42 protein-coding genes, 1 tRNA gene and 2 pseudogenes (2 of these 45 running past the window's edge) are annotated in these 57,671 nt (G+C 64.8%); 15 read left to right on the top strand and 30 right to left on the bottom strand.

Annotated elements, in window-relative coordinates:
• On the top strand, positions 1-484 hold the 3' portion of the coding sequence (locus AC5RUK_RS07860) for an ArsR/SmtB family transcription factor (RefSeq protein ID WP_493989064.1). It extends 11 nt beyond the left edge of the window; only the last 484 of its 495 coding nucleotides appear in the window; the start codon falls outside the window, past its left edge; its stop codon occupies positions 482-484.
• Between the two features lie 24 nt (positions 485-508).
• Here AC5RUK_RS07860 and AC5RUK_RS07855 read toward each other — a convergent pair whose 3' ends face one another.
• The 8 genes from AC5RUK_RS07855 to AC5RUK_RS07820 all read right to left on the bottom strand — a co-directional run bounded on the left by AC5RUK_RS07855 (position 509) and on the right by AC5RUK_RS07820 (position 11,196).
• Positions 509-1,003, bottom strand: a complete 495-nt coding sequence (locus AC5RUK_RS07855; protein WP_494151833.1) for a hypothetical protein — start codon at positions 1,001-1,003, stop codon at positions 509-511.
• Positions 1,004-1,012: 9 nt separating this feature from the next.
• On the bottom strand, positions 1,013-2,935 hold the full coding sequence (gene typA / locus AC5RUK_RS07850) for a translational GTPase TypA (RefSeq protein ID WP_494151832.1): 1,923 nt from the start codon (positions 2,933-2,935) through the stop codon (positions 1,013-1,015).
• Positions 2,936-3,094: 159 nt separating this feature from the next.
• Positions 3,095-4,786 (bottom strand): dipeptide ABC transporter ATP-binding protein, encoded by a 1,692-nt coding sequence (locus tag AC5RUK_RS07845; RefSeq protein WP_494151831.1) that lies wholly within the window; start codon positions 4,784-4,786, stop codon positions 3,095-3,097.
• Entirely contained in the window at positions 4,783-5,751 is a 969-nt protein-coding gene (locus AC5RUK_RS07840) for an ABC transporter permease (protein ID WP_494151830.1), read from the bottom strand. The genes AC5RUK_RS07845 and AC5RUK_RS07840 overlap by 4 nt, the downstream gene beginning before the upstream one ends.
• Positions 5,744-6,670, bottom strand: a complete 927-nt coding sequence (locus tag AC5RUK_RS07835) for an ABC transporter permease (RefSeq protein ID WP_493989059.1) — start codon at positions 6,668-6,670, stop codon at positions 5,744-5,746. Before AC5RUK_RS07835 ends, AC5RUK_RS07840 begins: the two co-directional genes overlap by 8 nt.
• Positions 6,671-6,793: 123 nt before the next feature.
• Positions 6,794-8,440, bottom strand: coding sequence for a peptide ABC transporter substrate-binding protein (locus tag AC5RUK_RS07830; protein WP_494151829.1), 1,647 nt, complete (start codon positions 8,438-8,440; stop codon positions 6,794-6,796).
• A gap of 265 nt (positions 8,441-8,705) precedes the next feature.
• Positions 8,706-9,242 carry a hypothetical protein gene (locus AC5RUK_RS07825; protein WP_493989057.1) on the bottom strand — a complete coding sequence of 179 codons (537 nt, stop codon included), beginning with the start codon at positions 9,240-9,242 and terminating at the stop codon, positions 8,706-8,708.
• A 133-nt stretch (positions 9,243-9,375) separates the two neighbouring features.
• Positions 9,376-11,196 carry an ABC transporter ATP-binding protein gene (locus AC5RUK_RS07820; RefSeq protein ID WP_494151828.1) on the bottom strand — a complete coding sequence of 607 codons (1,821 nt, stop codon included), beginning with the start codon at positions 11,194-11,196 and terminating at the stop codon, positions 9,376-9,378.
• Between the two features lie 80 nt (positions 11,197-11,276).
• Here AC5RUK_RS07820 and AC5RUK_RS07815 point away from each other — a divergent pair, with 80 nt between their 5' ends.
• A complete protein-coding gene (locus AC5RUK_RS07815; protein WP_494151827.1) occupies positions 11,277-11,900 on the top strand; it encodes a PH domain-containing protein in 624 nt (207 codons plus the stop codon).
• A gap of 40 nt (positions 11,901-11,940) precedes the next feature.
• Here AC5RUK_RS07815 and AC5RUK_RS07810 read toward each other — a convergent pair whose 3' ends face one another.
• From AC5RUK_RS07810 to AC5RUK_RS07785, 6 genes are all read right to left on the bottom strand, one after another.
• On the bottom strand, positions 11,941-12,969 hold the full coding sequence (locus AC5RUK_RS07810) for an ABC transporter permease (RefSeq protein WP_493989054.1): 1,029 nt from the start codon (positions 12,967-12,969) through the stop codon (positions 11,941-11,943).
• Positions 12,966-14,507, bottom strand: coding sequence for an ABC transporter permease (locus AC5RUK_RS07805; RefSeq protein WP_493989053.1), 1,542 nt, complete (start codon positions 14,505-14,507; stop codon positions 12,966-12,968). The genes AC5RUK_RS07810 and AC5RUK_RS07805 overlap by 4 nt, the downstream gene beginning before the upstream one ends.
• A 210-nt stretch (positions 14,508-14,717) precedes the next feature.
• Positions 14,718-16,505: an ABC transporter family substrate-binding protein gene (locus AC5RUK_RS07800; RefSeq protein WP_494151826.1), complete on the bottom strand. Its 1,788-nt coding sequence runs from the start codon at positions 16,503-16,505 to the stop codon at positions 14,718-14,720.
• A 331-nt stretch (positions 16,506-16,836) separates the two neighbouring features.
• Positions 16,837-18,690, bottom strand: a complete 1,854-nt coding sequence (gene selB, locus AC5RUK_RS07795; protein WP_494151825.1) for a selenocysteine-specific translation elongation factor — start codon at positions 18,688-18,690, stop codon at positions 16,837-16,839.
• Between the two features lies 1 nt (position 18,691).
• Entirely contained in the window at positions 18,692-20,023 is a 1,332-nt protein-coding gene (gene selA, locus AC5RUK_RS07790; RefSeq protein ID WP_494107753.1) for an L-seryl-tRNA(Sec) selenium transferase, read from the bottom strand.
• 37 nt (positions 20,024-20,060) lie between these two features.
• A tRNA-Sec gene (locus tag AC5RUK_RS07785) sits at positions 20,061-20,155 on the bottom strand.
• Positions 20,156-20,197: 42 nt separating this feature from the next.
• Between AC5RUK_RS07785 and selD the strand changes: the two genes are divergently transcribed.
• Positions 20,198-21,211 (top strand): selenide, water dikinase SelD, encoded by a 1,014-nt coding sequence (gene selD / locus AC5RUK_RS07780; RefSeq protein ID WP_494151824.1) that lies wholly within the window; start codon positions 20,198-20,200, stop codon positions 21,209-21,211.
• A gap of 13 nt (positions 21,212-21,224) precedes the next feature.
• On the opposite strand, the gene nrfD is transcribed toward selD, so the two are convergent.
• The 4 genes and pseudogenes from nrfD to AC5RUK_RS07760 all read right to left on the bottom strand — a co-directional run.
• Complete coding sequence (gene nrfD, locus AC5RUK_RS07775; RefSeq protein WP_494151823.1) at positions 21,225-22,307, bottom strand: NrfD/PsrC family molybdoenzyme membrane anchor subunit; 1,083 nt, start codon at positions 22,305-22,307, stop codon at positions 21,225-21,227.
• A complete protein-coding gene (locus AC5RUK_RS07770) occupies positions 22,304-23,302 on the bottom strand; it encodes a 4Fe-4S dicluster domain-containing protein (protein ID WP_494151822.1) in 999 nt (332 codons plus the stop codon). Before AC5RUK_RS07770 ends, nrfD begins: the two co-directional genes overlap by 4 nt.
• Positions 23,303-26,602 (bottom strand): formate dehydrogenase, encoded by a 3,300-nt coding sequence (gene fdh / locus AC5RUK_RS07765; RefSeq protein WP_494151821.1) that lies wholly within the window; start codon positions 26,600-26,602, stop codon positions 23,303-23,305.
• 103 nt (positions 26,603-26,705) lie between these two features.
• Positions 26,706-26,921: pseudogene (locus AC5RUK_RS07760) on the bottom strand (iron chaperone); the annotation flags it as partial.
• 403 nt (positions 26,922-27,324) lie between these two features.
• Here AC5RUK_RS07760 and AC5RUK_RS07755 point away from each other — a divergent pair.
• Entirely contained in the window at positions 27,325-28,767 is a 1,443-nt protein-coding gene (locus tag AC5RUK_RS07755) for an amino acid permease (protein WP_494151820.1), read from the top strand.
• Positions 28,768-28,793: 26 nt separating this feature from the next.
• Here the strand turns inward: AC5RUK_RS07755 and AC5RUK_RS07750 are convergent, their stop codons facing one another.
• From AC5RUK_RS07750 to AC5RUK_RS07730, 5 genes are all read right to left on the bottom strand, one after another.
• A complete protein-coding gene (locus AC5RUK_RS07750; RefSeq protein WP_494151819.1) occupies positions 28,794-29,081 on the bottom strand; it encodes a hypothetical protein in 288 nt (95 codons plus the stop codon).
• A 366-nt stretch (positions 29,082-29,447) separates the two neighbouring features.
• On the bottom strand, positions 29,448-31,136 hold the full coding sequence (locus tag AC5RUK_RS07745; protein WP_494151818.1) for an alpha-amylase family protein: 1,689 nt from the start codon (positions 31,134-31,136) through the stop codon (positions 29,448-29,450).
• 43 nt (positions 31,137-31,179) lie between these two features.
• Positions 31,180-32,136 (bottom strand): TIGR03885 family FMN-dependent LLM class oxidoreductase, encoded by a 957-nt coding sequence (locus AC5RUK_RS07740; protein WP_494151817.1) that lies wholly within the window; start codon positions 32,134-32,136, stop codon positions 31,180-31,182.
• 10 nt (positions 32,137-32,146) lie between these two features.
• Positions 32,147-32,728 (bottom strand): dihydrofolate reductase family protein, encoded by a 582-nt coding sequence (locus AC5RUK_RS07735; protein ID WP_494151816.1) that lies wholly within the window; start codon positions 32,726-32,728, stop codon positions 32,147-32,149.
• A gap of 57 nt (positions 32,729-32,785) precedes the next feature.
• Positions 32,786-33,223 (bottom strand): VOC family protein, encoded by a 438-nt coding sequence (locus AC5RUK_RS07730; protein WP_494151815.1) that lies wholly within the window; start codon positions 33,221-33,223, stop codon positions 32,786-32,788.
• Between the two features lie 85 nt (positions 33,224-33,308).
• On the opposite strand from AC5RUK_RS07730, the gene arfB reads away from it, so the two are divergent.
• The 4 genes from arfB (at position 33,309) to AC5RUK_RS07710 (ending at position 37,415) form a co-directional block, all read left to right on the top strand.
• Entirely contained in the window at positions 33,309-33,749 is a 441-nt protein-coding gene (gene arfB, locus AC5RUK_RS07725) for an alternative ribosome rescue aminoacyl-tRNA hydrolase ArfB (protein ID WP_493989038.1), read from the top strand.
• A gap of 370 nt (positions 33,750-34,119) precedes the next feature.
• Positions 34,120-35,010 (top strand): CPBP family intramembrane glutamic endopeptidase, encoded by an 891-nt coding sequence (locus AC5RUK_RS07720; protein WP_494151923.1) that lies wholly within the window; start codon positions 34,120-34,122, stop codon positions 35,008-35,010.
• 63 nt (positions 35,011-35,073) lie between these two features.
• A complete protein-coding gene (locus AC5RUK_RS07715) occupies positions 35,074-35,322 on the top strand; it encodes a hypothetical protein (protein ID WP_494151814.1) in 249 nt (82 codons plus the stop codon).
• Positions 35,323-36,617: 1,295 nt separating this feature from the next.
• Positions 36,618-37,415, top strand: coding sequence for an IclR family transcriptional regulator (locus AC5RUK_RS07710; protein ID WP_494151813.1), 798 nt, complete (start codon positions 36,618-36,620; stop codon positions 37,413-37,415).
• A 174-nt stretch (positions 37,416-37,589) separates the two neighbouring features.
• Here AC5RUK_RS07710 and AC5RUK_RS07705 read toward each other — a convergent pair whose 3' ends face one another.
• The 3 genes from AC5RUK_RS07705 to AC5RUK_RS07695 are packed head-to-tail and all read right to left on the bottom strand — an operon-like array spanning position 37,590 to position 39,553.
• A complete protein-coding gene (locus AC5RUK_RS07705) occupies positions 37,590-38,468 on the bottom strand; it encodes an IclR family transcriptional regulator (protein WP_494151812.1) in 879 nt (292 codons plus the stop codon).
• Positions 38,443-38,742, bottom strand: coding sequence for a hypothetical protein (locus tag AC5RUK_RS07700; RefSeq protein ID WP_494151811.1), 300 nt, complete (start codon positions 38,740-38,742; stop codon positions 38,443-38,445). The genes AC5RUK_RS07705 and AC5RUK_RS07700 overlap by 26 nt, the downstream gene beginning before the upstream one ends.
• A 40-nt stretch (positions 38,743-38,782) precedes the next feature.
• A complete protein-coding gene (locus tag AC5RUK_RS07695; RefSeq protein ID WP_494151810.1) occupies positions 38,783-39,553 on the bottom strand; it encodes an N-carbamoylsarcosine amidohydrolase in 771 nt (256 codons plus the stop codon).
• Between the two features lie 833 nt (positions 39,554-40,386).
• Between AC5RUK_RS07695 and AC5RUK_RS07690 the strand changes: the two genes are divergently transcribed.
• Both AC5RUK_RS07690 and AC5RUK_RS07685 read left to right on the top strand, forming a co-directional pair.
• On the top strand, positions 40,387-44,253 hold the full coding sequence (locus AC5RUK_RS07690; protein WP_494151809.1) for a hydantoinase B/oxoprolinase family protein: 3,867 nt from the start codon (positions 40,387-40,389) through the stop codon (positions 44,251-44,253).
• 122 nt (positions 44,254-44,375) lie between these two features.
• Complete coding sequence (locus AC5RUK_RS07685; RefSeq protein WP_494151808.1) at positions 44,376-45,740, top strand: MFS transporter; 1,365 nt, start codon at positions 44,376-44,378, stop codon at positions 45,738-45,740.
• 694 nt (positions 45,741-46,434) lie between these two features.
• On the opposite strand, the gene AC5RUK_RS07680 is transcribed toward AC5RUK_RS07685, so the two are convergent.
• Positions 46,435-47,706 (bottom strand): AI-2E family transporter, encoded by a 1,272-nt coding sequence (locus AC5RUK_RS07680; protein ID WP_494151807.1) that lies wholly within the window; start codon positions 47,704-47,706, stop codon positions 46,435-46,437.
• Between the two features lie 657 nt (positions 47,707-48,363).
• Entirely contained in the window at positions 48,364-49,671 is a 1,308-nt protein-coding gene (locus tag AC5RUK_RS07675) for a hypothetical protein (protein ID WP_494151806.1), read from the bottom strand.
• A 603-nt stretch (positions 49,672-50,274) separates the two neighbouring features.
• On the opposite strand from AC5RUK_RS07675, the gene AC5RUK_RS07670 reads away from it, so the two are divergent.
• Both AC5RUK_RS07670 and AC5RUK_RS07665 read left to right on the top strand, forming a co-directional pair.
• On the top strand, positions 50,275-50,991 hold the full coding sequence (locus AC5RUK_RS07670) for a DUF2238 domain-containing protein (RefSeq protein ID WP_494151805.1): 717 nt from the start codon (positions 50,275-50,277) through the stop codon (positions 50,989-50,991).
• A 1,338-nt stretch (positions 50,992-52,329) separates the two neighbouring features.
• A complete protein-coding gene (locus AC5RUK_RS07665; RefSeq protein ID WP_494151804.1) occupies positions 52,330-53,337 on the top strand; it encodes a hypothetical protein in 1,008 nt (335 codons plus the stop codon).
• 155 nt (positions 53,338-53,492) lie between these two features.
• Here AC5RUK_RS07665 and AC5RUK_RS07660 read toward each other — a convergent pair whose 3' ends face one another.
• Positions 53,493-53,807, bottom strand: coding sequence for a hypothetical protein (locus tag AC5RUK_RS07660; protein ID WP_494151803.1), 315 nt, complete (start codon positions 53,805-53,807; stop codon positions 53,493-53,495).
• Between the two features lie 651 nt (positions 53,808-54,458).
• Between AC5RUK_RS07660 and AC5RUK_RS07655 the strand changes: the two genes are divergently transcribed.
• Entirely contained in the window at positions 54,459-54,641 is a 183-nt protein-coding gene (locus AC5RUK_RS07655; RefSeq protein WP_494151802.1) for a hypothetical protein, read from the top strand.
• 54 nt (positions 54,642-54,695) lie between these two features.
• Here the strand turns inward: AC5RUK_RS07655 and AC5RUK_RS07650 are convergent.
• Positions 54,696-55,465 (bottom strand): annotated as a pseudogene (locus AC5RUK_RS07650) (DUF6994 family protein).
• A 338-nt stretch (positions 55,466-55,803) separates the two neighbouring features.
• On the opposite strand from AC5RUK_RS07650, the gene AC5RUK_RS07645 reads away from it, so the two are divergent.
• Both AC5RUK_RS07645 and AC5RUK_RS07640 read left to right on the top strand, forming a co-directional pair.
• On the top strand, positions 55,804-56,322 hold the full coding sequence (locus AC5RUK_RS07645) for a hypothetical protein (RefSeq protein WP_494151801.1): 519 nt from the start codon (positions 55,804-55,806) through the stop codon (positions 56,320-56,322).
• Positions 56,323-57,161: 839 nt separating this feature from the next.
• Positions 57,162-57,671, top strand: the 5' portion of a protein-coding gene (locus tag AC5RUK_RS07640) for an MSMEG_4193 family putative phosphomutase (RefSeq protein ID WP_494151800.1). 183 nt of this gene lie beyond the right edge of the window; 510 of the gene's 693 nt are visible here — the first part of the coding sequence; its start codon is at positions 57,162-57,164; its stop codon lies beyond the right edge, outside the window.

The raw sequence follows: 57,671 nt of genomic DNA, 5'->3' as shown, positions 1-57,671 counted from the left end.
TCAGGACCTGCAAGCCACCGGGCGGGCGCTCAGCTCCCCGGTACGGCTGCGCATTCTCCGGCTCTGCCTCCACCGGTCGCGGACCAACAAAGAGATCGCGGAACTGCTCGGCCTGAATCCGGCCACCTCGCTGCACCACGTGCGCACGCTGCTCAATACCGGTTTCCTGGAGGCCGAGGAACCGCGAAAGGGCAACCGTGGGGCCAAGGAAGTCCCCTACCGCGCCACCCGGATGTCCTGGGGCGCGAAGATGCCGGACGCGGCACCGGTGCTGGTAGAGACTTTTTTGCAGGAAATCGACGGCCTGGCCCCGGACCAGATCGAAACCACCCGGATGGGCATCAAGCTCAACGACGCGCACCGCCAGGAGATGCTGGGGAAGATCCGCGCAATCTTCGAGGAATACGCGATGTTGCCCGCCGACGAGGACGGGACCGCAACCTCAATCTTCATGGCCCACCATCTGGACCAGACGGCCAACTGACGCCCGGCGCGCGGGCGGCCCGAATCAGGTCCCGGCCCGCCGCGGCTTGAGCGCCCATGCGCAGGCCAGCAGCGCCACGATCGTGGCGAACACCAGTCCGATCATCCAGATCCGGCCCGCCATGGCGATCGGCAATTCCACCGCCGCGGTGGTCCCGGTGACGATCAGCGGCTCGGCGCCGGGGGCCAGCGCCATCAGTCCGACGAGGACGTACGTGAGGACACCCGTCAGGCCGGCGATCAGGACGTTGTGAGTCTTGAGGCCGGCCCAGACCATCACCGCCAGGGCGAACAGCAGGGCTGCCGCGGCGCCCCACGGATACCCGGACTCCCCGGCATAGAGAATCTGCGAGTGAAGGGCCGTTCCCGCGACCGCCGTCACCACCGCGCCGAAGACAGCCGTGCCCCACCCGTGAAAGGCGGGGCGCCGCCGTCGTGCCTCGTGCCGTTCGGTTTCCTGGCCTGAAACAGCGGAAGGCAACCCGCCGTGGTCTCCGGCGGGTTGCCTCTGCTCTGTCATAGGTCCAGTTTATGCCCGGGCGCGCGCACGGGCGGCCTTGAGCCGCTCGTTGGCATCCAGGACCACCTTGCGGATGCGGATGGACTCCGGGGTGACCTCAACGCACTCGTCCTCGCGGGCGAATTCGAGGGACTCCTCCAGGGTCAGGTTCCGCGGCGGGGTGAGGTTCTCGAAGCTGTCGGAGGAAGCGGCACGCATGTTGGTGAGCTTCTTTTCCTTGGTGATGTTCACGTCCATGTCGTCCGCCCGCGAATTCTCGCCCACGATCATGCCTTCGTAGACCTCCGAGGTGGGCTGCACGAAGAAGGAACCGCGTTCCTGCAGGTTGATCATCGCGAAGGGCGTGACCACGCCGGCCCGGTCGGCCACCATCGATCCGTTCGTGCGGTACTCGATCGGCCCGGCCCACGGCTCGTAGCCCTCGGAGATGGACGCGGCGATGCCGGCGCCCCGGGTCTCGGTCATGAACCGGGTGCGGAAACCGATCAGGCCACGGGCCGGAACGATGAACTCCATCCGCACCCAGCCGGTACCGTGATTGGCCATGTTGACCATCCGGCCCTTGCGGGCGGCCAGCAGTTGGGTGACGGCGCCGAGGTACTCTTCGGGCACGTCGATGGTCATGTGCTCCATCGGTTCGTGCACCTTGCCGTCAATGGTCTTGGTGACCACCTGGGGCTTGCCCACGGTCAGCTCGAAACCTTCGCGGCGCATCTGCTCCACCAGGATGGCCAGTGCCAGCTCGCCGCGGCCCTGGACCTCCCAGGCGTCCGGACGCTCGGTCGGCAGCACCTTCAGCGAGACGTTGCCCACCAGTTCCTTGTCCAGCCGGTCCTTGACCTGGCGGGCGGTCACCTTGGCGCCCTTGACCCTGCCGGCCAGCGGCGAGGTGTTGATGCCGATGGTCATCGAGATGGCCGGATCGTCCACCTTGATCAGCGGCAGCGGCTGCGGGTTCTCTGCGTCGGTCAGGGTCTCGCCGATGGTGATGTCCTCGATGCCGGCGACGGCGACAATCTCGCCCGGGCCGGCCGATTCCGCCGGAACACGCGTCAGTCCCTTGGTGGCGAGCAGCTCGGAAATGCGCACGTTCTTCAACTGGCCGTCCTGGCGGGCCCAGGCCACTGTCTGCCCCTTCTGCAGGGTGCCGTTGTAGATGCGCAGCAGCGCCAGGCGGCCCAGGAACGGGGAAGCGTCAAGGTTGGTCACGTGGGCCTGCAGCACGCCGTCGGGGTCGTAGGACGGGGCCGGCACGTGCTCCATGATGGTGGCGAACAGGGGCTCCAGGTCCTCGTCTTCCGGCAGGGTGCCGTCGGCGGGCTGGGTCAGCGAGGCGCGGCCGGCCTTGCCGGAGGCATAGACCACGGGAACGTTGAGGACGGCATCCAGATCCAGGTCCGGAACTTCGTCGGCAAGGTCGGAAGCCAGGCCCAGCAGCAGGTCCATCGCCTCGGCGACGACGGCGTCGATGCGGGCGTCCGGACGGTCGGTCTTGTTGACCACCAGGATGACGGGGAGCTTGGCGGCCAGCGCCTTGCGCAGTACAAAACGGGTCTGCGGCAGCGGGCCCTCGGAAGCATCAACCAGCAGGACCACGCCGTCCACCATGGACAGGCCGCGCTCCACCTCGCCGCCGAAGTCGGCGTGGCCCGGGGTGTCGATCACGCTGATGGTGATGGTCTCGCCCTGCGCGGCCGGGCCGGAGTAGAACACGGTGGTGTTCTTGGCCAGGATGGTGATGCCCTTTTCGCGTTCCAGTTCCCCGGAGTCCATGACGCGCTCTTCGGTTTCGCCGTGGCTGGCGAAGGCACCGGTGTGCTTCAGCATGGCATCCACGAGGGTGGTCTTCCCGTGGTCGACGTGGGCTACGATGGCGACGTTGCGAAGGTCGCTGCGAACGGCGCTCTGCGTCGATGCGGTGGTTTCAGACATGCGGGATTACTCTTCCGTGGATTACATGGAACCTGGGCCTAATATCGGACAGCCAGCGCCGTGCCCGGATGCGGGTAGGCACTCCATTGTAATCCGCAACGCCACCCATGGCCTAACGCGGCCCGGAGCCGGGGCCGGTGATTGGGCTGGAGTCCCGGGTCAGGCCACCTCGGGCGGCAGCTCCAGGCTCGCACCGGGAATGGCGGCCAGCAGCTCCTGCGTGTACCGCTGCTGCGGGGAGTCGAAGACGTCGTCCGTGGTGCCGGCCTCCACCACCTTGCCCTTTTCCATCACGGTGACGTGGTCGGCGATCTGCCGGACCACGGCCAGGTCGTGCGTGATGAACAGGTAGCTCAGCCCCAGGTCCTGCTGCAGGCCGGCCAGCAGGTCCAGGATCTGGGCCTGCACCAGCACGTCCAGCGCGGAGACCGCCTCGTCGCAGATCACCACCTCGGGGTCCAGTGCCAGCGCACGGGCGATCGCGACGCGCTGGCGCTGGCCGCCGGAGAGCTCGTTCGGGAACCGGCGCATGGCGGACGCCGGAAGCGCCACCTGGTCCAGCAGCTGCCGGACCTTGGCTTCGCGGCTCCTGCGGTCGCCGATGTTGTGCACGCGCAACGGCTCCTCGATGGTGCGGAAGATGTTGTACATGGGGTCCAACGACCCGTAGGGATCCTGGAAGATCGGCTGGACCCGCCGGCGGAAGGCAAGCAGGGCCTTGGCGTTGAGGGCGGTCATGTCCACGCCGTCGAAGACAATGTGGCCGCTGGTCGGCGACTCGAGGTTCAGGACCATCTTTGCCACGGTGGACTTGCCGGACCCCGACTCCCCCACCACCGCCATCGTGGTTCCACGCTTGATATCGAAGGACACGTTGTCCACGGCCGTGAAGTCAGTGGACTTCCCAAACCCGCTGCGCAGCTTGTAGACCTTGGTCAGGTCCTTGACTGCAATGACGTTGTCGGTGGATTGGGTCTCCTGCCCGACCGGTGCCAGCAGTTCCGAGGTTTCGATGCCGGCGGCCTTCGCCGACTGGATACGCCGCGACGCCAGGGAGGGCGCGGACTCAACCAGCCGTTGTGTGTAGGGGTGGCGCGGGTTCTGCAGAATCTGCAGGGCAGGCCCCGACTCCACGACCCGGCCCTTGTACATCACCACCACCTTGCGGGCACGCTCGGCGGCCAAACCCAGGTCATGCGTGATCAGCAGGACGGCGGTTCCGAGGTCCCGGGTCATCGATTCCAAGTGGTCCAGGATCTGGCGCTGCACCGTCACGTCGAGGGCTGAGGTCGGTTCGTCGGCGATCAGCAGCCGCGGCCGGCACGACAAGCCGATGGCGATCAGGGCGCGCTGGCGCATGCCGCCGGAAAACTCGTGCGGGAACTGCCGGGAACGGCTGGCGGCATCGGGCAGCCCCGCCTCTGCCAGGACTTTGGCCACCGCGGCATTGTCGGACCGGAGCCCGTTGGCCCGCAGCGTCTCCCTGACCTGGAAGCCGATCTTCCACACCGGGTTGAGGTTGGACATGGGGTCCTGGGGCACCATGCCGATCGAATTGCCGCGCAGTTCGACGATCCGCTGGCTGCTGGCGCCGGCCAGGTCTTCCCCGGCGAAGACGATCTGCCCGCCGGAGACTCGGCCGTTTTCCGGGAGCAGCCCGATGGTCGCCAGCGCCGTGGTCGACTTGCCCGAGCCTGATTCGCCCACTATGGCCACGGTCTCCCCCGGCATGACCGTCAAATGGGCGTCTTTGACCGCTTCCACGTCGCCGGTGGACGTTCGAAACGTGATGGCCAGGTCCTTGATCTGCAGCAGGGGCGCGGCGTCGTCGACCTCGCGGATGTGCGTCATCGCTTCCTCGCCTTCGGATCGAGCGCATCGCGGAGGGCGTCACCGAGCATGATGAAGCTCAGCACGGTGACGGACAGCGCCAGCGCCGGCCAGAGCAGGCTGGCCGGGTTGGACCGCAGCGACACCTGGGCCGTGGAGATGTCATTGCCCCAGGACATCACGTCCGGCGGCAGCCCGATGCCCAGGAAGGACAGGGTGGCCTCGGCGACGATGAAGATGCCCAGGTTCACGGTCACCACCACGATGACGGGCGCCAGCGAGTTGGGGATGACGTGCTTGACCAGGGCGGCGAACCTGGAAACGCCCAGCGACCGGGCCGCCGTGACGAAGTCGGCGTTGCGCACGGAAATGACGGCGCCACGGGTGATGCGGGCCACCTGCGGCCAGCCGAAGACCACCAGCGTGATGACCACTGTCCAGACGTTGCGGTTGGCCCGGAACAACGGCAGCTGCATGATGATGATGGCGCCCAGGATCAGCGGCAGCGCGAAGAAGACGTCGCCGATCCGGGCGATCACCGCATCCAGCCAGCCGCCGTAGAACCCGGCAATGGCGCCGAGCGTCCCGCCGATCAGCAGTGCGCCGAGCGTGGCGAAAATACCCACCGTCAGCGATGCCTGGGTCCCGTAGATGATGCGCGAATAGACGTCGCATCCCTGCTTGGTGAACCCCAGCGGGTGCCCGGGGGCCGGTCCGCCGTCGGAATTGGCCAGAAGGCAATTCTGCGCCGGCGGCGTCTGCGTGAAGAGCCCCGGGAAGAGCGCCACCGCAACGACCAGCAACAGCAGCAGCGCCGAGATGATGAAGAGCGGTTGTGTCCGCAGGTTGCGCCACGCTTCGGCCCACAGGCTGAGCGGCTGGACATCCTCGTCGACTTTGTCGGTGGCCAGCACCGGAGTTTCGTCCAGGGGCGCAACGAAATGCTCGATGGCCTGGTTGTCGCGTTCCAGCGGTTCTCTAGGCATAACGGATCCTCGGGTCGAGCCAGGCATAGAGCACGTCCACCAGCAGGTTGGCCAGAATGTAGACGAGCACGAGAACGCTGACGATGGACACGATCGTGGGGCCCTCGCCCCGCAGCACGGACTGGTACAGTCGCTGGCCGACGCCGGGGACGTTGAAGATTCCCTCCGTCACGATCGCCCCGCCCATCAGGGCTCCGAGATCGGCGCCCAGGAACGTTACGACCGGAATCATGGAGTTCCGCAGGATGTGCACGACGACGACGCGCGGCCGGGACAATCCCTTGGCCATCGCGGTGCGCACGTAATCGGCGTTCATGTTCTCGATGATCGATGTTCGGGTCAGGCGCAGCACGTAGGCCAGAGACACAAGCCCCAACACGACGGCCGGGAGTATCAGGTCGGACCAGCCCGCCTGGGCGCCTACGGTGGGTCTGGCCCAGCCGAGCTTGACGCCGACGAGGAACTGCAGGACGAAACCGAGGACGAAAATCGGGATCGCTATGACGATCAGCGAGGCGACCAATACGGTCCCATCGAAAATCCGGCCCTTCCGTAGTCCGGCGATCAAACCGAAAAGGATGCCGAAGACGGCTTCGAAGATCAGCGCGAGGATGGCCAGCCTGACCGTAACCGGGAAGATCTGGGCCAGCACCTCGGCAACAGGCCTGCCGGAGAAGTCGTTGCCGAGATTGAAGGTGACGAGGTTTTTCAGATAGAGGACGTACTGGATGAGGAACGGCTGGTCCAGGTTGTACTGCGCCCGAAGCTGGGCAGCCACCGCGGGGTTGACGGCGCGGTCACCGAACAGTGCCTGGATGGGATCGCCCGGAAGCGAAAAAACGAGAAAATAGACTAGGAACGTGGCGCCGAAGAACACCGGGATCATCTGCAGGAAGCGCCGGAAGATGTACCAGAGCACTAGCTTCCCCCTTGCGCCCTGCGTGCCGCCAAGTGATGGATCATCAACCCTGCCTCTCGGTGGGGAATCAGGTTTGGGGCGTTGCGGGGCCCGGCCGCGGCCTGGCCCCGCAGCGCCTCGGGGTCACTTGCCGGTGATCTGGTGGTAAATCGGCACCCCGTTCCATGCGGTGTCCACGTCCTGCACGACGGAACTCCAACCAACCTGCCGGACCTGGTACCACAACGGGATGACAGGCAGGTCCTGCATCAGGATCTCCTGCGCCTCGTTGAAGATCTGGTTGCCCTCTTCCGGCGTGCTCGCCCCCAGCCCGTCACGCAGCTTCTGGTCGAACTCCTTGTTCGAGTAGTCGCCGTCGTTGGATCCCGCCCCGGTGCCGTACAGCGGCCCGAGGAAGTTGTACAGCGACGGGTAGTCGGCCTGCCAGCCGGCACGTGAGGCGCCGGTCATCTCCTTTGCCGTGACCTTGGTCCTGAGCTCGGGGAAGGTGGCATAGGACTCGAACTGGGCGTCTATGCCGAGCACGTTCTTCAGGCCGTTAGCGACTGCTTCGATCCATTCCTTGTGGCCGCCGTCGGCGTTGGAAGCGATGGTGAACGTCCTGTCGCCCCACGGTTCGATCTCGTCGGCTTCCGCCCACAATCGCTTGGCTTCCTCCTCGTTGTACTGCAGCACTTCGTTGCCCGGGATGCTGTCGCTGTAGCCCGTGAGCACGGGGGCTGTGAACTCGGCAGCCGGCTGCCGGCCGCCCTGGAAGATCACCTGGGTGATCTCGTCCCGGTTTATCGCCAGGGAGATGGCTTGGCGCCGCAGCTGGCCGGCCTCGCCGGTCCATTCGTCCAGGTACTGCGGAATGACGAGGGTCTGGTTGCCGGCATAGGGCTTTTCCAACCAGCGGCCCTCGCCGAGGTCGGTCTTGAAGTTTGCCAGCGCGCTCGGCGGGATGGTGTCGAGCACGTCCAGGTTGTCCGAGAGCAAGTCCTGGTAGGCCGCCTCGTAGGACGAATAGAACTTGAAGGTAATCCCGCCGTTCTGCGGGGTCCGGGTGCCCTGGTAGTCCGGGTTCGGCACCAGTTCAATCTGCACGTCGTGCTGCCACGCGCCGTCACCGCCCAGCATGTAGGGTCCGTTCCCCACCGGGTTCTCCCCGAAGGCCTCCATATCCTCGAAGGCCACGGGCGGCAGCGGCGCGAAAGCCGTGTAGCCCAGGCGCAATGGCCAGTCGGATTCGGGCTGTCTCAGCGTCACGTTGAAGGTCGTGTCATCGACGACCTTGAGCCCGGACATCTCCTTCGTGGTCGCGCCCTCTGAGCTGACCTCGTCGTAGCCTTCGATGCTTTCGAAGAAATAGGCGCTCAGCTGGGCGTTCTCGACGGCGGCGCCGTAGTTCCAGGCGTCCACGAAGGAGCTGGAGGTCACCGGGTCACCGTTGGTGAACGTCTGGTCCGGCTTCAGTGTGATCGTGTAGTTCTGCGCGTCTTCAGTCTCGATGGATTCCGCTACCTCGTTGACCGGTTTGCCCTCGGGATCGTAGCTGATCAGGCCTTCGAAGATGAGGTCTATCACGCGGCCGCCGCCGACCTCGTTGGTGTTGGTGGGGACCAGCGGGTTCTGCGGCTCCGTGCTGTTGGCCGTGATCACCGCTTCGGCGTTCCCGTCGCCTCCGCCCTCCGTGCCACCGCCGCCGCCACCGCCACCGCCGCAGGCCGTCACCGCGAGCGCTGCCGCGGCTGCCAGTGAAACCAGTCGGGATGTTCGAGCGAAACGCATGCCGCCTCCTCAGGTACTGTGCTCCATCCAGCGGCTTGTGACGCCGGACCGGTCCGCGCCGGCATGGTTCGCAGCCGCGCAGGCTCAGGTGGCACCAGCATATGCGCCAACTGTGACGCTGATAACAGGCCTTGCTTCCATTTGGGTTGCAATTTGGCGAAAAGGGATGCTAAAGCGGGCCGCCGCCGAGGGTTTTGCGGCCCGGCGGGCCGGGACACGGCCACTTACTCAACACCGGCGTCGGTGACGGCCGGTCGCGGGCCTCTCAGGAGAGCTCGGCGAGCTTGGCTTTCCAGTAGGCACGCCAGTGGTCAAGCTGCTCGGTCGACTCGAGCCGTTCATGCTGCAGGCCTATCGAGGACTTGCCTGACGGCTTTTCGTAGATATGCACGCTGACCCGGGAGCCGTCGGCCAAGCCGCAGCGCCAGTACCGCCACTTGGCGGTGTCGCTCAACTCGGGTCCGCGGGTGACCGCGATGCCCGAGAATTCCTCCGCGCCGCCGACCACGGCAACCCACTTGTTTCGCGCCTCGTCCATGCTTCCGGTGACGGTCTTGCTCACCGAGGTTTGGAACTCCCCGTCGCAGTCCTGGCCCGGCTGGCGCCGGCCGATCTGCTGTTCGTAGGCGACGGTGGCCGTTTGCGCCCACCAACCGTCCGCGAGCCCCGACTCGTGCAAGGCAGCGGCGATGTCCTTGTGGGTGAGTTCCTTGGCGCCGATTCCGGCCAAGAACTCCTCCACCTCGGACCAGCTGACGCCAATGCCCTTTTCGATCGCCTCGATGTTCATGCTGCGTACCACTAACACTCCTGGATTGCGCGATGGCCGGCCGCGCCGTCATGGCACCGCGCCGGCCAGGGGCGGCTGAGCCCCTGCCGCTATTTCATCATGGGCGGGGGCTCGGCACTATGGATGGCGGAATTGCAGGTGTCCGTCAGTCGCCGGCGGCGAGCAACTGGGCGCGGAGTTCGCGGCGCTCGCGCTGCTTCTCCGGATCGGGCAACGGTACGGCCGCCAGCAGCCGCTGGGTGTACAGTTCCTGCGGGTTGCGCAGGATCTCGTCACGGGTGCCCTGCTCAACGATCCGGCCGTGGCGCATGACGCAAATCCGGTCGGCGAGCACGTCGATGACAGCCAGGTCGTGAGTGACAAACAGGCAGGCGAATCCCAGTTCCTGCTGCAGGTTCTGGAACAGGTCCAGCACCGTGGCCTGGACCGACACGTCCAGTGCGGAGGTGGGCTCATCCGCTACCATCAGCTTCGGTTCCAGCGAGAGCGCCCTGGCAATGCCCACGCGCTGCTTCTGGCCTCCGGAGAGTTCGTGCGGATAGCGGTTGCGGTACGCGCGCGGCAGCTCCACCTGGTCCAGTAGCGCCTCGATCTTCCGCTGCAGGGTGGCGCCCTTGGCGACGCCGGCGAGGTACATCGGTTCGCCGATGCTCTCGCCGATCGGCAGCCGGGGATTCAGCGAGGACGACGGGTCCTGGAACACCATGCCCACGTGGCGGCGCAGCGCGTGCAGCTGCTTGGGCCGGGCGCCGGCGATCTCGTGGCCCACCACGCGCAGGGAGCCCTCCGCGACCGGCAACAGTCCGACGGCGGCGCGGCCGATCGTAGTCTTGCCCGATCCGGATTCCCCGACCAGCCCGACCACCTGTCCGGGATAGATGGACAGGTTGGCCCCCTCCACGGCACGGAAGGCAGGCACCCGCCCCTGTTTGGGGTATTCGATGGCAACGTTGGTCAGCTGCAGCACGGGTTCGCCCTTGGTCGACTCATCGCGTGCCTGCGCCAGGGCTTCGGCGTTTTCGCGTTCGCGCCGCTGCAGCTCGGTCTCGTCAATGCTCAACGAGACACCGGTGGCGGCGGCCAGCGCCGCCGTGAGGTCGACTTCCGTTCCGTCCTCGGGACGCCCGCCCAGGTGGGGCACGGCGGCCAACAGGGCCTGCGTGTATTCGTGCCGGGGATTGTTGAAGATTTCCATCGCGGTGCCGGTCTCCACGATGCGGCCGCGGCGCATTACGGCGATCTTGTCGGCCAGGTCGGCCACCACGCCCATGTCATGGGTGATCAGCACAATGGCGCTGTCCAGCTTGTTGCGCAGGTTGCGCATCAGGTCCAGGATCTCGGCCTGCACGGTGACGTCCAGGGCGGTGGTGGGCTCGTCGGCGATGAGCAGTTTGGGGTCGCAGGAGAGCGACTGGGCGATCATGGCGCGCTGACGCTGTCCCCCGGAAAGCTGGTGCGGATAAGACCGGAAAGCCTTCTCCGGGTCGGGCAGCTCGACCAGCTCCAGCAGCCGCAGCGCCCGCTGCCGGGCCTCATCGGGCGAGATGGCGTTGTGCAGCCGCAGCGTTTCCACGATCTGGAACCCGATCGTGTACACGGGGTTCATCGCCGTCATGGGCTCCTGGAAAATGACGGCGACGTCATTGCCGCGCACTTGCCGGAGTTTGGCGCTGCTGAGGCCCAGGATTTCGCGCCCGTTGAGCTTGACGCTCCCGGTGACACGGCTGTTGGACGGCAGCAGGCCCAGCAGCGCCATGGAGCTGGCGCTCTTGCCGGAACCGGATTCGCCCACGATGGCCAGGACTTCGCCTGCCTTGACGTCGTAGCTGAGGTTGATGGCGGCGGGCACCCACTCCTTGTCCACGCCGAAGTCCACGCTGAGGTTGGTGACCTCCAGGACGGGTGCTGCGCCGCCGGCTGTCTCCAGATTTCCTGCCGGCAGCGTCGGATCAATGATTTCAGTCATAGCTGGTCTTTCCCTTCCAACCTGTCGCAGTTGGTTGATGCTAGTGGAGAACTGGGACCCAGTCCTGAAACTATGGGGGCATGACAACGTCTGCTGCCGCCGGCTCCACGGTCTTCCGTCCGCGCTCCGCGACCTGGTTCACGGGTATCGTCTGGGCGATCGTGGCGGTCAGCCTGGCGTCCTCGGTGCTCACGCACGGCCCGGGCAGCCTGCTCGACTCCTGGCCGCTGCTGGCCATCGCTTATCTGACCTGGTGGCTGGCCTGGTATCCCGCCGTCGTGATTGGCGACGACGGCGTGGTGCTGCGCAACCCGGTGCGCTCTGCCTCCGTGCCCTGGGCAGCACTGGCGACGGTCGACACCAAATATGCGCTGACCCTGGTCACTCCGCGCGGGAAGTACACCTCGTGGGCCGCGCCGGCTCCCGGCATGTTCGGCGTCCACCGTGCACGCGCCGATCACGTCCAAGGGCTTCCGGAAACCACTTACGGGCCGGCGCAGTCGATCCGGCCGGGCGATCTCGCGAACACCGATTCCGGAGCAGCGGCGTACTATGTCCGCAAACGCTGGGCGGAGCTTCTGGCCGCGGGCCGCATCAGCATCGGAGATGCCGACAACGTTCCGGTGGGACGGACACCGAACTGGGCGGTGCTCGCCGTCGGGACGGTGCTCGCGGTGCTCAGCGTCGTGACGCTGGCCCGCTGAGCCGGGCCCCATGTGGCCGGGAAGGCGACGGGTGCGCATCCTAGACACCCGTCGTCGCGGTGGTTCCGGTCTCGGGGTGCGCGGAAACCGCCGCTGCCTTCGCCCGCTTGGCATTGAACTTCTTCTGCCGCGGGTCGAACGCGTCGCGCAGTCCGTCGCCGATGAAGTTGATGCACAGGCAGATGGCCACGATGAACATGCCCGGCCACCAGAACAGCCACGGACGGGTCTGGAACGCTTCCTGGTTTTGGCTGATCAGCGAGCCCAACGAGACGTCCGGCGCCTTCACGCCCATGCCGATGTAGGACAGGCTGGTCTCCAGCAGGATCGCCGCCGACATGCTCAGGGTCACGGAGACGATGATGACGCCCACAGCGTTCGGCAGGATGTGCTTGAAGATGATGCGTGCGCTGGACGCGCCGGCGATCCGCGCGGCATCGACGAATTCCCGCTCGCGCAGGGACAGGAACTCGGCGCGCACCAGGCGTGCCAGGCCGGTCCACACCACGGCGCCCACGAAGAGGCCCAGGAAGTATGGCTGCACGTTCGCCCCGACGGCTCGCCCGGCGACCTGGCCGAGCACGGCGGCGATGATGATCAGCGGGATCACGATGACGACGTCGGTCAGCCGCATCAGCACGGCTTCGACCCAGCCGCGGAAGTAGCCGGACAGCGCGCCGACCACCACGCCGATGACGCCGCCCACGAGGCCGATGATGAACATCACCGCCACGGAGATCTGCACGCCGCGCATGGTCTGGGCGAACGTGTCGCGTCCCAGGCGGTCCTGGCCGAACGGATGTTCGCCCAGGCTGAACGGGAACACCTGCAGGGTGGGCGCTCCCCCGTTCACCATGTCGTTGACCCCGTTGTGGGTGTACTTCCACCAGCCCGGCATGCCGAACATCCCGCTGGACGAATAGGCGACCAGCAGGATCAGGCCGAAGACCACCAGGCTGATGACGGCGGCCGTATTGCCAATGAAGCGCCTGCGGACGATCTGGCCCTGGCTGAGGCCGGCCTTATTCTCGTTGGTGGCTGCGACGGGTTTCGTTGCTGTGGTGCTCATGCCTTTACCCTCACTCGCGGATCAAGCGCGGAGTAGACAAGGTCCGCGACAAGGTTGAAGGCCAGTGCCAGGATGCCCGTGATGAGGAAGACACCCATCACCGGGTTCGGGTCGACCCTTTGCAGCGCCTGGATGAACAGCTGGCCCATGCCGGCGAACGCGAACACCTGCTCGGTAATCACTGCGCCGCCGATCAGCCCGCCGATATCGAAGGCGACGATCGTGGCGATCGGGATCAGGGCGTTTCGGAACGCGTGGCGCATGACCACGGTGCGCTCGCCCAGGCCCTTGGCCCGGGCGGTGCGAATGTAATCCATGTTCATGATCTCCAGCATCGAAGACCGCGAGTAGCGGCTGTAGGACGCCAGCGAAATCAGCAGCAGCGCGATGGTGGGCAGCAGCAGGTGGGTGAACGTGTCGAGGCCGTGGACCCAGTAGTCGCCCTTGAGGTTCGGCGTTTCCGAGCCGATGGTGGCGATGGGCCGCTGGTTGACGCGCCCGTTGGTGAAGTAGGTAGGCCATGCCTGCATGTAGCGGTCGAGCGCGATGAGGCATCCGACGAGGAAGGAGGTTATCGCCGCGGCGTTCATGCTCTGGCGGCGGTCGTAACCGCCCATCAACCACCCGACCGCGAGTCCGACCAGGACGGTGGCAAGGGCCAGCAGGAAGATCATCAGCCCGGTGGCCTGGGCCAGCAGCGGCTGGATCGGGAAGTAGATGATGACGCCGATGCCCACGGTGATCAGCGCCGAGTAGAGGGCCTTGCGGTTCTTCAGGCCCGCGGCCAGCAGGGTGATGCCGAAGGCGATGCCGACGCCGCTGATGGCAATAACCACCAGGCCGAGCCCGGGGGTCTTGAACCACTGGGTGACTGACAAACCCCAGAACACTGCGGCAGCCAGCAGGAAACCGATTCCGGCGGCGCCCAGTTTCCGTTTGTAGCTGCCGTTGGCGCAGACGAACCATACGACCGCGCTGATCAATCCGATGATGAGGATGGATTGCAGCGGTATGTCGGGGTTCTTCAGGAAGTTATTGAATCCGATGGCACCGAATTCTTTCAGCAGGACGGCTACCCAGAAAACGGGAAGTGAAAAGAATAGGAACGCCATGAAGGTGATGCCGTAATCCAGGGCGCTGTATTGCCGCAGTGCCGAAACAATGCCCAGGGAAACACCAATGATGATGGCGAGGACTGTTGCCGCGGTGACCAGCAAAATGGTCATGCCCATGGCCCGGCCCAGTTCGACGGTGACCGGCTGGCCGTTGACGGCGTAGCCCAGGTCGCACTGCGCCACGAACGGGACGACGCACTTGGCGGCGCCGGCCAGCCAGCCGAAGTACCGGATGGGCGCCGGCGTCCCCAGGTCGAGCAGCGCAATGCGCTGCTGCATGAGCTGTTCCTTGTTCGCGGCATTACTCTCCCGGAGGTCATGCAGGGGATCACCCGACAGCGCTGTCAGCTGATAGACCAGGAAGGAGGCACCTAAGAGAATGAGCACGGCGGTGAATAACCGCCGCACAATGTAGGTCACCATAGCGTTTTAACCTCGTTGGTATGTGTTTGCGGATCTTGTGGATCCGGCATTTTCACAGTGAGTGTAATGCAGGTTACACACGAGCGGAATTTGGGAAATCCCAATCACTTATGCGGGAAAAGTCGGTGGTAAATGCCGCAAGGCGCCGGGACCGTGGTGCTCAAGGTCCCGACGCCTTGCATGCTATCTGCCGAGGAACAGGCGGGGCGGTTACTTAACCTTCCACTCCCAGAAGTTCCACCAGACGCCGGTCTGGTTCGGCATGTACTTCACACCGTCGATCCGGTCGCTGTTGTAGGCATCGATGCCGACCGGCTGGAACAGCGGCAGGCCGTAGAACGAATCCCAGACGATCTTGTCGATCTGCTTGATGAGCTCGTCCTGCTTCGCCGGTTCCGTGGTGACGATCAGCTCGTCCATCAGGGCGTCGGCTTCCTTGCTCGAGAAACCGTTGTAGTTGGAGTCGGCACCGGAGCGGAAGATCTGCGGCACGCCGCTGACGCCCACGCCCGGAGAGATCCAGCCGAAGATGGTGGCATCGTAGGTGCCGCCGCCCAAGGCGGAGCCCCAGTCCGAGCCGCCCAGGCCGCCGTCTTCGATCTTGAAGCCGGCCTTGGATGCGGATTCCTCGATCAGCGTGAAGGCGTCCACACGGTTGGGGTTGTCCTTGTTGTACATGATCCGAACCTCGGGGGTGGCGCCGGCCAGCAGCTCCTTGGCACCCTCGATGTCGGCTTCCTGGTAGTTCTCGGAGCCGTTGTTGGCGGCGGAGTCCTCGTAGGCGGCCTGCGCCGGCACGAAGAACTGCGAATCCAGCGGCTTGGCCTCCGGATCCAGCGGGGCCATCAGGCGGTCAACGATGGCCTTGCGCGGCACGGCCTTCATGAACGCTTCGCGGACGTTGGCTTCCTCGAAGACGCCCGAGAAGTTCAGGTCGATGTGGTCGTAGGAGAGCTGCTCGCCGCGGTTGACGGTCACGCCTTCCAGGCCTTCGAGCAGTTCCACGGTGTCCGCGGAGGCCTGCGGGGCGATAATGTCCACTTCGCCGTTCTTCAGCGCCTGGACCTGGTCAGGAGCGGCGCCGATGTAGCGGATGGTGATCTCCTCCACGTTCGGCATCGGACCGAATTCGTAGGCCTCGTTGCGGACCAGGGTCATGGACTGATCAGGAGTGATGCTGTCCACGATGAACGGGCCGGTGGAGAGGTAGAGGCTGGCATCCGAAGGAAGGGTCTTGCTGTCGAAACCGGTATTCCAGAAATCGGCGACGGCCTTCAATTCTTCGTTCTCGGCCGGCTTGTCCGGGTTACCCTTGGGGCTCTCGGTGATCAGGTCGACCAGCGCCTGCTCGTCCGCCAATCCGGCCTTCTCGGCGACCACGTGGGCCGGGCTGTCCAGGACCCCGTAGGAGATTTCCCAGTCGGCGAACGGCTTGGAGTACTTCAGCGTGATGGAGCGGCCGTCGTCGCTGATTTCGGGCTTGTCGGTCAGGCCCAGGCCGGAGGTGTCGCCGGCGTAGGAGAAGTAGGCGGTGCCCTTGTCGACTTCACCCTCGTCGTTGTAGGTGGCATCGTCGAAATGGCCGGAGTAGACGGCCCAGGCCAGCAGCAGGTCGCCGGCGTCGACCGGGTTGCCGTCCGACCAGGCGACGCCCTCGTTGACCGTGTACTTGATGGTCAGCGGGTCTTCGCTGACCTTCTCGTAGGTGCCGAATTCTTCGTTCTTGACCACGTTGAGTTCGTTGTCGATGTAGTTGAAGTCCGCGTGGGTCAGGTACGAGATCTTCGAGTTGATATCGACGTTGCCGACGGCCGTGTCCGAGTTGAAGGAGCTGAAGGCGTTCACTTCAGCGACGCTGATGGAACCACCGGCTCCAGCCGCGGTGGAATCGCCTGTGCCTTCGGGGGAATTTCCGCCACCCGAATTCGCGCAGGCGCTCAGGGCCAGGGCTGCTACAGCCGCGACCCCGATAGCTTTGGAAGTACGTCCGAAACGCATTCCGCCTCCTTGTTTCTGTCTTTGGAAGGCCCCCTGCAGTGCTGCAGGGGACGGACATAGACCGCGTCGCCTGAAGTTCAACGAGCTTCCCGCCGAACGTGGCATGTCTCACACGCAATAGAGCGTAAACCGGAACCCCCCGGGTTGGGTATAAAAACTTCGCTTCATATCCGGTTGTTACCGAGATGCAACCTTAAAGCCAGGGCCGCCGCCGGGCGAAAACTCCGGCCCGACCCGGACGCAAACCGCCGGATGCCCGGAATCACGGCGTTCTAGGCCTATTGGAGGGGTAAGGCGCCGTGTGAGAACCGTTGCCTGAGACAAGCTTCAGTTATCGGTCGCTAACTGATTTGTGTCCGCCGTCGTCCCCGTGGCTGCCTCCGCCTGTTGCCTGGGCTCGCTGCACGAGGGTCCGTTGGCCGGAGTCGAGCCGACGGGTCCAGCCCCGTGCGTCGAGGTGTTCGAGCAGCGGGATGGCCACACGCCTGGTCGTGCCCAGGGCCCGGCGCGCCTCACTGGCCGTGAAGGGCTGGGGCAGGCGGGCCAATTCCCGCATCGCCAGGGCTGGTGCGTGCGGAAGCAACACAACCCCGCCGGCAAACCGGAGCAGGCGCCCGCTGCGCTCGGCGGCGGCCAGTTCACGGTTCCCGAGACCGAGAGCCCTCAGATCGTGGGCTTCCGGGGCGGCGAACGGTTCGGACCTGAGGCGGTGCTCCAGCGTGCTGACCCCGGCTTCCGCGGCACCGAGATCGCCGGGCCGGCCCCGCAGGCGGATGTAGCCGCCGATCTGTTCCAGCCCCGCCTCCCGGACGGCCGCGTCGAGGACCGCGCCCCCTGCCGGTCCGAGCAGGTCGAGGGCCGCTCCGCGGGACAGGCCGGCCGCCAGCGGGTCCCGCTCCCCCAGCTCCAGCACAGCGGCCCGAAGCCGCCGCTGCCAGGCGTCGAAGACGGGGGCATGCACCCACCACTCATCAAACGCCCGCACGTCGTCGGGGACCCTGCCGGGCGCCGAAACACCCATCCGGTGCAAGTCTTCAACCCGGACAGCCCCCCGGCGGACCACCTCGATGAGCGCGTCGCCCTCGGGAGGCATGGCCGCGAGACTTTCGGCGCGCCTGGCACTGTCCCCCCGGCGGTCGAGCGCGGGCGGGTCGACGTCGAGGACTTGGACTCCCGCCAGCACCGACCGGCTGCCTTCGGCCCGAAGCACCAGGCGATCCCCGATCACCAGCGGGAGCTGCCGCTCGAGGGTGAGTCGAGCGTGCTCCTCGTTGAACGGACGCATCCGGCACGGCACGGCCGCAGTGCCGATGTGGGCGAGCAGGCGCCGCGGCCCGTCGAGGAACGCCGCACCCATCGTGCGGCGGACGTCGATGCTGTCCACGAGGGGCCAGCTGTCCTCGGACAAGAGGACGTCACCGCGACGGATGTCGCCGACGGCCAGGCCGCGCACATTGACGCCGACCCGGTTGCTAGGACCGATGGAAGGAAAGGCTTCGTTGCGGCTGTGCAGGCCCCGCACCGACACCGGCCGGACGCTGCCGTGGCCCAGGAGCTGCAAGCGGTCGCCGACGGCCAGCGATCCGGCTGTCAGCGTTCCGGTCACCACGGTTCCCGCACCGCTGACGGTGAAGGAACGGTCGATCCACAAGCGCACCCGGCCCGAGGGGTCCGGAGCGGGAACTGACGACAGCGTCGTATCCAGTACCTTGCGCAGCTCGTCGAGGCCGGTTCCGGTAACCGCGGACACGGTGACTGCCGGCGCGTCATGCAGCCCGGTGCCGGCCAGCTCCGCCCGCACCCGCGCGAGGACCTCGCCGGCCCGGCCGGGGGCACAGTCGCTGCGGGTCAGCACCACCAGCCCGTGGTTGATGCCCAACGCCGCGACTGCGTCGCGATGGTCGCTGGATTGGGCCTGCCAGCCTTCGTCCACGGCGACGACGAAACACACCGCGGCGACGGGACCGAGTCCAGCCAGCATGTTTGACAGGAACCGCTCGTGTCCGGGCACGTCCACGAATGCTACGTCCCTGCCCGACGGAAGCATGGTCCAGGCAAAACCCAGGTCGATGGTCAAGCCGCGGCGGCGTTCTTCGGCCCAACGGTCGGGCTCCATTCCGGTGAGGGCGCGCACGAGGGTGCTCTTCCCGTGGTCGACGTGCCCTGCGGTGGCCACCACGAACATGTCAGGAGCCTGTGGTTCTCTGCTGGTTTTCGACGTGTACAAGAGCCGAACGCACGGCGTCAGCCAGCCGTTCGTCGTCGGCCTCGGGCACGCACCGAAGATCGACCAGGCAGGCACCGCGGTGAACCCGCGGCAACACAACGGGGTCGCCCGACCGCAGCCATCCGGCGGCCGGTTCGGGCAGCTCGACGGCCCATCCGGGCAGCGGCACCCCGGGCGCTCCCCCGCCACCGACCCTTCCGTCGTGCTCGACCACACGACCGCCGGCGCTGGCCGCCAAGCGCTCCGTGCGCTGCCTCAACCGGGCGGGATCGGCATGCAGGGCGGCTGCCACCGGCGTCTGTTCTCCGGTGATCGTCGCTTCCACCGCCGCCAGCGTCAGTTTGTCTGCCCGCATCGCCCGCGCGAGCGGATGGCGGGCCAGGCGGGTGATGACGGCGGCTCGGCCCAAGAGCAGTCCTGCCTGGGGGCCGCCCAAAAGTTTGTCACCGCTGGCGATGACGACGTCGGCACCGGCAGCCAGCGCACCGGAAATGTCCGGTTCCTGGGGCAGCACCGGGTCTGGCTGGAGCAGGCCGCTGCCCAGATCTACTACCAACGGGACCTGGTGTTCTTCGGCCAGGGACCGGAGCTGGCCGATGCCGACGTCCGCGGTAAACCCGCTGACCCGGAAATTGCTCGGGTGCACCTTGAGCAGGCAGCCGGTCTGCGCACTGATCGCCGAGGCGTAGTCCTCCAGGTGCGTCCGATTGGTGGTGCCCACTTCGCGCAGGCGGGCACCGGTCGACTCGATCAGCTCGGGAAGCCTGAAACCGGCCCCGATCTCGACGAGCTCGCCGCGGCTGATGACCACTTCCCGGGACCCGGCAAGGGCGGTGGTGGCCAGCACCAGGGCCGCGGCACCGTTGTTTACCACCAGCGCTTCCTCGGCCGCCGGACAGGCGTCCAGCAAAGCCTTCCGCGCGCCCGCCCCGCGCCGGGAACGCCCACCGGTGGGTAAATCCAGCTCGACGTCGACATAACCGGCCGCCGACAGCAACGCCTGGCGTGCGGACCCGGAGAGCGGAGCGCGTCCCAGATTCGTATGGACGATGACGCCGGTGGCGTTAAGCACCGGCGTCAGCGAGGTGGCCGCCCGGGCTGCCACGGCGGACAGAACCGTCGCCTCGACGTTTTCGGGAGCAAGGTCGCCACGACGCGCCTGTTCCTGCACGTCCCGAACGGTGGAGCGGATGACATCGTCGCCGAGGCGGACGCGGGCGTTGCGAAGCTCCGGGTGGGCGAGCAGCTGGTCGGTGCGCGGAATGCGTCGGCGCGGGTCGTTCTGGCCCACGGCCCTCCTTCCCCGGGTCACCTTCAGCTGCAGCAGCTGGCGGAAGCGGACGGGAATCGAACCCGCCAGGCCGAGGTACTCGGCCTCACCGGTTTTGAAGACCGGGGGGCCCACCAGGACCCGGACGCCTCCACGAGCATGGTAACACCGGCCCGCCGCTCCTATGCTGTGATCATGAACGGGATCACCGGCGTAGCTGAAGAATCCGCCGCAGCAGTCCGGCTCACCGGCTACGCGCACGGCGGAGGGTGTGCATGCAAGATCCCGCCCGGTGAGCTCGAGGACGTTGTTCGCGGCCTGACCGGCCAAGCCAACCCCGACGTCCTGGTGGGCCTCGACGACGGCGACGACGCATCCGCCGTACGGGTCGGCGGGGACCTCGCGGTGCTCTCGACGGCGGACTTCTTCCCTCCCGTGGTCGACGACGCGTATGACTGGGGCCGGATCGCGGCGGCGAACGCCCTCTCGGACATCTATGCCATGGGCGGGCGTCCGGTCAGCGCGATCAACCTGGTCGGCTGGCCCCGCGACGTCTTGCCGCTGGAGCTGCTGACCGAGGTGCTGCGGGGTGGGCTGGAAGTGGCTTCCGAGGCGGGCTGTCCGGTGACGGGCGGTCACTCGGTGGACGACCCGGAACCGAAGTACGGGATGGCGGTGACCGGCATCGCCGACCCCGGCAAGCTGATGCGCAATGACGCGGCCCGGCCCGGGCTGCCCATTACCTTGACCAAGCCGATCGGCCTCGGTCTGCTCAACAACCGGCACAAGAGGACCGGTGAGGTCTTCGACGAGGCAATCGCCGTGATGACGCAGCTGAATCGGGAGGCCGCGGACGCGGCGGTGCGCAGCGGCGTCCGCGCGGCGACGGACGTCACCGGGTTCGGCCTCCTCGGCCACCTCTACAAGATGTGCCGCGCGTCCGGCGTGGGTGCAGTCATCGATCGGAAGGCCGTGCCCCTCATCGCAGGCGCACGGGAGGCGCTGCGGGATGGCTACATCTCCGGCGGCACCCGGCGCAACCTCGAATGGGTTCGCCCGCACCTGCGGCCGGGTGCCGGCGTCACCGAGGACGATCTTTTGGTGCTGGCCGACGCGCAGACTTCCGGCGGATTGCTCGTCGTCGGGGAACTGCCCGGGCACCCCGTCGTGGGGCAGACCGTCGCGCGGTCCGGGATCGAGGTGCGCTAACCAGCCGGCCGGCTTATCCGGCGGTCGTGATCGAATCGTGGACGGTGCCCGCGCGGCGCCGGGCCGCGAGCCGCTTTCTCTGCGGTTCGATCGTGTAGCGGGGGTCCTCGGTCGAGCGGATGCCGGCGCGCAGGATTCCGAACCGCGTCAGCGCCGAGGCGGTCAGCAGCGCCGTGCCGCAGGCCGCCGCCGTCATCCGGTGTCTGCCACCGGCGAGAACCCCGACACCGGCGGCGACGGCCAGCAGCTGGCTCCACTTGAGCATTTGCCCGGGAGCACCCTCGTGGAGGGGTTCGGCTTCCACCGGGTCCATGCCGTTCTCCAGGGCCCGGGTGGCGATCACATCACCGGCCACGCCGAGGACCGCGAGCGCCCGGGCCGGCCCGGCTTCGTCGACGGGGGTCGTGATCATGGCAAGACCGGCCGCGGCCAGGCTCGCGGAACTGACGAAGACGAAAGGCAGGTTGTCACGCCCCGCATTCCAGGTCGGGTTCGCGGTGTCCGACAAGAGAACAGCGGTGTATGCGGAGAGCGGTGCCGCGAACACCGCGGCCTCTACGCCCGCCGGCCCCTCGAGCGCGCGCAGCACCGGGCGCAGCGGCCCCAGCGGAAGCCGGGAGCCGGTCAGGCGGTCGATTTCGGAAGCGGCCGAAATCCCGGCACCAGCGCTGAACGCGGCAAGGATCCAGGAGCCCAGGCTCATGGGCGAGGTGGGCTTGATGGTGCGCAGCATGTTGAGGAACCGCTCGGGCCGGCCCAGGTCTTCGACCAGCGCAACGGCACCGAGCCCGACTGCCGTGAGGGCGGCCAGGCGGCTGTTGCGGCACAGCGCACGCCTGCCCGTCAGCTGCCCGCCGAGTCCGAGCAGCGCCGAGCCGCCGGCCACGCCGCCCAGGAAGAGGTAGAGGGCTATCGGGTCTCCCCAAGGCGGCGGCTTGACCACGGGCCTGCCGTAGTAGGAGGCGAACTCTGCCTCCGGAACCACGGGCATCTCGCCCGAGCCGTCTCCGGTTCCGGCGCGGCGCCGCTTGCCTCCGCGCCGGTTCCGGCGCGGCGGTTCGGGCGGGCGGTAGCTGTCGAAGTCGGAGACGGTCACCCGCGGCCTCCCGTCAGGAAGGCGGCGGCGGCCGCCGCCAGCATGCCGGCCGCGGCGATGCCCGCCCGCTTGAACATGCGCGGCAGGTCCGCCGTCGGCACCCGCGGGTCCGGCGGCAGTCCGTACACCTCCGGTTCGTCAAGCAACAGGAACACCGAACCGGTGCCGCCGACGCCGTCGGAATCGTTGGCCCCGTAGAGGCGTGCCTCAGTCAGCCCCTGCGAGTGCAGCTCGGCAACACGTTGGTTCGCGGTGGCCACCAATTCCTCGCGCTCGCCGTACTTGATCGACGTCGTCGGGCAGGCCTGGGCGCAGGCGGGCGTCTGGCCGTCGGTGAGCCGGTCATAGCACAGCGTACATTTCTGGGCGACGCCGACGTTGCGGGTCGGGGCCTGTTGGCCCGGGGTGAAGTCACGCTCTGTCTTCGGGCCTGCGGTGCCGTCGCTGCGCCGTTCGATCACGCCGAACGGGCACCCCGCCACGCAGGTACCGCAGCCGTTGCAGACGTCGTCCTGCACCACCACCGTGCCGTGCTCTGTGCGGAACAGCGCACCGGTGGGGCACACATCCAGGCACCCGGCGTTGGTGCAGTGCTTGCACACATCCGAGGACATCAGCCAGCGAAAGTCGGGCGTATCGGGGGGCGTCGTATCCACACCCGAAGGATTCGCTGCTGCATGCGGGCTTCCCGGCGGTCCGATACCGGGCATGCCGAGGCTGACGAGGGCGCGCCCGGAGTCGCGTGCCTGTTCGATCCGGCCGCGGTCCTGCTCGACGAAGGCGACATGGCGCCACGTGTCGGCTCCCAGCGTGCCGGTGTTGTCGTAGGAGGATTGCAGCAGCTCGTATTGCGGGTCGGCGGGATTGCGGTTCCATTCCTTGCAGGCCACCTCGCAGGCCTTGCAGCCGATGCAGATCGAGGTGTCCGTGAAGAAGCCCTTTCGCGGGTGTCCGCTGTGCGGAACATGGCCGGGCGCTTCGGTCAGCCGTTTCATTTAGCCTTCCCTCGTCGTGTCGTCACCCGAGACATGGTCGGGGTCGGTGATCTTGTCACTGCCGGTCCCGGGCGTCACCCCGGCGCGGGCCTGGTAGTCGGCGACCAGGGAAAGCAACTCCGGACCCTGTGGCCGCCGGCCCGGGAAGATGTCGCAGGATCCGACCTTGGATTCCTGGATCTGCACATTAGGGTCGAGTGTCACGCCCAGCAGATCGTTGGCTGCGTCCCCGCTGATGACTGCCTCCTGTCCGACGCCCCAGTGGTAGGGCACCCCGATCTGGTGCACGGTGCGCCCGCCCACGACCAGCGGCTTCATCCGTTCGGTCACGAGGACCTTGGCCTCGATGGCTGCCCGTGGTGAGACGATCGTCGCCCAACCGTAGGGTTCCAGTCCCCGTTCGGCCGCCAGTTCCGGCGACACTTCGCAGAACATCTCCGGCTGGAGCTCAGCGAGGTACGGCAGCCACCGGCTCATCCCGCCGGCCGTGTGGTGCTCCGTCAACCGATACGTGGTGAACACGTACGGGTAGATATCCGAGCCCCGCACGTTGGCGCTCGGCGCACTGAGATTGTCTGCGCGGGGGAAGGTGATCCGGGCAGGGTTCTGCTGCTGCCGGTAGAGCGGGTTGGCAACCGGAGACTCCTGCGGCTCGTAGTGGGTCGGCAGCGGTCCGTCAACCATGCCCTTCGGCGCGAACAGCCACCCCTTGCCGTCCGCCTGCATGATGAAGGGGTCGTCTCCCGCCAGCCCGGCGGCACCGCCAGCTGTTGGATCCGGCCTGCTTCCGGGGGCGCGATCCAGCGGGAAATCGGGGACGTCCTCCCCGGTCCACCGGTTCTGCTCCCGGTCCCACCAGATGTACTTCTTGCGCTCGCTCCAGGGCTTGCCGTCGGGGTCCGCCGATGCGCGGTTGTAGAGAATCCGCCGGTTCGCCGGCCATGCCCATCCCCACTCGGAGGCGACCGGCCCTTGCTCCTGCCCGGGCTTGCGGTCGGCCGCGTGGTTGATGCCGTCGGCATACACACCCGTATAGATCCAGCATCCCCCCGCGGTCGAGCCATCGGGCCGCATCTCCGTGTACGACGAGAGGGGCTGGCCGGCCCGGGGTCCGGTGAGATGCCGGCCGTTGATTTCGGCGAGCACCGCCTCAGCTTCGGGGTCCCCGTGTTCGTCGGTGGGATAGTCCCACGTCAAGTCCAGCAGCGGCCGGTCCCGTTCATCGGTCGAATCCGCCAGCTTTGCCCGGATGCGCTTGCCCAGCTCGTAGAAGAAGTGCAGTTCGCTCTGGCAGTCTCCCGGCGGCTGGATCGCCTGGTGCCGCCATTGCAGCAGCCGCTGGGTCTGCGTGAAGGTTCCGGCCTTTTCCACATGGGTCGCCGCCGGCAGAAAGAAGACTTCGGTGCCGATGTCCTCGGTCCGCAGCTCGCCCGTGGCGATCTCGGGACCGTCCTTCCACCACGTCGCCGATTCAATGAGGTTCAGGTCGCGCACCACCAGCCATTTCAGATGGGACATGCCAAGACGCTGCATGCGGCCGTTGGCGGATCCGACCGCGGGGTTCTGGCCGAAAAGGAAGTAGCCCTCGACTTTGTCGTCGAGCATGCCCATGACTGTCTGGTAGGTCCCGTGCGGGCCGTTGATGCGCGGAAGGTAGCCGTAGCCCCAGTCCGAGTCCTCGTGGGCCGCGTCGCCCCACCAGGCCTTGAGCAGGCTGATGGTGTAGGCATCGGCGTCGGCCCAATAGCCCTTTTGGTCCGGCGACGCGATGGCGCCGAGATAGTCCTGCAAAGTCTCCAGCTCGGCCATCGGCATGGGGAGGTAGCCGGGCAACAGGTTGAACAGGGTGGGGATGTCGGTGGAGCCTTGAATGCTGGCATGGCCGCGCAGCGCCATGATTCCCCCGCCGGGCCGCCCCATGTTGCCCAGCAGGAGCTGCAGGATCGCCGCGGTCCGGATGTACTGCGCGCCCACGGTGTGCTGGGTCCAGCCGACGGAATACGCAAAGCACGTGGTCCGGTCGCGGCCGGAGTTCTCCGTCACTGCCCGCGCCAGATAGTCGAAATCCTCCAGGGAGATGCCGCAGGCATCCCGGACCATCTCCGGGGTGTAGCGCGCATAGTGCCGTTTCAGGATCTGGAACACCGACCGCGGGTGCTCAAGCGTGGGGTCCTGCTCGAAATCAGGGTGGGCCAGGGTCGGCCCTCCGCTGCCGTACTGGTGCCCTGCCGCCCGTTCCGCGGTATCGGCGCCGTGTTCGTAGCCGCCGGATTCTCCTGCTTCCGACTTCCGTTCGTAGGCCCAGGACGCGAGGTCGTACTGGCCCGTTTCCGGATCGAATCCGGAGAACAGCCCGTCCAGGTCCTCGGTGTCACGGAAGTCTTTGTTCACCAGGGTCGCCGCATTGGTATAGGCACGAACGTAGTCTGCGAACCACAAATCGTTGCTGATCACGTAATGGATCAGGGCGCCCAGAAGCACGATGTCCGAGCCGGCCCGGATGGGCACGTGCCTGTCTGCCACCGCGCTCGTGCGGGTAAACCGCGGATCCACGTGGATGACCTTCGCACCGCGGGCCTTGGCTTCCGTCACCCACTGGTAGCCCACGGGATGGCATTCGGCCATGTTGGAGCCCTGGATGACAATGCAGTCGGCGTTGGCCATGTCCTGCAGCGATTGCGTCGCGCCGCCGCGTCCAAACGAGGTTCCCAAACTGGGAACCGTTGCGGAGTGTCAAATGCGTGCTTGGTTCTCGAGCTGGATGGCGCCCGCTGCGGTGAAGAGCTTCTTGATCAGATAGTTCTCTTCGTTGTCCAGGGTGGCCCCGCCCAGCCCGGCGATCCCCATGGTCCGGCGCAGCGGCCGGCCGTGCTCATCGGTCTGCTGCCAGGTGTTCCGGCGTGCTTCGAGGAATCTGTCGGCCACCATGTCGATGGCAGTGTCCAGGTCCAGGTGCTGCCAGTCCTTGGCATGTGGAGCCCGGTAGAGCACCTTGGTCTGCCGGCCGGGCGCGTTGACCAGCTGCTCGCTGGCCGATCCCTTGGGGCAGAGCCGGCCCCGGGAGATCGGCGAATCCGGGTCGCCCTCGATCTGGACGACCTTTTCGTCCTTGACGAACACACGCTGGCCGCACCCCACCGCGCAGTAGGGACACACGCTTTGCACCACGCGGTCGGCGGTGGACGTCCGGGGAGCGATCTCACGGGTCCGCCGCGATGTCACGGCCTCGCCCCGCCCGAGTGAATCACTCGTGCGGAACTGCCGTACAACCGGCCACTCCAGGAAGCTGAACCGCGACATGGGCCCACCCTAGCCCATCGAATTCACGGACAACAGGGGAAAACGACGCCGGAGGATGGCGGTCACCCGATGAGGCGGTGGAGGACGGCGGTCACCCGCGTCCCTACATCCACAGGACACCGTCTTCCCGGAACTCCCGGATGCGGTGGGCAATCATCCTCCCCAGCAGCTCCGCGGGAACAGGCTGCGTGTAGGGCAGCTGTACCGACCCCTTGCCGGTCCGGAAGTCCGCGAGTTCGTCGGCGAACGCCGCTCGGGTACTGGGAGTGAAAACAATGTTCGCGTGCTGCCTGTATCCGGCGAAAACGAACATGATGGTGCCGTCGAGAGAGTACGCCGGCGAACCCCATTTTAGGGACTCTACGGCTTCCGGAACCTGCCCCCCGGCTCAGCACCCGCAGCTCTTCCAGCAGCGTGCGGGCGTCTTCAGGGAACGCCGCAAGATACTCGTCCACGGTCTTCGGCTTGTCCATGTCTTGAAGCTACCTCGCCACAGACCAATCCGGGGCATCCAGCGGTGAGCTCCGCCGACATCGCCTGAGAGCCGGGGCCGGGTTGCGGACGCCACCGGTGTGTGCCGAATTAGCGCGTCGGGACCGGCTGGATATTCCCTGCGGGCAGCGCGCGGTCCATACTCGGACACGTACGGGGCATCGGCAGGGCGGAGCCACCCCTGGCGCAGGCTCCGGCCGCAGGTGCAGGCGCGAAGATCGGAGTCTGGCATGGCTACTGGGAGCAGTTCCCAATCCGTCCTCCGGCGCAAGCCGATCACGGAGCTGGAGGAGGAGAGCGGGGAAAGCCATCTGTCCAAAAGCCTGGGCGTGTGGCAGCTGACCGCGATCGGAGTTGGCGGGATCATCGGCATCGGCATCTTCACGTTGGCCGGGCTGGTGGCCAACGGCGGCGCCGACGCGGCTCCGGTCGGCCCGGCGGTCCTCATTTCCTTCCTCATTGCAGGCCTGGCCAGCGCGGCGGCAGCACTGTCGTATGCGGAATTCGCGGGCATGATCCCGTTTGCCGGCTCGGCCTACACCTATGGGTATGTGGCCCTCGGGGAGGTCATCGGCTGGTTTATCGGCTGGGACCTGTTGCTGGAATATACGGCCATCGTCGCCGTCGTCGCCATCGGCATCTCGGGCTATTTCAGCGCGTTCATGGAGGGCATCGGCGTCCAGGTCCCGGCGTGGATGGAGGGCACCGCCGACACGGTCGAGGGTGGCGTGGTCAACCTGCCGGCCATCGTGGTCTGCCTGCTGATCACCTGGATCCTCAGCCGCGGGACCCGCACCTTCGGCCGGTTCGAACTGATAGCGGTGGGGCTGAAGATCCTGTTGATCATCTTCATCATCGGGCTGGGCTTCTTCTTCGTGAACCCGGGCAACTACAACCCGTTCATGCCCTCCGGATTCGGTCCGGTGCTGGCCGGAGCCGCCACGGTATTCTTCGCGGTCTTCGGCTATGACGCGATGAGCACGGCGGCGGAGGAATCCGTCGACGGCAAGAAGCACATGCCGAAGGCGATCCTGCTGTCGCTGGCGATCGCGATGACGCTCTATGTGCTGGCCACCCTGGTGCTGACCGGCATGCAGAACTACACGGACATCAGCCCCACCGCGGGGTTCGCGTCCGCCTTCGAGTCGGTCGGGCTGCCGGTCGTGGCCACGATCATTGCCGCCTTCGCCGTTGTTTCGATCCTGACCGTGATGCTTACCTTCCTGCTGGGCGTGACCCGGGTGTGGTTCTCGATGAGCCGCGACGGGCTGCTGCCGGGCTGGTTCGCGGCGACGGACCGGCACGGCACCCCGCAGCGGGTGACGTGGATCGCCGGCATCGCGTCAGCGCTGCTGGCCGGGGTGTTCCCCATCCGTGCCGTGGCCGACCTGACCAACATCGGCATTCTGGCCGCCTTCGTGGTGGTCTGCGTCGCCGTGATCGTGCTGCGGCGCACTCGGCCGGAAGTGCCGCGGACCTTCCGGCTGCCGTGGATGCCGGTGGTCCCCGCCTTCGGTGTCTTGGCCTCGGGGTTCCTGATGCTGCAGCTGGACTGGGAAACCTGGGTGCGCTTCCTGATCTGGCTGATCATCGGCCTGGTCATCTACCTGCTGTACAGCCGCAAGCACTCACTCATGAACCCGAACAGCCCGCGCCACCGGGCCGTACCCTGATCATCCGACCGCCTGGATGCATGCGCTTAGTCGTTGAGCTCGGCGGTGGCGACTTCGTACTCTTCGACTTCGAGGATCTCCAACTCTAGGGAGTTGCTTGCCTCAGAGCGGAGACTCTTCGCCTTTTCCTTACTTGCAGCCAGGTTTTCTTCCGTGTCGTACAGCGCGATGGATAAGGATTTGCCGTTCCCCTTACCGTTCATGAAATAGAAGCCCCGGCAACCCGGGAGTTCCAGCACCCGTTTGACGAGCTCCTCCGGGGGCCCGCTGGAAGTGTCCTGGCTGCCTCGGTAAGTGCTGACTCGAGCGAACATGTTACCTCCAATGGTTATTAGCTGGAGCCTCGCCTGCCGCTGCTTATTACCGGCGCAATTTCGAGGGTGGACACAACCTCCGGCAAGCCATACCGCTGGTTCGGGCTCCTCCCACCAGTAGGCACCCCTCAGCGCCTGCGGACAATACCGGGACTCGACAATAATGCCTGCCCTTCGTCAGCGGTAGGTCTACTTGCAGTCGCAGAATGGTCACGTGGGCGCAGTACAAGGGATGGTGTTTGGCCCCTGAAGCAGTGGGTCGCCGACGCCTTCTGGCGCCGTCGTCCTTGGCTGCCTCCCGCCGCCGGGACGCCGTAACCTTGCCGTGCCCGGTCAGGACGTCGCGCCGTCGTCCTTCACGCCGGCCTACGGAAGCCGCCGGTCCTCGGGATGCTGCAGGCGCAGCCACTTGTAGCCGAACCCCTCGAGGGGCAGGGTGCAGGTGCCGTCCTCGGCGATTTTCACGTCCGCGTCGCCCAGCAGGTCCAGCAGCGGCACGGCTTGGAGCATTTCCGCGGGCCGGTCCTCCGTGGCCAGGTCCAGCGCGACGGTGACCGGATCGGGCGAGAGGTTATGCAGCAGGACCATGCTGGACTCCTCCCAGGTGCAGCGATGGGCCAGCACGGACTTCTCCGGCTGGTTGAGGATCTCGAAGTGCCCCCAGCCCAGTTCCGGGCACTCGCGGTATCGCTTGATTAACGTAGCCATGAAGTTCCACAGCGAATCCGGATCCCGTTTGGCCTGGGCGGCGTTGACGAACTGCGGGCCGAAGCCCCCGTCCACCATCGGCGAGATCAGCTGTCCGGGCTCCGCGGTGGAGAAGCCCGCGTTCGGACCGTTCGTCCACTGCATGGGAGTGCGGACGGCCAGGCGGCCTTCCGCGTCCAGGTTCTCCCCCATGCCGATCTCCTCGCCGTAGTACAGCACCGGGGTGCCGGGCAGGGAAAACAGGAGCGAATACACCATCCTGATCCGGCGCGGGTCCCCGCCCAGCATCGGAGGCAGTCGGCGCTTGAGTCCGCGGCCGTAAAGCTGCATCTGTTCCTCGGGCCCGAAGGCCGCGAAGACCTCCTGGCGCTCCTCCTCGGTGAGCTTGTCCAGCGTCAGCTCGTCGTGATTGCGCACGAAGGTAGCCCACTGGTTGTCCGGGTTGGTGGCCGGCCTGCCCTGCAGGGCCTTCGCCAGCGGGCGCGCGTCCTGCCGGGCTAGGGAGAGGTACATGTTCTGCATGCGGATGAAGTCGAACATCACGTTCAGTTCGTCGCCGTCGCTGCCGCCGAAGAAGGTCAGCTGGTCCTCGTAGGGCAGGTTGACCTCGCCCAGCAGGATTCCGCCGCCGCGGCGGCGGCTCAGGAAACGGCGGAGGTCCCGCAGGAACTCGTGCGGATCCGGCAGCCCGGACCCGTCCTGCCCCGTGGTTTCAAGGAAGAAGGGCACCGCGTCCACCCGAAAACCGTCAAGCCCCAGCTCCAGCCAGAAGCCCATGGCCTTGGCGATATGGTTCCTGACCTCGGGATTGGTCACGTTCAGGTCCGGCTGATGCTTGTAGAAGCGGTGCAGGTACCACTCCCCCGTGGGCTTGTCCTTGGTCCAGATGGACTGCTCCTGGTCCGGGAACACAACCTCCTGGGAGGTGTCCGGCGGCGGGTCGGACCGCCACACGTAGTAGTCCCGGTAAGGACTGTCTGTGGACTGGCGCGCGGACTGGAACCATGGATGCTGGTCGGAGGTGTGGTTGACCACCAGGTCCGCGATGACCCGCATGCCGCGGTCCCGGGCCGTGCGCAGGAACTCCACCAGGTCCCCATGGTCCCCCAGCCGCCGGTCCACGCCGTAGAAGTCCATGACGTCGTAGCCGTCGTCACGCTCGGGCGTCGGATAAAAGGGCATCAGCCAGACGCAGGTGACGCCCAGTTCGGCCAAGTAGTCCACGCGCTGGGCCAGGCCGGCGAAGTCTCCCACGCCGTCGCCGTCGGAATCGAAGTACGTCTCCACGTCCAGGCAGTAGACAACAGCTGTCTTCCACCACAGGTCGGAGGTGTCGGTAATCCTCACGGGCTTCTCCTCGCTTTCCGTCCGGGCGGTCCAGGGCAGTCCGTCAGCGCAGCTTCGGCAGGACCTCGCCGGCGAACGTCTCGATGAAGGGCCTCTGCTCCTGGCCCACGAAGTGCAGGTACAGCTCGTCGAAGCCCAGATCCAGGTATTCCTGCAGCCACTCCACATGCCGGCCCGTGCTGGCCGACACATTGACCGCCGTGCGCAGCTGGTCCTCGCCGACGTGCTCGCTCACGGCGTCGAAGTGGCCGGCCGTGGCCAGGTCCGCGGCCACGTGCGGGGCGAACGTGTTGGAGCGCCACTGGTCCAAGCCGATTTCGACGGCGGCTTCCTCCGACGGCGCCCAGGACAGGTGCACCTGCAGCGCGGCCTTCCCGCGGCCGCCATTGTCCCTATAGCCGGCGAGGACCTTCCTGAGCTGCTCCGGCGGCTGGTTGACGGTGATCAGCCCGTCCGCCCAGCGCGCGGCGCGGCGGGCGGTCTCCACGCTGATGGCGGGGGCGATCAGCTCGGGCTTGGGCTCCGGCACCTCCCAAATCCGGGCGTGCTCCACGGTGACCAGCCCGCGGTGGGTGACCTCCTCGCCGTCGTGCAGGCGGCGTATCACCTCCACGGACTCCTCCAGCCGCTGCTGGCGCACGTCCTTGGAGGGCCAGCCGTCGCCCGTGATGTGCTCGTTGGAGTTCTCGCCGCTGCCCGGCGCCATCCAGAACCGCCCCGGAAACATGACGGCCAGGGTGGCCGAGGCGTGCGCAAGGATCGCCGGGTGGTAGCGCTGGCCGGGAGCGGTGACGACGCCGAAGCGTAGCGCGGTGGTGGCCAGCGCCGCACCGAGCCAAGACCAGGCAAAGCCGGAATGCCCCTGGCGCGCGGACCACGGCTCGATGTGGTCCGAGCACATGGCGGCGTCGAAACCCGCTTCCTCTGCCAGTTTCACGTCCTGCAGCAGCTGGGCGGGCGAGATCTGTTCGTGGGATGCATGGAATCCGATGACAGGCACCCCTCCATCCTTATGGTGCCTTGGCGGGTTGTCGAGGCACGTATCGCAGGTACGCGATGCCGTTGTCGAAGATTCTGTGTTCGGTAAGGCTCAGGTCGAGGTGCACGTCGTCGGGCAGCGCGCGCAGGCCTCCGCCCACCATCTTCGGCACCACGAAGAACCGGAAGTCGTCAACCAGGCCCGCACGGATCGCGTCTGCCGCAACCGTGGGCCCGAAGATCCCGACCACACCCTTCGCACGCTCCACGACCCGCTGCAGCTCGACCAAGCTCAGGCGCGGCACGATGTGTGCCCGGTCCGAGGTGAGCTCTTGGGCAGTCATTGTCGACGACACCACGACCTTGTCTATGCCGCGCCAGCGCCGGGCGAACTCCCGCTCAGCCACAGGACGGTCCTCGGCGTCCGGATAGGTGTCCCAGTACCCCATCAACGCATAGGTTCTTCGCCCGAGCACCTCGGTGGACACCTCGGCCATGCGCTCGAGGTGCACGGCAAACACCGCGTCGCTCGGGCCCGTCCACTGGAAATCGCCGTCGGCATCGGCGACGTAGCCGTCGATGGACGTTGTCGCGACATAGGCGAGGGTTCCCATGATCGTTCCGCCCTTCATGCTGGGTGTGCCGGGTTCCCACGGCGACATCGGCACCGGTCAGTTCTTCTTCAGTTCCTCGGCGAGCATCACGATGATGCCGCTGGGGCCGCGGACGTACGTGAGCCTATAGACGTCCTCATAGGTCGCCACCCCGCGAAGCGGACGGCAGCCGTGCTTCGCGGCTGTCTCAAGGGCCTTGTCCAAATCATCGACTGAGAAAGCGACGCGGTGCATGCCGATCTCGTTGGGGCGGGTGGGCGGAGACTCGATCGCTTCGGGGTGAAGGTATTCGAAGAGCTCGAGCCGGCCGTGACCGTCCGGGGTCTGGAGCATCGCGATGTGGGCGTGGTTGCCATCAAGCCCGACGGCGGTGTCGGTCCAATCACCGCTGACCGTGTCGCGGCCGAGGACCGTGAGTCCGAGGTCGGTGAAAAAGGCGATGGCTGCTTCGAGGTCGCGAACGGCGATACCGACGTTCTCCAGTTTGATGGCCATGCGCGACATGCTAGCGAGCCGAGAGGACAAAAAAGAAGCCCTCTGTCAGCCATCCGCCGCGTCGGCGTTGCGGCACAATAATCCTGTGGACGACCTGCATGTGCCTCCGGGACCCGGCGCGCCCCGCGGCCTCCGGGTACCGGCGGGAGAGCTGATCGAGCAGTTCTCCCGAGCCTCCGGCCCCGGCGGCCAGAGCGTCAACACTGCCGACTCCCGTGTGCAACTCAGTCTCGATCTGGGCACGACAACGGCGCTCAGCGAGGTCCAGCGCGAACGCGCTATCGCCAGGCTCTCCGAGAGGATCTCGGGCACGGTGCTCACCATCAGCGCCTCGGAGCACCGAACTCAGCGGCTAAACAGGGCTGCGGCGCGGCAACGCCTCGTAGCTCTCCTTCGAGACGCAGTGATCCCTCCTGTCGTCCGGCGGGCAACCCGCCCCACGGCTGGCTCGCGGCATCGCCGGCTCGAAGGAAAACGGTTGCGCTCCGAGACCAAGCGCAACCGCAGGCGCCCAGACTCCGAGTGACCTGCCTGTTTGCGTCGATCGTTTGGGCTCTTTCTCAGAAGATTGACCGGAACTCCACAGCGCCCCGGCGGTTAAGGACTCCTCGGAGACTCCAGATTTCATGGAGCGAGGCCATCAGACCGTCCATGGGTGACTAACTCGACACCGGTGAGCAGTGGGTAGGCGTGCAGCCAGTCCCGCGACAACCATGGACCCTTCCAGCATCCCCGGGGATGCTTCCGGTGAGCGTGCCCGATCGGGATTTCAGCGCTTGACACAGGTCCGGCAGCGGAGAAAAGTGTGGCCATACCGCCCGCTCGACCCTTAGCCGCCACCCGTTAGCAGTCCCTGGGAGTCGAGTTTGGCCGCTTGATCATGGATGGGGGTGAGCATGGGTAAAGATCCTTCGAGAGCCGAACCGGCGCCATCTCCCCGCGGAGGCCATGCGGGAAGCCTGATCGCCCGGCATCCGGTAACTGCCTTTGTGGTCATTGCGATCGGGCTGACTTGGGCTGCGCAGGTGATATCGATCGTTTTGCTGGGCAATGTTTTGCCCGGGCTCCTGGCAGAACTGCTGATCCTGCTGGGTACTGCGGTCCTGGTTACCGCAGCCTCAGGCGGCAGGGAGGCCGTCCGGGGCCTCTTTCGGCAGGCTGTCCGTTGGCAGGTAGGCGTCGGCTGGTATATCGCCGCCCTGCTCGCCATACCCGTGCTGACACTGCTGATCGCTGCGGCAACCGGGTCTTTTCAGCAACCGGAAGCCGGATGGGCCGCTGAAACGGGCAACTATTTCCTCAATGCCATCCTCGTCGGGGCTATTCTTGCGAATATCTGGGAGGAACTGGCCTGGACCGCCGTGGTACAGCACCGGCTGATGGAGCGGTGGGGCCTGATCTCCGGCTCGCTGCTGACAGCCTTACCCTTTGCCCTGATCCATCTCCCCCTCGCCTTCGCGGATAAGGGCTTCACCGGGACGCCCGTTCGGGAGGTGCTTTTCAACTGGGCGGTCCTGTTCCTCTTCGCTCCGATTTTCAGGCTCCTGGCGGGCATGGTGTATCTGGGCACGGGCGGAAGCATCCTCATCGTCGGCCTCCTTCACGGGTCCTTTAACGCCTCCGGCTCGGATAAGCTCAAGGCGTTCGAGGGAGAGTGGCAGCAGATCGCCGCCGCAGCAATGCTGGCCGTCGTGCTGGCGCTCTACCAACAGAGCGGGGCACGCGCTAAGGGGCGTCGAACAGGACCCCAACCGGAAGGTTACGAAGCAACCCCGGACGGCACCTGAAGTGGATTAATGCAGCAGCGCCGGAATCCCGGTCAGGCACAATGCCAAACGTAAGGTGAGACCATGGCGGCAGTCGTAAGCCCAGGGCGACCTACTGCTGGACCAATCACGGCGACGGTTGTGATTTTGGCTTCGTTGGTCCTCTTTTTCGTCACCGACAACGCGATTGTGGTTGTCGCCGTAGCTGGTGCCGTGGTGTTCTCACTGTTCGGACTACAGATGTCCAAGTGGTACTGGATCCCGTCTAGCCTCGGCGCATTGCTGCTGCTCTTGCTGCTTGCGCTCATGATTCCCATGTGGACGGGAGGCTAAATGGTCGAGATTGGGAACCCCAAACAGGGTTCTCAACCTACGTCCCTGCCTCCGCGAAGGCCGATAGCCGAGATTCTCTCAACCGATGCGTTAGGCCATGGGACCGTCGCCTCTCGATAGAGAGCAAATACATCCATGGGGCACACTAGCGAGCCACGAAGGCTGAACCACTCATCCGGGTCGGCATGTTCGAGCGCTTCCGCACCAGGTGAGCAATTCTCGCAGCTAATGCGAAAGTCAGCTCTGAACTGCGCGAACAACATGCGGACAAGTACTCCCGTAGACGCCGCGCGCAGGCGCTCGTTGCCCGGCGTGATGGTTTGAAACTTCGATCCCGCGAAGACCTCCCGGCCTGCGGCCATGGCATCACGGGGCATCGGTGCTCCCCAGCTGACAATCTGACGCCGCCAGGGCAAGCAGGGACCCCGACGAGATTCTGGCAGCCATGGTGCCGGGAGGCTCAGGGAGATCAGGAACTAAACATTAAATCTAAATTCCACCCACGTTCCGTAGCCGAATAACCTCTGATCTGCGTGCATGTGCGAGAGGGGCGTCCAGTCTTCGTTCTGCAAACTTCACCAGCGTTTGCATCGCATCGTGGACATGCGCCGCTCAGATCCTGCGTCATAGGAGGTAGGTCTCAAGCTCTCGGTAGAAATCATCCGTTGATGCTTCTTCGATGTTTGCCAGGCGCCCTTTGACCTCGGAGGAATGACTCGCAGCGACATCCAAGCGCTCTCGGTTCCAATGGTTTGCGCCCCGGCTTCGGACGGGCGCTTGCGCTGGCAATCCCAGTAACGACACCGATAAAGATAGCCCGGAATACCGACCCGGAACTGTTCCCCATACAACAAAAACCCGCACTCATGGCTAAAGGCCAAGGATTGGCGCCAAGATGGAAAAAAGTATCATTGTGTCATGACGCTACAGCAGGCGCTCGGTTTCTCAGTCCGTCGCCTGCGTAAATGGTATTTCAACACCACAGGGGGCCCAGCCCTCAGCTGTACAACAGGTGCTACATGGACTCCTACTCGGCTAATAAAAAATTATCAGTGGCCTCCCGTGAGTTTGGACATAACGTGGGGCGAGCCCATCACCAAGCCCCTGAGGTCGTTTCGTCTTAGCACCCCGGTGAGCCAGCTCTCTGACGCGCTCCGAGCTGGCTCGGGCGGTGCTCTGGTGACGTGACTTACTTGGCAATTGCCAGGCACCGCATCTTCCGTATCTGCGCTGAGGCTGCGGCATATGATGGCCAACAGGAGTGGCGGGAGGTCACGCCACGCGAAAGGATGCAGATGGCAGGCAGGCCGAGGCAGGACAACGGGCAGGTCCAGGGAGCTGCGGCTTCGTTGTTGAATGGTCTTGCTGTGTTGGAAGCCTTTTCCGTTCAAAAGCCGGTTCTCGGTGTGACCGAGGTCGCTCAGCGCGTGGGCCTCCACAAGAGCACGGTGTCACGTATTCTTGGTGGTCTGGCAGAGGCTGGGTATGTCCAGCGGGATGAGGAGACGGGCCGGTATCGGCTCGGACTGAGCCTCATTGCGCTGTCCGGTCCTTTACTGGCAGACCTGGATGTCCGCCGTGCAGCGGTTCCGTATTTGGAGCAGTTAACCGAAAGCACCCAGGAAACCAGCGCGATCTCGGTCTGGAATGGTCATGAGGCCATCGTCGTGGAGCAGGTTGCCAGCCCGCATCAGGTCAAACACACCGCCACCATCGGAACCCGATACAACAAGTTTGAGAGCTCCTCGGTGCGGGTCTTCCTGGCGGAACTGGCCCCGGGCCTCGCGACCGAACTGATCGATTCCGGCCGGATACTACGCATGGCGGGAGATGGCCTGCCGTTGGATCACACGGCCCACCTGCTGGAAGTCGCCCGTCAGGCATGCGCCGTCAACGACGGTTCGACCACCGAGGAGGAGTTTGGGGTCTCCGCTCCGGTTCGGGATTACCGGGGCCGGGTGGTTGGTTGCATCACGGCATCTGCTCCCCGTTCCCGCGTGCATAAGAACGGCACCAGGGACACCCTGGTTCAAGCCGTGCAACATGCCGCCTCGGAAGTATCCATCCGCCTGGGCTGGTCGGCTGCGAGCTGAGACACGGGAAGGACCCAATCCTGGCAGTCCATCGCTGCGACCAATCCGGCGGGTAAGCGGAAGGATCTCCCCTTTCCGGGCTGGTTCGCCCGCCCTGCTTCGGCGGACGTCAGCAACGCCGTGTAGCAGCCCACAGACCTCCCGGGTGCGCCGGGCGTCCTTCGCGGACTTCACCTACCCCACACTGGCTGCCGGACGCAGTGGCGCCGCCAGCTTCCCTAAAGGAGCCACAACGGCAGTCAGCCCACTGGATTTGTTTTCCGCTGGCCGGTTGCCCAGCCGGGCCGACACGCGTTCGGCCGCCTGAAGCACCGCATCGCGCAGGATCGGCTGGCTGGCCTGAAACTGCAACCTCGACCGTGGCGCGCTGACGGTGATGCAGCCGACGACGGCACCCCGGTAGTCCCGCACGGGGGCAGAGACACCATATTCTTCGAAAGTGGTCTCGCCGTCGTTGACCGCGAAGCCGTGATCGCGCACGCCGGCCAGATGGTCGTGGGCCGGGTCGTCGAGTCCCCGGTAGCTGTCCCGCAGGATGATCCCTCCCGACAGCAGGCGGGCGACTTCCTCCGGCGGCAGTTCGGCGAGGAAGACGCGGACGGAGGAGCTGGCGAACTTGTTGTAGCGCGTACCGATCGATGCGCTGTGCTTAACCTGGTGCGGGCTGGCCGTCTGTTCCACGACGACTACATTGGTGCCGTTCCAGACAGCGATCGCGGCCGTCTCCCCGGTGGCCTCGGTCAGTTCTTCGAGGTTCGGCAGTGCGGCGCGGCGGACGTCGAGCTCCGCCAGCAGCGGTCCGGCCAGCCCGATCATCCCGAGCCCGAGGCGGTACCGTCCCGTGTCGTCGTCGCGCTGAACGTAGCCGGCTTCGGTCAGGCCGGTGAGCATCCGGGAGACGGTGCTCTTATGCAGGCCGACCAGCTCGGAAATCTCGGTGACGCCCAGGAGGGAACGTTGGGCGACGGAGAAGGCCTCGAGGACCGCAAGACCGTTGAGCAGCGATGCTGCCGCCCCCTGCGGTTTGTCAGCGGTGGTTTGTGGGTCCGGCATGCGTTCTTCCTCCCTGGTCGCCGGGGCGTGCGGTTGCCGGCTGCAGCCTTCGTACGGTGCGCCTGGCGTGGGGGATCCGATCAGGCCATGGGGCCTTGACCACCAGGATCGCCGGGGCGGGGACGGTGTCGGCGAAGTCGGGCAGGTTGTTCAGGTACCGAATGACGTTCTCCCGCGGCTCGACGTCACCGAACTTGGAGTCCATGTCGAACAGGTTCCAGGACACCACGCCCGGCACCCACTGAGGGGTGCCGGGCTGTCGGCGGGTCGGCATGGGAATGCCGGCCCGCGGGACTCCGACAGTACGGTGGGGCTCAGGCCGGATCCGCGGGGGCCTCGACCTCGGGCTGGGGATCCGAGAGGGTCTTCGGGACCGTGTCCTCGAACTGCGGGAGGCCGTTCAGGTAATCCACCACCGCATCCGTGGACTCCACGTCACCGAACTTGTTGTCGATGTCGTAGAGGTTCCACTGCACCACCCCTGGGACACGGTCGCCGATGGTCTCCCTGGGGATGATCGGGCGGAACCCCTTCGCGATGGCGTCCTCGACGGTGTGGCGCACGCACCCGGCCGCGGTCGCACCGGTCACGATCAGGGTGTCGATGCGGTTGGAGGTCAGGAAGAGCTCGAGGTTCGTCCCCGGGAACGCCGAGGCGCGGTTCTTCTCGATCACGACCTCTCCGTCTGCGGGCGCGATGCGGTCGTCGATCTGCGCCCAGTAGGAATCCGCCGGAAGGGTCTCCGTGGGGATCTTCGAGTACCACAGGCCCATGTCGTTCGTGCCGGAGGCGGCGTCGCGGTTGCGGTACACGTTCGTGGTGTAGAAGATCGGGACCTTCTTGGCGCGCGCAGCCTCGTTGATCCGCTGGACGTTCGGGATGATCTCCTCCATGCCCGGGCAGCTGAACGGGTGGCCCGGACGGGTCCAGGCGTTCGCGAGGTCGATGTGGATGACGGCGGGGCGGTTGCCGTAGCCGATCCGGCGCTTGAAGCCGCGCTCGTTGTAGATGCCCGTGCCGGCTTCGAACGCCTCCTCCAGCACTGCTGCAAGACGGGCTTCGATGTCGTTGGACGTAACTGTCATGGCTCTCTCCACTCTCACGGGTAATGTGTTGCTAACCGAGCAACTTGGTTGCTGTGTTGACTACTGTAGCGCACGGACCGGCGCAGCACCAGAAATTCTCCGAAACTGTGTCCCCTCGGACCAACTGCCCGGTCGGGGCGAGCGTCGGCGAGTGCGTCACCCCGGCAGCCCGGCAAGGGAGGGGTGTTGGTAGTAACGACGTGAAATCGCGCGCTAGGGGGTGTCTCCTTATGCTGTTATTGCCCGGCCCAGATGACGGCGGCCTGCAGGACGGCCGCTGCCCGGAAGGTCAAGGCGAGCTTGTCGAACCGGGTGGCCAGGGACCGCCACTGCTTCAGGGTGTTCAAGCTGCGCTCAAAGTTTGGTCCATGATGCATCCACAGCCGAACGGGCGGTGGGCTGATGACTGGACGTGAGGGACTGTTGCGGCTGGTGAAGCCGTCGTGGAGCGGCTGAGGCGGCAGCAGGCCGGGGCAACTGTCCACTTCCGCCCGTCCGCTCACCTCCGTCGGAGACTGCCGGGGCCTGGATTCGCCGCGCCGGGCCGGCGGGGTTTTTGCTGAAGCGAGCAGCAAATGCCGCAACAGGCCTGGGCGCCGCCTCGTCGCAGAAGGAAAAACACAAGAAACCATTGCTTGTTGCTCGGAAGGGAACTATATTTCTAGGCAAGCAACACGCTGTGACCCGAGTCACAGCAATGCTGCCGGACGAGGATCCGGCCCACTGGACGGCCCGTCCGGGGCAGGGCGAACCGGACGAGAGGCCCCGAGTATTCCCCATCAACCCAGTCCCCATCAACGCAGTCCTGAGCCTCACTTTCGAAAGGACCCATTATGAAGCGCATCGGAGTAGACGTCGGCGGCACTTTCACCGACTTGTATTTCTCAGACGACGACCAGCGCATCGCCGTTGTGGAAAAGGTTTCATCCACTCCGCATGACCCATCCGAGGGCGTAGTCAACGGCATCAGGAAACTCTGTGCGAAGGCCGGCGTCTCTCTCTCAGAGATCGACCAGCTGGTGCACGGGACGACGGTGGCCACGAACACCGCGCTCACGCACACCGGTGCGGAAGTCGGGATGATTACCACCGAGGGCTTCCGGGATATCCTGCATATTGCCCGTCACAAGAAGCCGTACAACTTCTCGCTTCAGCAGGATCTGCCGTGGCAGACCAAGCCCCTGATCAAACGCCGGCATCGGCTCACCGTCAAGGAACGCATCACCGCTCCGAACGGTGACGTCTTGGTACCCCTGGACGAGGACGAAGTCCGTCAGCGAGTGGGCGAGCTGAAGGCGGCAGGCGTCGAGGCCATCGCCGTCTGCCTGTTGCACTCCTACCTGAACCCCGCCCATGAACAGCGGATTGGGGAAATCGTCGCCGATGAGTTTCCCGAAGCCTACCTGTCCCTGTCCAGCGACATCGTGCCGCTGTACCGGGAGTATGAGCGGTTCTCCACCACCGCGCTGAATGCCTATGTTGGGCCCCGAGTCTCGCGTTATCTGTATCGTCTGCAGGAGCAGGCCGAAGGCCTGGGCTACCAGCGGGAGATCCTGCTGATGCAGTCCTCCGGTGGTATGGTCCCGATCAAGGAGGCTGCCAAGCGTCCCGTTACGCTGATGATGTCCGGACCGGTCGGGGGTCTGATCGGTGGCATGTGGGCCGGACGTCAGTCCGGCTTTGAAAACGTCGTCACCCTGGACATAGGCGGAACCTCGGCGGACATCGGTGTGGCTTACCAGGGTGAGCTGCGAATGCGTCACCTGCTGGACACCAAGATCGGCGACCACCAGGCGATGGTCCCGATGGTGGACATCGACACCATCGGCGCCGGCGGCGGCTCGATCGCCTACGTCGACGCTGGCGGGGTTTTCCGCGTCGGGCCGCAGTCGGCCGGCGCCGACCCGGGCCCCGTCTGCTACGGCCGGGGCGGGACAGAGCCGACGTCGACCGACGCCCAGATGCTGCTGGGCCGGATGCGGCCTGACCGCGTCCTGGCCGGCTCAGGCATGGATCTGGATCTCGATGGCGCCCGGAAGGCCATGGAAGGTCTCGCAGAAAAGCTCAATATGTCCGTGGACCAAGCCGCCCTCGGCGCCCTGCAGATCCAGAAGTTCGGCATGACCCAGGCAATCGAGCAAAACTCCGTACGCCGTGGCTACGACCCGCGCGACTTCACCCTCGTTGCCGCTGGCGGTGCCGGCGCTTTGTTCGCCTGCGAGATCGCCGCGGAGCTGGAGGTCCCGAAGGTGCTGGTCCCCGCCCACCCCGGCATCATCGCCGCTACCGGCCTGCTGGCCACCGATGAGAAATACGAGTTCGTCGCTACCAGACGGTTCACGTTCAGCAACGCCGATCCTGCCGCCATCCAGGCCTCCTACGAACAACTGGAGCGCGAGGCCAACGCCCAACTGGACGCCGAGGACGTGCCGACCGACCGCCGCAAGCTCGGCTGGCTCGCCGACGCACGCTACGAGGGCCAGGGATACGAGATCCGCTTCAATGCCCCCGCGGGGCCGATCAACCAAGCCTGGCTGGACCAGGCCGAGGCCGCCTTCCACGACGCCCACTTCGAGGAGTACGGCCACCGCTTCAAGAACGGCACCGTCGAGGTCATCAACATCCGCGTGGAGGCCAGCGCCGTGATGGATGACCTGCCCACGCCCGAGGCAACAAAGACCGGTTCCCTCGCCGAAGCCCTGATCGAGACCCGCCCAGTGACCTTCGAACAGGATGGCAAGCCGGTCACCCTGGACACCGGCTTCTACGACCGCGACAGGATGGGCGTGGGCACCACCTTCACCGGCCCAGCCATCATCGAACAGTATGACTCCACAACGGTCATTCCTCCCGGGTTCTCCGGAGCAGTGGACTCGGCCGGGAACCTGGTTATCGACTGCCCGGCCGCCACCCAGACCGCCGAGAAACTGGCCACCCCGATCCTGATGCGCGTGATCGGCGGCGCCCTGAACTCCGCCGCAAAGGAAATGGCGTCGGTGCTGTTCCGCATGGCCTACTCCTCGATCATCCGCGAATCCGAGGACCTCGGCGCAGGCCTGTTCGACAAGGACGGCAACGTGCTGGCCGAGTCCGACTCCACGCCGATGTTCATGGGCTCCATGCCCAAGATCGTCAAGGGCGTGATCTCGGTCCTCGGCGACGACATCCATGAGGGCGACGTCATCCTGCACAACGATCCGTACCTGGGCGCCACTCACTCCCCGGACGTGGCGATCATCGAACCGATCTTCCATGACGGGGAACTGGTCGGCTTCGCCGGCGCGTCGGGGCAGCTGATCGACAACGGCGGTGCGTTCTCCGGGCTGATGGTAGACATCCAGGACGTTCAGTCCGAAGGCACCATCTTCCGGGCGGTGAAGGTCTACGAAAAGGGCGTCCGGCAGGAGTCGCTGATCCGGCACATCCTTAACAACACCCGGACGCCCACCTCCAACGAGGGCGACTTCCAGGCGATGATAGCCGCCTGCGAACTGGCCAAGTCCCGTTACCTCGCCCTCATCGAGCGCTACGGCTTCGGCGCGGTCCGGGAGGCCGGCCAGAGCTGGATCGACTACTCGGAGCGGATGCTGCGTCAAGAGATCGCCAAGATTCCTGACGGCGTCTACGAGACGGAGGTCGGCTACCTGGACGACGACGGCCGCAACTACGGCAAGAAGCTGCCGATCGTCGTGAAGGTGATCGTCGAGGGCGACGAGATCACCTACGACCTCACCGGGTCCTCGGAACAGGTGCCCACCGCGTACAACTGCGCTTTCGAAGGCACGACGGTCTCGGCGTTCACGTTCATCACCCGCATGATGTTTCTGGACGAGGTCGCCTTCCCGGTCTTCGTGCCCCAGAACGAGGGGATGCTCAAACCGCTGAAGGTAATTGCCCCGGAAGGCACCATCTTTAACCCGAAGTACCCGGCCGCGACCTTCTCGCGGTTCTCCCAGGTGCAGCGCGCCGTCGACCTCGCCCTGCGGGCCCTCGCTCCTGTGATCCCCGAACGCGTCACAGCCGGCAACTCGGCCCACATCCACTTCATCTCCTACTCCGGATGGGACGAGAAGCAGGGTGAGTACTGGGTCTACCTCGAGGTCAACGAGGGCTCCTACGGCGCCCGCGCCACCAGCGACGGGCCGGACTCTGTGGACAACCTCATCGCCAACACCCGCAACAACCCGATCGAGGAGCTCGAGTGGCGGTTCCCGATGCGCACCGACCGCTACGAACTGCGCTCCGAGCCCGCGGCGGCCGGCGAGTTCCGCGGCGGCATCGGCATCGTCCGGGAGAACACCTTCCTGACCGACACCGCGGTCACGTGCGAGGGTGAACGCCACGAGTCCGATCTGCCGTGGGGCGCCTACGGCGGCCACGACGGCCTGAACGCCTCACTCGTGAAGAACCCCGGCCGGGCGGGCGAGGAGTATTGGCCGTCCAAGGTCACCGGTCGCCAACTGCTGGCTGGCGACTCCCTCCAGATCACCGTGCCCAGCGGTGGCGGCTTCGGCGACCCGCACCAGCGGGACCCGCTGAAGGTCCTCGAGGACGTGCTGGACGGCTTCACGACCGCCGAGGCGGCCACCCGGGACTACGGCGTGGTCCTCAAGGAGGTCGGCGGCCAGCTCACGGTCGATCTGGAGGCCACCGCCGACCGTCGCGAGGTATTAGTCGCCGAGCTCAGCTCCACAAGCTGATCGAGGAGTTGCAGCAGTAAGAGGACGGCCTGGAGGCCAGTTTGTGACGCTGGCCTCCAGGCCGCACCCTTCGTTCCGTACTCATCACATCGCCCACCTATTCCTGCGAAAAAGGAACCGTCATGTCCACTGCTCCAACCTCGCAATTCGTCGAATCCGATGTCAGGCCCAAGGACGTCCGGCTGGCCACCTGGATCTGCTTCTTCGCCTGGACCTTCGCCGTCTATGACTTCGTCCTGTTCGGCAACCTCCTGCCACAGCTGGCGTCAGACCTTGGATGGAGCGCGGCCCAGTCCACGGAGATCAACACCTGGGTAACTGCCGGCACTGCGCTCGTGGCCTTCGCGATCGGACCTATCGTCGATCGGATCGGCCGCCGCAAGGGCATCCTGATCGCCGTCGCCGGTGCCGCCGTCGCCTCACTGCTGACCGCCATGGTCGGGTTGGTCGTTGGCATCGCCGCCGGCCTCGGACTCGTCTTCCTGGTCCTGGTGCGTTCACTGGCCGGCCTCGGCTACGCAGAACAAGCCATCAACGCGGCCTACCTCAACGAGATGTTCGCCCACCACAGCGATCCGGCCAAGGCGCGCCGACGCGGTCTCATCTACTCGCTCGTCCAGTCGGGCTGGCCTGTCGGCGCCGTACTGGCTGCCGGATCTGTCTACCTGCTGTTCCCCATTGGCGGGTGGGTGCTCTGCTTCATCGTGGCCGCCTTTCCCGCCGTCTTCATTATCATCGCCGGACGCTGGCTCAAGGAAAGTCCCCAGTTCGCCCACCGTCACCAGATCGAGCAGATGATCAAGGAAGGTCGACTGGAAGAAGCGCAGCAGCTCGGTCGGAAATACGGAATCGATGTCTCTGAGAAGGCAAGTCCGCTCGTCTCGGTCTTCCGCGGGGAATCGCTGCGGTCCACCCTGACCATCGGCGGCGCCTTCCTCCTGAACTGGCTGGGCGTCCTCGCCTTCTCGATCCTCGGCACGTCACTGCTTTCGGCCCCGGACGGCAAGAATCTCGAGTTCGACAACGCACTGTTGATCCTTGTCATCTCCAATGCCACAGCCTTCGCCGGTTACCTGTTCCACGGCTGGCTGGGCGACCGGATTGGGCGCCGCAACGCGATCGGGATCGGCTGGATCCTGTGCGCCGTCTCGTTCTTCATCATGCTCCAGGCCCCGAACGGGAACTTCCCGGTCATCGTCGCGCTTTACAGCGCCGGGCTGTTCTTCCTCATCGGCCCCTTCTCCGCCTTGCTGTTCTTCACCGGCGAGAGCTTCCCCGTCCACACACGGGCTACGGGAAGTTCCATCATCAACGCCTCGGGCCAGATCGGGGCGATCGTCGGCGGCTTGTTGATCACCGCTACCCTCGCCGCCGGCGGCGGCTGGATCAACGCCAGCCTTTGGTGGGGTGTTCTCCCCATCTTGGCCTCCGGACTGCTGATCTTCGCCGCCCGGAACGTTGACCCCGGCAAAGTCCGCATGGACTGACAGGCCGAACTCCCGCACCACAAACACCATCCGCCCGGCGAGAACTCCTGACACCCAGAGAGTTCTCGCCGAGCGGATGACTTTAAATCCCTACAAGCACTGTCTGGCTGGGGTACGACCTAGATCCGGGGAAGGTGAAGGTGCGGTCCTCTTCGGCGGCTCCGATGGCGACGGGTCCCGTCGATCGTGCCGTCCGGAGCGCCTAAGAAGCCTTGGAACACCCCTTCGAGAGCGTCGGACGACCAGGATACGAGGCGCAGGACCGCGAACTGTGGGCGCTGATGGACGACGCTTCACCCTCACCCGAGGAATACCTCCAAAGTAGAAGCAGCGTGCTCAAGAGCTGGTCGTCGCACCAGGGATGTATGCGCAGCCGCAGTTGTCCCAAACAGCTTCCAAATCAGCCGCACAGACTACCCCTAGTCGTTCTGGCGTGCGTGTCTGTGTATCGTCGAGCGTCCGAACGACTCGTCAGAGGCCAGAGGTTAGAGCGCAAACCTGAACTCAACCACGTTCCGTAGCCAAATAACCCTTGGGATTTCCATTGGTTGTGAGCTACGCCCCTTCTGTGTCCCCTGTAGCTTCTAGCACCTCTTGACGACGCTGGACGGTTGAGTCCGCATCGCTCCTGACTAGAGCCACAAAGTCCTTCTGCTGGATGTACTCCTGGAGCATCCCTAGGGTAGCGCCGACCCTAGGCTCGGCCGGCGCCGGTGTCGCGGACGGCTCTGCTACCGCCCGCGCCGTCGTCGTTCGTCGCATGGTCCCGGGACTCATCCGTGGCCGTCGGCGCACCATCATCGGAATGTGCCGCGTCATCGGCGGAGGGACTCGCCGGCGTGAATGAGATGTCGCGCACGTACCGCAGCACGACGATGCCGACCGCCGTGACCGGCGCAGCCAAGAGCGCGCCCGTGATACCGAACAACGTGCCAGCCACGGTCACCGACGACAGCACGACGGCGGGATGGATATGGAGCGCGCGCCCCACCAGCATCGGCTGGAGAATATTGCTCTCCAATTGCTGAACCAGCAGCACAATGCCGAGCACGATGAGCGCCGTCGTCCAGCCGCCGGAGAGGAGAGCCACAAAGGCAGCCAACGCGCCGCTAGCGATGGCTCCGAGGATCGGGATGAAGGCCGAAAAGAAAATCAGCACCGATAGCGGCAGTGCCAACGGAACGTCCAGGATCCAGAGCCCCAGCCCAATGAACACCGCATCTACGAAGGCAACGGCAGCCTGAGCCAGAATATACCCCGATAACGTCTGCCATGCCTTCACAGAGACCGCCTTTATATGCCTATAAGCACGGGCGTTGCTCCAGTGCGCGACCCACGGCAGGAATTTGTCTCCGTCCTTGAGGCTGAAGAAGACGAAGACGACGACCAGCAAAAAGATGATGATCCACGATGTGATCGCTCCCACACCGCTATAGATCCCGGAGGTGATGCCGGAAAGGATGGCCGAGATGTTCTCCCGCACCTGTTGCAGTCCGGTGTCGATCAACTCGTTCAAATCCACGTTCTGCAGATTGAACGGAGGACCCGTGAAGAAGGCACTGATCTGGGTCAGCGTTTGCCGGGCCTGCTCCACCAGCCCGGAGGTCTCCGACAGCAGGGACGGAACCATCCACCGTATGATGCCGTAGATTACCGCGAACAGGGCCACGATGATCACCAGCGCCGCCAGTGCGTTAGGCAGCGCTTTGCGCAGCAGGCGGTTGACGGGCCACAGGATACTGCTCAGCAGCAGGGCCAGCAGGATGGGAAAAACCACGGTCCACAAGTAGCCGGCAATATTCCAAAGAACTGCTGCTCCAAGGATGAGGACGATTCCCCCGGCCACCCATTTGACGGTCCCGACGAATATTCTGGCGAATTCTCCTGGTCCGCCCTGCTCCAGGGCTTGGCCGCCGCCCTCGGCTTCGCTCTGCTGGTCGCGGTTTGCTTGCGGCGTCCGGCGCACACGGTCCTGGGAGGAATCCATACTCTTTATCCTGCCGGACCGCGCCGCTCCGTAGTAGTCACCTGGTGCGGGACCATTGTGTATGTTCAGCCCCGATTCTGGATCCCGCCCAGCGTGCCGCCGCCCGCTGCGGCCAGCACCACCAAGGCTCCCGCAACCTCGACGGGTTCGCCTCGAAATCTGCGGCGTCAGAATGTACGTCTCGACCTGCATGTAAATTAGGTAGTAAATGCCTGGAGCCAATGCTGCCTCCGGTATAGAGCCCCCGGGGGCCGGGACTGCTTGGAGAGGCCCTGAAGATGGGGGGCGGACGCCATAGGGAGATCCGCACAAGGAGGCGACCCCTGAGGAGGGGGGTGGCCTTGTTAAGGCTGCACCAGAACGGGTTTACACCCACATGAGACGGGGCCCCCACCCTGGCCAGGACGGGGACCAGCAGCCATGCGGCAGCCGACGGGCCGGTCCGCGACCTGACGCCGTTGCACACCAGGGCGCGCTGGCCTTTGCACCGGCCAAGGGCAAAGCCAAGGCTCGGCTGGACGAGGATTGCAGACTGCCGTCCCCAGGGTGCATGAAATGGTGGGTACCGACCGACGGTGCGCTACGGCGCCGACCGCCTTGGGGAGATCACAGTGTGTCGGTAATCGCCCTCTTCAGTCAGCCTGAGTGAAAGACATGTAGGCCATGCTCGTAGACATCGACCGGGCCATCGTCAGAAACTTTGATTGCCAGACCACAAATGCTCGCGTTCCACGCCGCGGTGCTCCTTGCACCAGGAAACCGCTCGAGATCCTGACGTCCCGCCGCAGCAAGCGCTGCAGGGCTGGGTTCAGTAATCATGCTTGCGACGTCGATGATCCTGCCGTGATCATCTAAAAGAACGGCACCATCAATACCGGAGGCCGCTTGCAGAACTCTGATGGATGTCGGATCGCCCAGGATGCCGCCCGACACGGACGCCCGGAGGGTGCGCGCAACTCGGTCCGGGTTTGCATGGTCAGGAACGATCTCGGACGGATCTGCGTCGGCGTCCAAGAACACGTAGAGCGATCCGCGACGTTCGTACCTGCATCCCGCCACAAGCCGTAGCGCGTGTTCGGCAACATCAGCGCCTAGGCGGGCTTCCAGTAAGCGCCTCAGCACACCCCAGTCCTGATACAGCCAACTGCCCTGAGAGTTGATGAAAGTCACTCCTGTCGACAGTGCGAAGTGAATGTCGCCGGACGGCGACGCAGAGAGGATCGACGTGCCCGTCCGAAGAAATCCGTACAAACCTTTCAGACCCTCAGCCGGGGCCAGAACCTCGGAATCTTCCCACTCCCCGGAAGTGTCAGCGAAGCCTTGGGCAGCACCTCTTTGACCACCGGCGACAAGTGCAAATTTGCCATTTTGCAAGAATGGCTTCAGCCATTTCTCTCTGAGAAGCGCTTGCTCGAACGAAAGCGGTTGATGCAACGGATGGAATCGAGTACTGGCGCGTTTCGTGAACGTGGGCAAATGCTTGACCAGCACGACGTTCCCGGTGAACCGAGAACCTTCGTATGTTTGGCGCGCAGCCGCCTCGAAGATCCTGATCCATCGGAGAAGTGGCGTGGTCGAGAACGGCGACAAGCGAGCCGCCGCCCGCAAGAACTGAGTAGCTGCCAACGCACTCCATAGATCCTGTGCCACCGATACATCGCCTACAACCTGCAGGTCCGATCGGAAAACCGACAAAACTCTTTTGATCAGGCGGATTTCATTCGGCGAAGTTAGCCGACCGGTCGGGAGGCCAATGGTGACTCTCTCTCGATGATCGGCCGAAGCAACCCATGCCTCGTAACGACCATCGATCACATCGGCGAAGCCCACGCGCTCTGCGCTAGGTGGCGCGTTTTCGGTGCGTTCAATGGACCAACCTTGGACAACCTCGTTAAGCAAGTTGGCCAATTCGGCAGCAAGGTCCTGGGTCGTCAGTATTGGCATGAGGCAGCCGTAAGTTGTCGACGCGCCTGGTCGTCATAACCTCTAGAGTCGAGTCTGCGACGATCCAATTGGACCTCCGTCGTTGCCTTGCACTCGTTAAGGCGCGTCGTGGAGCTTCTACCGGAACGAAGTAGTCGAAACGCCCTCAGCCAACCATGGCGATGCCGTATTTTTCACCCTACTCCCCTCACGATCTGACTTTCATCCGTTGTGAGGGCTTTTCTGCTTCGCGGCACCGTCACCTGCAGTGATGGTTCGATTCGCCTAACAAAACTAAATTGGGTAGGGTCGAGGCCGTCAGCAGCCCAGCGCAGTAAACAGAGAGTCAGAGACCTACCAATCGTTCCCCCAGAGTGTCGGCTTGGACCGCCTCGCGGCGACCTGATCCTTCGGTCACGCAGAAGGCCTTGGGGACCTGCCACCCGATGTGCTGGCGGCTGGGCACTACGGGGCTGGCCGTTGCCCCGTCTTCGGTGCCACGTCGCGGCCGTATTGCCACCGTGTGTCTCGTGCTCCCGAACTGCGCTCGTCGTCGCCGGAGGGCATCTGCGTGCTTTTTCGCGCCCGAACCCCCTCCCTTGAAATTTTGCGAAGGAAGACTGAATGAGTGAAGGCATCGAAATAGGAGAAACGGTGACGTCCAGCGGCGCGCTCAGGCGGCACACCCCACTGATCGTGGCCGAAGCCCTTTTCGCACTCTCCGCACTCAGCGCGCTCATCCGCGGCGAGTTCACGGCAGCCGTCATCCCCGTCGCACTGCTACTGGCCTCGTTCCCGGTTCTGCTGGTGGAGCGGTGGGCGCGCGTTGAAATCCCCCCACGGCTACAGGGGCTGTACGCCGTGCTGCTGCTCGGTGGCCCGTACCTAGGAAGCCAACTGGGTTTCTACGCCATATGGACGCTGTGGGACACGGTCGTGCACTTCTACTCCGGATTCGTCGTCGCGCTCGGGGCTGTTTTTGCCCTAGGCATCACCGGCCGCCGCTACGGGTTCTCGATGCCACCCTGGTTCGCGGCGGTGATGAGCGTCGCGTTCAGCGGTTTCGTCGCCTTGCTGTGGGAGATCGCGGAGTTCGCCTCCGATGCCGTGCTCGGCACCACCGCGCAGATCACCAACTTCGACACCATGACGGACCTGATCGCCGGAACCGCGCCGGCGATCATCGTGGCGACCACTCTGTTTTTCATCCAGCACAGGGGATGGTTCCCCTCCGCCGAGGTCCCGACGCAGGGCCATCCACCTCGGCAGGTACCCGATGCGCACACCCCGGCCGCGGGGCAGCCTCGGAGTGCTCCGGTGACCGAAGGCGCCACACGATAAGACCCGAACCACCGGGCCCGGCAACGACCGGCACCGCTGACCGGCACCACCCCCTAACCACGGCCCGCCCGGGCAGGACGAGCACACCGATCGCTGTCACGCCCCCGGCGGCGTCCCCGCGCACCGGCGGCAGCTCGTGGCCGGTGCCCGGGGTCGGGAGGTCGCTGGGCATCGTGCGAGGTCGAAGCCATTCTGGCACGCCCACCATTTCACCACCGCCGTGCGTCGGGAGACACCCCAAGCAGAAGTGGTAGCACGTTGGACTCCACCGGTTCCTGACACCGCCCGCCAGGTCCGTCGTCATCCACCCCCGTGGTCGCTGCTGTCGCCCATGCAACAGTCCGACCGAGAACGCGATGCGAGACGATGGGCATGCTCCGTTGCGTGGTCACCCGCGTGGACTTGATGGGGGTCTATGAGCGGGGGGACGTCATTGCCGTGGGAACCGTACTCCTAGGCGCACCTCAACGGGGGTCGTTGCCCTCCTTCTTGATGTCCTAAGCGCACCGGAATCCGATGTGGGTGGTGCGCAGTCCTGTAGTCCGCAGTGTGCCGGCGAAATCGACCTGACGAAATGTCCAACAGATGCAAGAACTCCCGACCTACCGACAGTCAATGAGGAGCCGGAGCACAGGGCGTTCTGGACAACTTCTGAGTTGTTCCCCGCGATATCCGGACCAGCTCAAAACACCCCGGAAATCCTCACTCCCCGTGAAAACCAGGGCCCCGCGAACGCAAGCCTCGGACCTTGCAAACTCCTCCGCGACCGCTGCCACTTTTCGCCTTGACCCTCAGACGTTAAACCGGAATTCCACCTAGTTCAGGCACGGAGAAACATTTGTTCTGGCGCCACTCCCATCGGAACGGTCGTAGGTCAGAACCTCTGCGTCTTCCCAGGTTTCCACACTGCGACACCAGATTGAGAACTTACGTATCGGCCTGAATCCTGGTTCTCTTTGCAGCGTCGAGATTCACGGCAGTTGCGATGTTCGTCAGGGTTTTCGACAATCGTGAGCTGGACCGCAAAGAGACGCCCTTCAGACGGCGCAAGGATGGGAGGCGCCATCAACTGAACGCTTGCAACTAATTCATCGTCATTAGACTCGGTCGGGGCTCGATTGCAGCGTTGCGAGTTTCGAGTAAGGGGGATTCGGGGCGCTACCTCGAAAAGGTAAGCAGGCGGGTGAATAAGTTTTTTCGGGTTGGACACTCAGATACCGCAAATTCGGTCCGCAAGCATCTAAAAAGCGTTTCCCCCACCATTGCCTGCGCGAGACGTTTTCTAGTGTAGATTTCTGCTAGTCAATGCGCTTAGCGCTTCGTCCCAGGGGGGGTCAAATGATTCGAAAGCTCCTTGCTACAGCCATACTGTCTGCCCTTTTTCTGGCCGGCGTCGGCGTCTCACCTGCCACCGCCGCAAACTTCGACCTCGACAAGCAGGCGGTACTCAGTGTCTACACACCCGCCGAGGGCACCTGCTACGGCGCGTCAGGGTACTGCAAGGAAACAAGGATCATTGCCTACCACTGGCATATTCGCGACAAGCATATCGGTGAAAGGCCTGGCTCAACCACAGCGACCTTCACGAACCTATCCACCAGAAAGCCCGTCAAGGTCTACGGCGTTTCCACCGAATACGAAGCCTTCTTTAACGGCGCCACTTCGGAGCTTTTCCTAGGGGATATCGTCCTTCCGCACGGCAAGTACGAAGTCGCCTTCGAGCTCGACTACCCTGCCGGCTCCTGGTGCGAGACTCTTTACTGGTGCACCCCGATGCCCCGCTACCGGGAGACCCGGATCTTCCAGTTCGACTGGAAGGGCAAGGATCTGGACGTGGGGCAGACCTACAAAGCGAAATCCACGCAGAAGGTCACTAAGGCCACCACATATACTGCACGGAAGTCAGCCAGCTACACCGGCAAAGCAAGGCACACCGCCACGGCAACTGAGACTTACAAGGCTAACGGAAAGACCTATACCGCGAAGGCGTCCTCGACGACCACCGTAACTCACAAGGTAAACAAGACGGGCACGTACTCAGTCAAGAGCCTTAAGCGGACCGCTTCTGCAACGCGTAGCGCGACCAGCACCGTATCGCAGAAGGCCGCCAACACCGCAGCCGCCAAGGCCGCCAAGGCCGCGGCCGGGACTGCTGCGGTGAAATCTGCCAAGACCCACGCTGACAAACAGGCCTTGGCCAAGGCCAAGAAACTCCTCACCTCAAAAGTCAAAGCGACAGCCGACGCGAAAGCCAAAGCTAAGCTGACCTCGACTGTAAAGGCGAAGACGTTGAAGGACGCTAAGGCGAAGGCTATGGCTGCTGCCAAGGAGAAGGCCGGCCGTTAAGCTCGGCCAGTATGTAGACAGATCGCAAAGGGCCACCACAGGGGGTCCGGCTTCCATGTCGCCATGCCCCGAGCCTAAACCTGAGGAGGAGGGAGGGGTACCTCCTTCGGCCGGCTATAGTCCCGCCCGCCTGCATTAGTGCCGGCGCAAGCGGCTCAGTCCCTGACGATCTGTCCCCCCAACCCCTGGAGATACCCCGGGCCGGACGCCTCGACATGATCGAACCAGGTAAAAGGGTGCCGCTCCGCGAGGACAGCGTGCAGGAGCGGATGCCCGTTGCGCAGCGACACCTCCCACTCGTCCCATCGGCACCGATCATCGAAGCCGTCGCTGACGATGTCCCAGTCGTTGTCTCCGATGGGACAGTCCTCGTTCTCCTCGTCATCGACGCTTTCACGAGGCTCGATCCGGTCGAAGAGCTCGGGCATCTCTTCCAAGGACGCCTGAGCGCCGCTCAGCGCCGCCCCCATCAGCACCTCGTCGATAAGTGCCCCCGGCCGGTCGAATCAGCTTGTAGCAGCGCTGTCGAACCGCTTCGGCCCAGGCGCGGCTCTCCCCCACGAGCATCATCACCCGCAGATCGAAGAGGTGGAAGGGACAGATCTGGTGGAGTGGCCTGTCGGGCTGCTCGATCCAGTCGGCGATGTCCGTGTCGGCCCAACCGACCATCTCTATCGCGATCGCATACGCCTGCCGCGGAGTCAGATGAGGAGTGCCGCGCCAGGCCGCCTCGAACGCGGCGGCGGACTTAGCAAGGGCTCGCGAGTGCTCGGTCTCGCCAGCGAGGACGCGCTCGCACGCCAAGCGAGTCCTGGCGCTCACGGACTCGGACTCCTCCTCCCAGCGTCGTCAGGTTGCGAGGCTGGGACCCGCGCTAGTAGCAGCTGCGCTCTGTGTTAAGCCCAGCTCGGTACGTCGATCACAGCGAGAGTTCAGAAGCACCCTATTGAGTACTCAGTAAGTACTCAATAGGGTGCTTCAAGCCAGCACGGTGAGATGAGCCCCACCCCTGACAGCTCTTGCGACACAACCGTCACCAGATGTTAGAGCGCAAACCTAAATTCGACCGCGTTCCGTAGCAGAATAACCTTAGGTAGAACTGGTACTTCTGCTCCTGGGGGATGAATATCGGGCAGTTCAAGCGCCACCCCGTTACCGGCTTCATCGAGCACCCCGAGTACGGCACGGCATGGCGGGTGGCCCTGCAGGTCGGCACGGCCGCGGCCCGGCGGCTGCACTTCTGGCGCGGCACGGACGGCAAGGTCATGTTTGCCACCGTCGGCATCCACGACATGGGCATTTAAGCATGACGAGCCATCAGCGAATCGGTTGTCCCTCTCGGCGGAACCTTTAGGGCGCTACTGGCGGACCTCAATCTCGGCGTGGTTCTTGATAACCCACTCGGCCATGCGGGTCCTTCGCTTTTCGATGAACACCAGCGTATTTTCCCGATACTCCACGTATTCCTCTTTTGTGGCCGGCGTCCCGGAATGCTTGAAGTCTTTGAATTCCAGGAAGAACTCAACCTCCTCGTAGTTGGGCGTTACAAGGTCCTGGAGGTGGAAGAAGTCCACGAACTCCTTGAACCCACCCTTGAAGAGCTCGAAGAAGTCCGCGTACGCGTCGGTGACATCCGCGAGGGGGCTCCCTGGCTCTCCTGCGTAATGACGCCGGATGCACTCAAGGGTCAGGTCCATGCGGTCAGCGATCCTAGGCGCATCCCTCGAGCCCTGTTCATGGTGTTCCGGTTGGTCTTTCTGACGGGCCAAATCATCGCACTGCCGATGGTGTACGGCGGGTTGAGGTAACGGGACCTCTGATCCTCGTCCAGCAAGGCGATGGCGTCGACCAGCGACTTCGGACGCAACCAGGTGGTGTAAGAGGCGGTGATGGCGTCGCTGCCGTACACATACCTTCCCCCGGAGGTGTCCTCGAAGAGGAGGTAGTTTTTTCGACGCTCCCGCGCTACGGTCGGCACGGTCGGCTCGAATAGGACGCCGGAGCTTAGTTCCTTGGTCCACAGCAGTTCATGGTCCGCCCGGAGCCTAGGACTGTCCCTGTCCGGGTCGGGATTGGTTCTCGCGGGATTATCGGTTTTGTAGTCGAAATGAACGTCGAAGATTCGCATGGGTGAAGTGTATGCGCATGTTCGGCATGGGGCTGGAGTTGCGTATCTGGTGAGGATTGCAACTATGACGACGACAGCGCGCCAACTAATTCCTCCAAGGCCTCGGACGCCGAGGTTATATGGCTATCAAGCGGCTTGAGCGAGAATACTTCTGAGAGAGAACATCGAGCGGATGGCTCCCGTTAAGGCCAACGCTCCCAGAAAAAGACGTAACCCCTATCGTGCAGTCAAACACCGGGCAGTCGAAGGTAGCCATCGGAGCACTGTCTGGTTCAACGGAGCCGAAGAACTAAGTTTGATACATCGATTGGACCTGCTGCGTTGGCAGCGGAGATCAGGTGGGCATGGGCGACCGCGAGGACTTCGTGGCGTTGTTGGAGCTTCTGTCGGTGGTGCGCAATGCTGTCCTGCGTTATCCCATGTCAGCGCTGGTGGACAGGACGGAGCACGATGGCATGACTGTCAGTTCCAAAGTCCATGTCGAGGGTGATCGCCGTTGGAGCGTCGAAGGCGACGACGCCTCCATCACGTGCGATCCAGTGGATGGCTGCGTGATCAGGACTGACCATTCCGTCGAGGTGCTCGGCCACAGTCGACCGGCTTGGATGCCGGAGGAAATCCAACTGTTCTACCCATTGGCTATGAGGATCTGGGGCGGCCACCAAGACAACCAGCGCATCATTGGTGCGGAACGGACGGAGAACGGCATCCGCCTGTCGATGGTGTACATCGAGGACGAGGACTATTCAGCGGAAGCTGTCTTCGATCCAGAGCACGGTGTGATAATCGATTTCCATACTGCGGCCGAAAGGTTGACTGTCCGCGGCCTGCGGACCGACATTCGCGACCAAGTTTGACCGGCGCAGAAGTAGAGCCGGTGCAGCTTGGCTGCGCAGGCTCTCTTCCAACGAGGCCGACGGCTCTGCAGGTTGGTGTAGGAACTGTAGATCGTCTCCGCTCGCCCCGACGATCTTTTCGATGTCCGATTTCAGCCGTCCGGTACATGGTCCGGGCACTCGAAGATTGGCCAGTCATTCTTTTGCTGCAAAATGTTGGCGGCATCATCTTGACTAGTCGGGGTGACCGCAAAAGCGAATGGCGGCTAAGAACACGGGATCCTAGCGGCCATCGCAAACGGTCTCAGCGAGATCAGGAACTAAACATTGAATCTAAATTCCACCACGTTCCGTAGCCGAATAACCTCATGACGGATCACGGCTGTACAACCACTACTTTGCAGCACAGAGCATCCTTTCCCTGCTTGAAGACACCCTTCTAGCGTCGCCGCCCGTGAAAATCCAAGCTAGCAAAAGCTAAGCGCGCAGGCTCAGTCCCGTCATTACGAGGCTGTACAGCTCTGTTGGGTCATTCGTGAGGCCTTGCCCACCATGATCAAGCGTCTCCTGCAAGTGCTCAGGGCTATCTGAGGTTGAATAAATAATTTGCGGAGTCGTATCCCCAAGTCTCGTCTAGAAGAACGCACCGATGCCGGTTAGAACTCACCGACAGATTCGGCAAGCACGCCGTCTGGTGCTCGGCCCTTCGATAGGTACACACCCAGTCAAACTATGTCCACAGTTCGGCGTGGACGCAGACCTCACGTTGGTCTGTCCATCCATGAATGCTTTATTTGCCTGTTCAACACGCGACCCGGTGCGGTTCACACCGCCATTGAGCGGGTGGTTAGGCTGGGTGGATGGCGACAGTTATTCTCGTGCGGCATGGCCGCACCACAGCCAATGCCACTGGGCTGCTGGCCGGTCGGGCCGACGGCGTCTGCCTGGACCAGGTCGGGCGTGACCAGGCGGCCCTGACCGGAGACCGGCTCGCGGCCGTGCCCGTAGTCGGGGTGGTGTCGAGCCCTCTGGAGCGTTGTCGGCAGACCGCCCAGTTCATCCTCGATCGCCAGCCTGGCACGACGTACGCGCCGGTCGATCCGGCTCTCACCGAGTGCGATTACGGCCAGTGGCAGGGCCGCACGCTCAGTGACCTCGCGACCGAGGATTTGTGGCCGGTTGTGCAGTCGCAACCGTCCGCCGTCGTTTTTCCCGGCGGTGAATCCATGGCCGCGATGCAGGCCCGGTCGGTGGCAGCAATTCGACGTCACGATGCAGCCTTCGAAGCCGATTACGGGCCAGAGGCCGTGTGGGTTGCGGTCAGTCATGGCGACATCATCAAGTCAATCCTCGCTGACGCGCTCGGCATG

The organism is Arthrobacter sp. Y3223065 (assembly GCF_059090885.1).
The sequence above is the reverse complement of the archived record's forward strand: the minus strand, read 5'-3'. Positions and strand labels throughout refer to the sequence as shown.

What these genes read in the sequence shown, in the direction of transcription:
- AC5RUK_RS07705 (WP_494151812.1), bottom strand. Translation starts at nt 38,468, where the DNA reads ATGCCGGACCCACAAACCACCGCTGACAAACCGCAGGGGGCGGCAGCA.
- AC5RUK_RS07660 (WP_494151803.1), bottom strand. Translation starts at nt 53,807, where the DNA reads ATGGGGGCGGCGCTGAGCGGCGCTCAGGCGTCCTTGGAAGAGATGCCC.
- AC5RUK_RS07670 (WP_494151805.1), top strand. Translation starts at nt 50,275, where the DNA reads ATGAGTGAAGGCATCGAAATAGGAGAAACGGTGACGTCCAGCGGCGCG.
- AC5RUK_RS07830 (WP_494151829.1), bottom strand. Translation starts at nt 8,440, where the DNA reads ATGCGTTTCGCTCGAACATCCCGACTGGTTTCACTGGCAGCCGCGGCA.
- selB (WP_494151825.1), bottom strand. Translation starts at nt 18,690, where the DNA reads ATGTTCGTGGTGGCCACCGCAGGGCACGTCGACCACGGGAAGAGCACC.
- AC5RUK_RS07815 (WP_494151827.1), top strand. Translation starts at nt 11,277, where the DNA reads ATGACAACGTCTGCTGCCGCCGGCTCCACGGTCTTCCGTCCGCGCTCC.
- AC5RUK_RS07750 (WP_494151819.1), bottom strand. Translation starts at nt 29,081, where the DNA reads ATGTTCGCTCGAGTCAGCACTTACCGAGGCAGCCAGGACACTTCCAGC.
- AC5RUK_RS07685 (WP_494151808.1), top strand. Translation starts at nt 44,376, where the DNA reads ATGTCCACTGCTCCAACCTCGCAATTCGTCGAATCCGATGTCAGGCCC.
- AC5RUK_RS07755 (WP_494151820.1), top strand. Translation starts at nt 27,325, where the DNA reads ATGGCTACTGGGAGCAGTTCCCAATCCGTCCTCCGGCGCAAGCCGATC.
- AC5RUK_RS07700 (WP_494151811.1), bottom strand. Translation starts at nt 38,742, where the DNA reads ATGCCGACCCGCCGACAGCCCGGCACCCCTCAGTGGGTGCCGGGCGTG.
- AC5RUK_RS07840 (WP_494151830.1), bottom strand. Translation starts at nt 5,751, where the DNA reads ATGCCTAGAGAACCGCTGGAACGCGACAACCAGGCCATCGAGCATTTC.
- AC5RUK_RS07710 (WP_494151813.1), top strand. Translation starts at nt 36,618, where the DNA reads ATGGCAGGCAGGCCGAGGCAGGACAACGGGCAGGTCCAGGGAGCTGCG.
- AC5RUK_RS07770 (WP_494151822.1), bottom strand. Translation starts at nt 23,302, where the DNA reads ATGAAACGGCTGACCGAAGCGCCCGGCCATGTTCCGCACAGCGGACAC.
- AC5RUK_RS07735 (WP_494151816.1), bottom strand. Translation starts at nt 32,728, where the DNA reads ATGGGAACCCTCGCCTATGTCGCGACAACGTCCATCGACGGCTACGTC.
- AC5RUK_RS07675 (WP_494151806.1), bottom strand. Translation starts at nt 49,671, where the DNA reads ATGCCAATACTGACGACCCAGGACCTTGCTGCCGAATTGGCCAACTTG.
- AC5RUK_RS07820 (WP_494151828.1), bottom strand. Translation starts at nt 11,196, where the DNA reads ATGACTGAAATCATTGATCCGACGCTGCCGGCAGGAAATCTGGAGACA.
- AC5RUK_RS07810 (WP_493989054.1), bottom strand. Translation starts at nt 12,969, where the DNA reads ATGAGCACCACAGCAACGAAACCCGTCGCAGCCACCAACGAGAATAAG.
- selD (WP_494151824.1), top strand. Translation starts at nt 20,198, where the DNA reads ATGAACGGGATCACCGGCGTAGCTGAAGAATCCGCCGCAGCAGTCCGG.
- AC5RUK_RS07715 (WP_494151814.1), top strand. Translation starts at nt 35,074, where the DNA reads ATGGCGGCAGTCGTAAGCCCAGGGCGACCTACTGCTGGACCAATCACG.
- typA (WP_494151832.1), bottom strand. Translation starts at nt 2,935, where the DNA reads ATGTCTGAAACCACCGCATCGACGCAGAGCGCCGTTCGCAGCGACCTT.
- AC5RUK_RS07720 (WP_494151923.1), top strand. Translation starts at nt 34,120, where the DNA reads ATGGGTAAAGATCCTTCGAGAGCCGAACCGGCGCCATCTCCCCGCGGA.
- AC5RUK_RS07805 (WP_493989053.1), bottom strand. Translation starts at nt 14,507, where the DNA reads ATGGTGACCTACATTGTGCGGCGGTTATTCACCGCCGTGCTCATTCTC.
- AC5RUK_RS07730 (WP_494151815.1), bottom strand. Translation starts at nt 33,223, where the DNA reads ATGGCCATCAAACTGGAGAACGTCGGTATCGCCGTTCGCGACCTCGAA.
- AC5RUK_RS07855 (WP_494151833.1), bottom strand. Translation starts at nt 1,003, where the DNA reads ATGACAGAGCAGAGGCAACCCGCCGGAGACCACGGCGGGTTGCCTTCC.
- AC5RUK_RS07695 (WP_494151810.1), bottom strand. Translation starts at nt 39,553, where the DNA reads ATGACAGTTACGTCCAACGACATCGAAGCCCGTCTTGCAGCAGTGCTG.
- AC5RUK_RS07690 (WP_494151809.1), top strand. Translation starts at nt 40,387, where the DNA reads ATGAAGCGCATCGGAGTAGACGTCGGCGGCACTTTCACCGACTTGTAT.
- AC5RUK_RS07665 (WP_494151804.1), top strand. Translation starts at nt 52,330, where the DNA reads ATGATTCGAAAGCTCCTTGCTACAGCCATACTGTCTGCCCTTTTTCTG.
- AC5RUK_RS07845 (WP_494151831.1), bottom strand. Translation starts at nt 4,786, where the DNA reads ATGACGCACATCCGCGAGGTCGACGACGCCGCGCCCCTGCTGCAGATC.
- AC5RUK_RS07655 (WP_494151802.1), top strand. Translation starts at nt 54,459, where the DNA reads ATGAATATCGGGCAGTTCAAGCGCCACCCCGTTACCGGCTTCATCGAG.
- AC5RUK_RS07800 (WP_494151826.1), bottom strand. Translation starts at nt 16,505, where the DNA reads ATGCGTTTCGGACGTACTTCCAAAGCTATCGGGGTCGCGGCTGTAGCA.